Consider the following 57,671-nt stretch of genomic DNA (forward strand, 5'->3'; position numbering starts at 1 on the left):
CGGGTCGGGAGCTGCATGCCGTCTACCCGCTGCAGTCGATCACCCACAACCGTCGCCTCCGGTTGGAAGTGTCTGCGCCGGACAGTGATCCGCACATCCCTTCCCTGTTCGCGATCTATCCGACCAACGACTGGCACGAGCGGGAAACCTACGACTTCTTCGGGATCATCTTCGACGGCCATCCGGCCCTGACCCGGATCGAGATGCCCGATGACTGGCAGGGGCATCCGCAACGCAAGGACTACCCTCTCGGCGGCATCCCGGTCGAATACAAGGGCGCGCAGATACCCCCGCCCGACGAGCGGAGGGGCTACAACTGATGACGGCAATCGCCGACTCGGCTGGCGGCGCCGGCGAGACCGTCCTGGTCGCTGGCGGGCAGGACTGGCAGCAGGTCGTGGACGCCGCGCGCAGCGCGGATCCCGGTGAACGCATCGTCGTCAACATGGGGCCCCAGCACCCGTCTACCCACGGGGTGTTGCGGTTAATCCTGGAGATCGAGGGCGAAACAGTCGTCGAAGCCCGGTGCGGAATCGGCTACCTGCACACCGGAATCGAGAAGAACCTCGAATACCGGTACTGGACCCAGGGCGTCACCTTCGTGACCCGAATGGATTACCTGTCACCGTTTTTCAACGAAACCGCCTACTGCCTCGGCGTGGAGAAGCTGCTCGGCATCACCGATGAGATACCCGAGCGGGTCAACGTCATCCGCGTGCTGATGATGGAGCTCAACCGGATCTCGTCGCATTTGGTCGCATTGGCGACCGGGGGCATGGAATTGGGCGCCATGACTCCGATGTTCGTCGGCTTCCGGGCACGCGAGATCGTGCTCACGCTGTTCGAAAAGATCACCGGTTTGCGGATGAACAGCGCCTACATCCGACCCGGCGGCGTGGCGCAGGACTTACCGCCCAACGCGGCCACCGAAATCGCGGAAGCACTCAAGCAGTTGCGCCAACCACTGCGCGAAATGGGCGAGCTGCTCAACGAAAACGCCATCTGGAAGGCCCGCACCCAGGGCGTCGGATACCTGGATCTGACCGGATGCATGGCACTGGGCATCACCGGCCCGATACTGCGTTCCACTGGGTTGCCCCACGACCTGCGGAAAAGCGAGCCCTACTGCGGATACCAGCACTATGAATTCGATGTGATCACCGACGACAGCTGTGATGCCTACGGGCGCTACATGATTCGCGTCAAAGAGATGTGGGAGTCGATGAAGATCGTGGAGCAGTGTCTGGACAAGTTACGACCCGGCCCGACCATGATCTCCGATCGCAAGCTCGCCTGGCCGGCCGACCTGCAGGTGGGGCCCGACGGCCTGGGCAACTCACCCAAGCACATCGCCAAAATCATGGGCTCCTCGATGGAAGCGCTGATCCACCACTTCAAACTGGTCACCGAGGGCATCCGGGTGCCGGCGGGCCAGGTCTACGTCGCGGTGGAGTCCCCCCGTGGTGAGCTCGGCGTACACATGGTCAGCGACGGTGGCACCCGCCCCTACCGGGTGCACTACCGGGATCCCTCCTTCACCAACCTGCAGTCCGTCGCCGCGATGTGCGAAGGCGGGATGGTCGCCGATTTGATCGCGGCGGTCGCCAGCATTGACCCGGTCATGGGCGGGGTGGACCGGTGACACAGCCACCCGGTCAGCCGGTGTTCATCCGGCTCGGACCGCCACCGGACGAACCCAACCAGTTTGTCATCGAGGGCGCTCCGCGATCGTATCCGCCGGACGTACTGGCGCGGCTGGAGGTCGACGCCAAGGAGATCATCGGCCGCTATCCCGACAGGCGCTCGGCGCTGTTGCCGTTGCTGCACCTGGTGCAGGGCGAGGATTCCTACCTGACGCCGGCGGGTTTGCGGTTCTGCGCCGATCAACTCGGGCTGACCGGGGCCGAGGTGTCGGCGGTGGCCAGCTTCTACACCATGTACCGCCGGCGCCCCACCGGCGAGTACCTGGTGGGTGTGTGCACGAACACGCTGTGCGCCGTCATGGGCGGCGACGCCATCTTCGACCGCCTCAAAGAGCATCTCGGCGTCGGCCACGACGAAACCACCTCCGACGGTGTGGTCACCTTGCAACACATCGAATGCAACGCCGCCTGCGATTACGCACCGGTGGTGATGGTCAACTGGGAATTCTTCGACAACCAGACGCCGGAGTCCGCGCGCGAACTCGTCGACTCGCTGCGCTCCGACACACCGAAGGCGCCCACCCGCGGCGCGCCGCTGTGCGGCTTCCGGCAAACATCGCGCATCCTGGCGGGTCTACCCGACCAGCGTCCCGACGAAGGCCAGGGCGGTCCCGGCGCGCCCACCCTGGCCGGGCTGCAGGTGGCAAGGAAGAACGACATGCAGGCGCCACCAACCCCCGGAGCGGACGAATGACCACGCAGGCCACCCCGTTGACCCCGGTGATCAGCCGCCACTGGGACGACCCGGAGTCGTGGACCCTGGCCACTTATCAACGCCACGATCGCTATCGGGGCTATCAGGCGTTGCAGAAAGCCCTGACGATGCCGCCCGACGACGTGATCAGCATCGTCAAGGATTCCGGGTTACGCGGACGCGGCGGCGCGGGCTTTGCCACCGGGACCAAGTGGTCGTTCATCCCGCAGGGCGACACCGGCGCCGCGGCCAAGCCGCACTACCTGGTGGTCAACGCCGACGAGTCCGAACCCGGTACGTGCAAAGACATTCCGTTGATGCTGGCGACGCCACATGTGCTCATCGAAGGCGTCATCATCGCCGCCTACGCGATCCGCGCCCATCACGCGTTCGTCTACGTACGCGGTGAGGTGGTGCCGGTATTGCGCCGGCTGCACAACGCGGTGGCCGAGGCCTATGCCGCCGGCTTCCTAGGCCGCAACATCGGAGGTTCCGGATTCGATCTGGAGCTGGTGGTACACGCCGGCGCGGGCGCCTACATCTGCGGCGAGGAGACCGCCCTGCTCGACTCGCTGGAAGGCCGGCGCGGCCAGCCGCGGCTGCGGCCCCCCTTCCCCGCGGTGGCCGGTCTGTATGGCTGCCCGACCGTGATCAACAACGTCGAAACGATCGCCAGTGTCCCATCGATCATCCTGGGCGGCATCGACTGGTTCCGGTCGATGGGCAGCGAGAAATCGCCTGGCTTCACCCTGTATTCGCTGTCCGGCCACGTCACCCGCCCCGGCCAGTACGAGGCGCCGCTGGGCATTACGCTGCGCGAGTTGCTCGACTACGCAGGCGGGGTGCGCGCCGGGCACCGGCTGAAGTTCTGGACACCGGGCGGCTCGTCGACCCCGCTGCTCACCGACGAGCATCTGGATGTGCCGCTGGACTACGAGGGTGTGGGTGCGGCCGGCTCGATGCTGGGGACCAAGGCGCTGGAGATCTTCGACGAGACCACCTGCGTGGTGCGCGCGGTGCGCCGCTGGACCGAGTTCTACAAGCACGAATCGTGTGGGAAATGCACGCCGTGCCGGGAGGGCACCTTCTGGCTGGATAAGATCTACGAGCGGCTGGAAACCGGCCGGGGTAGCCATGAAGACATTGACAAACTGTTGGACATTTCCGATTCCATCTTGGGAAAGTCGTTCTGCGCGTTGGGCGACGGTGCCGCGAGTCCGGTGATGTCGTCGATCAAGCACTTCCGCGACGAGTACCTGGCCCACGTCGAAGGAGGCGGTTGCCCATTCGACCCCCGAGACTCCATGCTCGTCGCGAACGGAGTGGACGCGTGACCCAGGCGGCCGACACTGACATCCGGGTAGGCCAACCGGAGATGGTGACACTGACCATCGACGGCGTCGAAATCAGCGTCCCCAAGGGCACGTTGGTGATTCGCGCCGCCGAACTGATGGGAATCCAGATCCCACGATTCTGCGACCACCCGCTGCTGGAGCCCGTCGGCGCCTGCCGGCAATGCCTGGTCGAGGTCGAAGGGCAACGCAAGCCGCTGGCGTCGTGCACCACCGTGGCCACCGACGACATGGTGGTGCGCACCCAACTCACCTCCGAGATTGCCGACAAGGCCCAGCACGGTGTGATGGAACTGCTGCTGATCAACCATCCGCTGGATTGCCCGATGTGCGACAAGGGCGGTGAATGCCCGCTGCAAAACCAGGCAATGTCTAACGGCCGCACGGATTCTCGCTTCACCGAGGCCAAACGTACCTTCGCCAAACCGATCAACATCTCCGCGCAGGTGCTGCTGGACCGCGAACGTTGCATCCTGTGCGCCCGCTGCACCCGGTTCTCCGACCAGATCGCCGGCGATCCGTTCATCGATATGCAGGAGCGCGGCGCCCTGCAGCAGGTCGGTATCTACGCCGATGAACCGTTCGAGTCGTACTTCTCCGGCAACACGGTGCAGATCTGCCCGGTGGGGGCGCTAACGGGGACCGCCTACCGGTTCCGCGCGCGTCCGTTCGATTTGGTCTCCAGCCCCAGCGTCTGCGAGCACTGCGCGTCGGGCTGCGCGCAACGCACCGACCATCGCCGCGGCAAGGTGCTGCGGCGGCTGGCCGGTGACGACCCGGAAGTCAACGAGGAGTGGAACTGCGACAAGGGCCGGTGGGCCTTCACGTACGCGACCCAGCCGGACGTGATCACCACTCCCCTGATCCGCGACGGTGGGGACCCCAAGGGCGCGCTGGTGCCCACCTCGTGGTCGCACGCAATGGCGGTGGCCGCCCAGGGACTGGCGGCCGCGCGGGGCCGCACCGGGGTGCTGGTCGGCGGACGAGTGACCTGGGAGGACGCCTACGCGTACGCCAAGTTCGCGCGGATCACGTTGGGCACCAACGACATCGACTTCCGCGCCCGGCCGCACTCGGCCGAGGAGGCCGACTTCCTGGCGGCCCGCATCGCCGGGCGGCATATGGCGGTCAGCTATGCCGATTTGGAATCGGCTCCGGTGGTGCTGCTGGTGGGATTCGAGCCCGAAGACGAGTCGCCGATCGTGTTTCTGCGGTTACGCAAGGCCGCTCGCAGACACCGCGTCCCGGTGTACGCGATCGCCCCCTTTGCCACTGGTGGCCTGCACAAAATGTCGGGCCGGCTGATCAAAACCGTTCCTGGTGCCGAGCCCGCGGCGCTGGACGATCTGGCCACCGGTGCAGTGGGCGACCTGCTGGCCACCCCGGGTGCGGTCATCATGGTCGGGGAGCGCTTGGCCACGGTACCGGGCGGATTGTCGGCGGCCGCTCGGCTGGCCGATACGACCGGCGCCCGTTTGGCGTGGATGCCGCGGCGGGCGGGGGAACGCGGAGCGCTGGAAGCCGGCGCGTTGCCCACGCTGTTACCCGGTGGCCGCCCGCTGGCCGACGAGGTCGCCCGCGCGCAGGTGTGTGCGGCGTGGCATGTCGCCGAATTGCCTGCCGCGGCTGGACGGGACGCCGACGGCATCCTGGCCGCCGCTGCCGACGAGACGTTGGCTGCGCTGCTGGTCGGGGGTATCGAACCCGCGGACTTCGCCGACCCGGACGCCGTGCTGGCCGCGTTGGACGCCACCGGTTTCGTGGTCAGCCTGGAGCTGCGACACAGTGCGGTCACCGAACGCGCCGACGTGGTGTTCCCGGTCGCGCCGACGACCCAGAAAGCCGGCGCGTTCGTCAACTGGGAGGGTCGCTACCGTACATTCGAACCCGCGCTGCATGGCAGCACACTGCAAGCTGGCCAGTCGGATCACCGGGTGCTGGACGCGTTGGCCGACGACATGGGTGTCCATCTGGGCGTGCCCACCGTGGAGGCGGCCCGCGAGGAGCTGGCCGCGCTCGGTATCTGGGACGGCAAACACGCTGCCGGTCCCCACATCGCGGCCACCGGGCCGACCCAACCCGAAGCTGGTGAGGCGATCTTGACCGGGTGGCGGATGCTCCTCGACGAGGGCCGCCTGCAGGACGGCGAACCATATCTGGCCGGTACCGCGCGCACACCCGTGGTACGGCTGTCGCCGGATACGGCAGCCGAGATCGGCGCCGCCGATGGCGAGGCGGTCACGGTCAGCACGTCACGCGGCTCAATCACCTTGCCGTGCAGTGTCACCGACATGCCCGACCGCGTCGTGTGGCTTCCGCTGAACTCGGCGGGCTCGACGGTGCACCGACAGCTGAGGGTGACAATCGGCAGCATCGTGAAAATCGGAGCGGGCTCATGAGCGTCTCCCCTTGCCGCGAGCGCGCGTGTTCCCCCGCAAGCGGGAGGTGCCCCCAGTACGCCGACACACCGATTTTGATGTACCAGTGCGGACCCTCGCGCAAGGAGTGGCGGCCATGACCACGTTCGGCCACGACACCTGGTGGCTGGTGGCGGCCAAAGCGATCGCGGTATTCGTGTTCCTCATGCTGACGGTGCTGGTGGCGATCCTGGCCGAACGCAAGCTGCTGGGCCGGATGCAGTTGCGGCCCGGCCCCAACCGGGTTGGCCCAAAAGGAGCCCTGCAGAGCCTGGCTGACGGCATCAAGCTGGCGCTCAAAGAGAGCATCACTCCCGGTGGCATCGATCGATTCGTATATTTTGTGGCGCCGATCATTTCGGTGATTCCGGCATTCACCGCTTTCGCGTTCATCCCGTTTGGTCCCGAGGTGTCGGTGTTTGGCCACCGGACACCGTTGCAGATAACCGACCTTCCCGTCGCCGTGCTGTTCATCCTGGGACTGTCGGCGATCGGGGTATACGGCATCGTGCTGGGCGGTTGGGCGTCCGGGTCCACCTACCCGCTGCTGGGCGGGGTGCGCTCCACCGCGCAGGTCATCTCCTACGAGGTCGCGATGGGCCTGTCGTTCGCGACGGTGTTCCTTATGGCCGGCACCATGTCGACGTCGCAGATCGTGGCCGCACAAGACGGTGTCTGGTATGCCTTCCTGTTGTTGCCGTCATTCGTCATCTATCTCATTTCTATGGTGGGTGAAACCAACCGGGCGCCGTTCGATTTGCCCGAAGCCGAGGGCGAGCTGGTCGCGGGATTCCACACCGAGTACTCGTCGTTGAAGTTCGCGATGTTCATGCTCGCCGAGTACGTCAATATGACTACGGTTTCGGCACTGGCCGCGACCCTATTCTTCGGTGGCTGGCATGCTCCCTGGCCGCTGAACATGTGGGCGAGCGCCAACACCGGCTGGTGGCCACTGATCTGGTTCACCGCTAAAGTGTGGGGCTTTCTGTTCATCTATTTCTGGCTGCGGGCTACGCTGCCGCGGCTGCGCTACGACCAGTTCATGGCGCTGGGCTGGAAGTTATTGATCCCCGTCTCGCTGGTGTGGGTGATGGTCGCCGCGATCATCCGCTCACTACGCAACCAGGGCTACCAGTACTGGACCCCGACTCTGGTGTTTAGCAGCATTGTCGTTGCCGCTGCCATGGTGCTGTTGTTGCGAAAGCCGTTGAGCGCTCCCGGCGCTCGCGCATCGGCACGGCAACGCGGGGACGAAGGCACCAGCCCTGAACCGGCATTTCCGACACCACCGCTGCTAGCCGGTGCAACCAAGGAGAATGCAGGTGGCTAACACTGATCGTCCGGCTCTCCCCCACAAGCGGGCGGTACCCCCATCTCGGGCTGACTCCGGCCCGCGTCGTCGCCGGACTAAGTTACTGGACGCCGTAGCCGGATTCGGGGTAACGCTTGGTTCGATGTTCAAAAAGACGGTCACCGAGGAGTATCCGGAAAGGCCCGGTCCGGTAGCAGCGCGCTACCACGGCCGTCATCAGCTCAACCGGTATCCGGACGGCCTGGAGAAATGCATCGGCTGCGAGTTGTGCGCCTGGGCCTGCCCGGCCGACGCAATCTACGTCGAGGGCGCGGACAATACCGAAGAGGAGCGGTTTTCGCCGGGCGAACGCTACGGCCGGGTGTACCAGATTAACTATTTGCGTTGCATCGGTTGCGGTTTGTGCATCGAGGCGTGCCCGACGCGGGCGCTGACGATGACCAATGATTACGAACTGGCCGACGACAACCGCGCCGACCTGATCTACGAGAAGGACCGGCTGCTGGCCCCGCTGCTGCCCGAGATGGCCGCGCCGCCGCATCCGCGGGCGCCCGGTGCCACCGATAAGGACTACTACCTAGGCAATGTGACCGCCGAGGGCTTGCGGGGCGTGCGTGAGAGCCAGACCACCGGAGATTCCCGATGACCGCGGTGCTGGCTTCAGATGTCATCGTCCGCACCTCCACCGGGGAAGCGGTGATGTTCTGGGTGCTTGGTGCGCTGGCGCTGCTGGGCGCGGTCGGGGTTGTGCTGGCCGTCAACGCCGTGTACTCAGCGATGTTTCTGGCGATGACCATGATCATCCTGGCGGTGTTCTACATGGCCCAGGACGCGCTGTTTTTGGGTGTCGTCCAGGTGGTTGTCTACACCGGCGCGGTGATGATGCTGTTCCTGTTCGTGCTGATGCTGATCGGTGTGGACTCCGCGGAATCACTGAAGGAGACGCTGCGCGGGCAGCGGGTCGCCGCGGTGCTGACCGGTGTCGGGTTCGGCGTTCTCCTGATCAGCACCATCGGCCAGGTGGCGACCCGAGGTTTTGCCGGACTAACCGTCGCCAACGCCAACGGCAACGTCGAAGGCTTGGCCGCGCTGATTTTTTCCCGCTACCTGTGGGCGTTCGAGTTGACCAGTGCGCTGTTGATTACCGCCGCCGTCGGGGCGATGGTGCTAGCGCACCGGGAGCGTTTCGAGCGCCGCAAGACCCAGCGCGAACTCTCCCAGGAACGCTTCCGTCCCGGCGGGCACCCCACCCCGCTGCCCAACCCGGGTGTCTACGCGCGCCACAACGCGGTCGACGTTGCCGCCCTGCTCCCCGACGGTTCCTATTCCGAATTGTCGGTCCCCCGGATGCTGCGCACCCGCGGGGCCGACGGCCTGCAGACACCCTCGCCCGGAGCCGTCTCCGGCTCTTTAGAAGGCGGTGCATCATGAATCCGGCCAACTACCTTTATCTTTCGGTGCTGCTATTCACCATCGGAGCCTCCGGTGTGCTGCTGCGACGCAACGCGATCGTGATGTTCATGTGCGTCGAGCTCATGCTCAATGCCGTTAACCTGGCGTTCGTCACCTTCGCGCGCATGCATGGCCATCTCGACGCCCAGATGATCGCGTTCTTCACCATGGTGGTGGCCGCCTGCGAAGTGGTCGTCGGCCTGGCCATCATCATGACGATTTTCCGTACCCGCAAATCGGCGTCGGTCGACGACGCGAATCTACTCAAAGGCTGACGACGCCACCGTGACAACTTCCTTGGGGACTCACTACACCTGGCTGCTGGTGGCACTGCCACTGGCGGGTGCCGCAATCTTGCTGTTCGGCGGCAGACGCACCGATGCGTGGGGCCACCTGCTGGGCTGTGCCGCAGCGCTGGCGGCATTCGGGGTGGGCGCGATGCTGCTGGCCGACATGCTCGGTCGCGATGGGGTCGAGCGCGCGATCCATCAGCAGGTGTTCACCTGGATACCCGCCGGCGGACTCCAAGTCGACTTCGGGCTGCAGATCGATCAGTTGTCCATGTGCTTCGTGCTGCTGATCTCCGGGGTCGGATCGCTGATTCACATCTATTCGGTCGGCTACATGGCCGAGGACCCGGACCGGCGCAGGTTTTTCGGCTATCTCAACCTGTTTCTGGCCTCGATGCTGCTGCTGGTGGTCGCCGACAACTATGTGTTGCTGTACGTCGGCTGGGAGGGTGTGGGCCTGGCGTCGTATCTGTTGATCGGTTTCTGGTACCACAAGCCGTCGGCGGCCACCGCGGCCAAAAAGGCATTCGTGATGAACCGGGTTGGGGACGCCGGCCTAGCGGTGGGTATGTTCTTGACGTTTAGCACTTTCGGCACCCTGTCGTATGCCGGCGTGTTCGCCGGCGTACCCGCCGCAAGTCGCGCAGTGCTAACCGCGATCGGGTTGTTGATGCTGTTGGGGGCGTGCGCCAAGTCCGCGCAGGTTCCGCTGCAAGCCTGGCTTGGCGACGCGATGGAGGGCCCCACCCCGGTGTCCGCGCTGATCCACGCCGCCACCATGGTGACCGCCGGAGTGTATCTGATTGTGCGGTCGGGCCCGCTGTTCAACCTGGCGCCCACCGCCCAACTGGCGGTCGTCATCGTCGGCGCGGTGACGCTGCTGTTTGGGGCGATCATCGGCTGCGCCAAGGACGACATCAAACGTGCGCTGGCAGCCTCGACCATTAGCCAGATCGGCTACATGGTGCTGGCCGCGGGCCTGGGTCCGGCCGGCTACGCGTTTGCGATCATGCATCTGCTCACTCACGGTTTCTTCAAGGCCGGCCTATTCCTTGGGTCCGGCGCGGTGATTCACGCGATGCACGAAGAGCAGGACATGCGCCGTTACGGTGGTCTGCGCGCCGCCCTGCCGGTCACGTTCGCCACCTTCGGCCTGGCGTATCTGGCGATTATCGGGGTACCGCCGTTCGCGGGCTTCTTCTCCAAGGATGCGATCATCGAGGCCGCATTGGGCGCCGGCGGCATCCGGGGCTCGCTGCTGGGCGGTGCCGCGCTGCTGGGTGCGGGCGTCACCGCGTTCTACATGACGCGAGTGATGCTGATGACCTTCTTCGGCGAAAAGCGTTGGACGCCAGGCGCCCATCCGCACGAGGCACCGGCCGTGATGACCTGGCCGATGATCTTGCTCGCCGTCGGCTCGGTGTTCTCCGGTGGCCTGCTCGCGGTGGGTGGCACGTTGCGGCATTGGCTGCAGCCAGTTGTCGGATCTCATGAAGAGGCCACCCATGCGCTGCCGACCTGGTTCGCCACCACCCTGGCGCTCGGTGTGGTCGCCGTCGGTATCGCGGTGGCCTACCGGATGTACGGCACCGCGCCGATCCCGAGGGTTGCCCCGGTTCGGGTGTCGGCGCTGACCGCGGCCGCACGTGCGGACCTGTACGGCGATGCCTTCAACGAGGAGGTGTTCATGCGCCCTGGTGCGCAATTGACCAACGCGGTGGTCGCGGTGGACGACGCGGGTGTGGACGGCTCGGTTAACGCGCTGGCGACGCTCGTGAGCCAGACTTCGAATCGCCTGCGGCAAATGCAAACCGGCTTCGCCCGTAACTACGCGTTATCGATGCTGGTAGGAGCGGTGTTAGTGGCGGCGGCGCTGCTGGTGGTGCAGCTGTGGTGAATAACGTGCCGTGGCTGAGCGTGCTCTGGCTGGTGCCGCTGGCAGGTGCGGTGCTGATCATCCTGCTACCACCCGGTCGGCGCCGACTCGCCAAGTGGGCCGGTATGGTTGTCAGCGTCCTGACGTTGGCGGTGTCGATCGTCGTCGCGGCCGAATTCAAGCCCAGCGCCGAGCCGTATCAGTTCGTCGAAAAGCATTCCTGGATACCGGCGTTCGGCGCCGGCTATACCCTTGGTGTGGACGGCATCGCAGTGGTGCTGGTGTTGTTGACCACAGTGCTGATTCCGTTGCTGCTGGTGGCCGGCTGGAACGACGCAACCGATGCTGACGACCTGTCCCCCGCAAGCGGGAGGTACCCCCAGCGCCCGGCTCCGCCGCGCTTGCGATCGTCAGGTGGCGAACGCACCCGAGGCGTGCACGCCTACGTGGCATTGACGCTGGCCATCGAGTCGATGGTGCTGATGTCGGTGATCGCGCTGGACGTGCTGCTGTTCTACGTGTTCTTCGAGGCCATGCTGATCCCGATGTACTTCCTCATCGGAGGCTTCGGCCAGGGGGCCGGACGCTCGCGTGCCGCGGTGAAGTTCTTGCTGTACAACCTGTTTGGCGGGTTGATCATGCTGGCGGCGGTGATCGGGCTGTATGTGGTGACCGCACAGTACGATTCGGGCACCTTCGACTTCCGTGAGATCGTGGCCGGCGTGGCGGCGGGCCGCTACGGAGCGGACCCGGCGGTGTTCAAGGCGCTGTTCTTGGGCTTCATGTTCGCGTTCGCGATTAAGGCCCCGCTGTGGCCGTTCCATCGCTGGCTGCCGGACGCCGCCGTCGAGTCCACCCCAGCGACCGCGGTGCTGATGATGGCGGTGATGGACAAGGTCGGCACCTTCGGCATGCTGCGCTACTGCCTGCAGCTGTTTCCTGACCCGTCAACGTATTTCCGTCCGCTGATCGTGACGCTGGCCATCATCGGGGTGATCTACGGCGCGATCGTGGCGATCGGCCAAACCGACATGATGCGGCTGATCGCCTACACCTCGATCTCGCACTTCGGGTTCATCATCGCAGGCATCTTCGTCATGACCACCCAGGGCCAGAGCGGGTCGACGCTGTACATGCTCAACCACGGCCTGTCCACGGCGGCGGTGTTCCTGATCGCCGGTTTCTTGATAGCGCGGCGCGGCAGCCGATCGATCGCCGACTACGGCGGTGTCCAGAAGGTGGCGCCCATCCTGGCCGGCACGTTCATGGTCTCGGCCATGGCCACCGTATCGCTGCCCGGCCTAGCCCCGTTTATCAGCGAATTCCTGGTTCTGCTGGGCACTTTCAGCCGCTACTGGCTGGCGGCGGCGTTCGGCGTTACCGCACTGGTCCTCTCGGCCGTTTACATGCTGTGGCTCTACCAGCGGGTGATGACCGGTCCGGTAGCCGAAGGCAACGAACGCATAGGGGATCTGGTGGGCCGCGAGATGATCGTGGTGGCACCGTTGATCGCGCTGTTACTCGTGCTTGGGGTCTACCCCAAACCTGTGCTCGACATCATCAATCCGGCGGTCGAGAACACCATGACCACCATCGGCCAGCATGATCCCGCGCCCAGCGTGGCACACCCGGTTCCGGCCGTGGGCGCCTCCCGGACAGCCGAAGGACCGCACCCATGATCCTGCCCGCCCCGCACGTCGAGTACTTCCTGCTCGCTCCGATGCTCATCGTCTTTTCGGTTGCGGTCGCCGGTGTGCTGGCCGAGGCTTTCCTGCCGCGCCGGTGGCGCTATGGCGCCCAAGTGACGCTCGCCCTTGGCGGGTCGGCAGTGGCACTCATCGCGGTCATCGTGGTGGCCAGGTCGATTCACGGGTCGGGTCACGCCGCGGTGCTGGGGGCCATAGCCGTGGATCGAGCGACCCTGTTTCTGCAAGGCACCGTACTACTGGTCACGATCATGGCAGTCGTCTTCATGGCCGAACGCAGCGCCCGGGTGAGTCCGCAACGCCAGAACACCCTCGCTGTGGCGCGGCTCCCTGGACTCGATTCGTTTACCCCGCAGGCTTCCGCCGTGCCCGGCAGCGATGCTGAGCGCCAAGCGGAACGGGCGGGAGCCACCCAGACGGAACTTTTCCCGCTGGCGATGCTGTCCGTCGGCGGCATGATGGTGTTTCCCGCGTCCAACGACCTGTTGACGATGTTCGTCGCGCTGGAGGTGCTATCGCTGCCGCTGTACCTGATGTGTGGGCTGGCCCGGAATCGCCGCCTGCTGTCGCAGGAAGCCGCGATGAAGTACTTCCTGCTGGGCGCCTTCTCGTCGGCGTTCTTCCTCTACGGCGTCGCGTTGCTATACGGCGCGACCGGCACGCTGACCTTGCCGGGTATTCGGGATGCGTTGGCAGCGCGCACCGACGACTCAATGGCGTTGGCCGGCGTCGCGCTGCTCGCGGTCGGCCTACTATTCAAGGTCGGCGCGGTGCCATTCCACTCCTGGATTCCCGATGTGTACCAGGGCGCACCCACCCCGATCACCGGGTTCATGGCGGCCGCCACCAAGGTCGCGGCGTTCGGTGCGCTGCTCCGGGTGGTCTATGTCGCGCTGCCGCCGCTGCACGATCAGTGGCGCCCGGTGCTGTGGGCGATTGCCATCCTCACCATGACGGTGGGCACCGTCACCGCGGTAAACCAGACCAACGTCAAGCGTATGCTGGCCTATTCATCGGTCGCGCACGTCGGTTTCATACTTACCGGCGTGATCGCCGATAATCCGGCGGGTCTTTCCGCGACGTTGTTCTATCTGGTCGCCTACAGCTTCAGCACGATGGGTGCGTTTGCCATCGTGGGTCTGGTCCGAGGCGCCGACGGCTCAGCAGGTTCAGAGGATGCCGACCTGTCCCACTGGGCCGGGCTGGGACAGCGTTCACCTATCGTGGGCGTGATGCTGTCGATGTTTCTGCTGGCCTTCGCCGGCATCCCGTTGACCAGTGGATTCGTCAGCAAGTTCGCGGTGTTTAGGGCCGCCGCTTCCGCCGGCGCGGTGCCGCTGGTAATCGTCGGCGTGATCTCCAGCGGCGTCGCCGCCTACTTCTACGTGCGGGTGATCGTGAGCATGTTCTTCACCGAAGAATCCGGTGACACACCACACGTGGCGGCACCCGGCGTGCTGAGCAAGGCCGCCATTGCGGTATGCACGGTAGTCACCGTGGTGCTGGGGATCGCCCCGCAGCCGGTGCTCGACCTGGCCGACCAGGCCGCCCAGTTGCTGCGCTGAATCCGTTAGGGCTGACCGAAGAAGCCCGACTGGTCACTGCCCTGATTGAAGCCCCCCGAGCTGTGGTCACCCGTGTTCGCCACACCCGTGTTGAGGGTGCCCGAGTTCGCAATGCCTGTGGTCTGCAGGCCAGAGTTTGCGATGCCCACGGTGCCGGCACCCGAGTTATAGAAGCCGACGTTGAAGCCGCCGGAGTTGGTGTTATTGATGCCCGACTGAACGTCACCGTTGTTCCCATAGCCAGCCGAAACATTGCCCGTGTTAAAGAAGCCTGAGGAATTCATGCCGGTGTTGCCGAAGCCCGAGCTCGAAACGGATTGGTCGACCGAGCTTCCAAACCCGGTGTTCCGGTCGCCCGAGTCGAAACCGCCCGTATTGATGCTGCCCGAGTTCGCGAATCCCGTATTGATACTGCCCGCGTTTGCGAAGCCCACGTTTAGGGTGCCCGCGTTGCCAAAGCCCACACTTTGGTTGCCCGCATTGCCAACGCCCACGTTAAAGGAACCGCCGTTCCCGACGCCCATGTCTTCGTTGCCCGCGTTCCCGATGCCCATATTGAAGAAGCCGGCGTTTCCGAAGCCCGTGTTGGTGTCGCCGGCGTTTCCGAAGCCCGTGTTGATGTCGCCCGCGTTTCCAAAACCGAAGTTGTTGTTGCCCGAATTGAAGAAGCCCACGTTGTTGTTGCCAGAGTTGAAGAAGCCGATGTTGTTGTTACCCGAGTTCCCGAAACCTAGATTCCCGATGCCCGAGTTCAGCGCGCCAATGCCCACCAAGTTGTCGCCGGTGAGCCCAAAACCGATGTTGTTGTTGCCATTGTTCCCGAGGCCGAGGTTATTGTCGCCGTTGTTTCCGAAACCGATGTTGGAGGAGCCGATGTTTCCACTGCCCAAGTTGAAGGAACCGAGATTTCCGTCGCCGAAGTTGGTACTTCCGGTGTTTCCACTGCCCAGGTTCCCACTGCCAAAGTTTCCGTTGCCGAGGTTTCCAAAGCCTCGGTTTCCGCTGCCCAGATTGACATTGCCAACGTTTCCGCTGCCGAGATTGGTGTTGCCGATATTTCCGCTGCCCAAATTCGTGGCACCGTCATTTCCGCTGCCCACATTGGCGTTGCCGGAGTTTCCGCTACCTACGTTGGCGTTGCCGGAATTTCCGCTGCCCAGATTGTAGTCACCGGTGTTCCCGCCGCCCAGGTTCCCGACGCCGATGTTGCCGAGGCCGATCGCGGCGGCCAGCGCCGATGGCGCAGCTGGCAACGCCTGCTGCAGACCAATTGACCACGACGACAGCTGCGCCGCGGCCGCCGATGCCCCGCCGTGATAGCCCACCATCGCGGCCACATCGGCGGCCCACATCTGTTCATACATCGCCTCAGCGGCCGCGATCGCCGGCGCATTCTGCCCAAACAGATTCGACAACACCAACTGCACAAACGCATTACGGTTGGCCGCCACCAGCATCGGATGCACCGTCGCCGCCCGCGCCGCCTCAAACGCACTGGCCACCGCCTTGGCCTGAGCCGACGCGCCAGCGGCCCGCGCCGCCGCAGCAGCCAACCACCCCGCATACGGCGCCGCCGCCGCGGCCATCGCCGCCGCCGCCGCACCCTGCCAGGACTGACCCGCCAACCCCGAAGTCACCGACCCAAACGAGGACGCCGCCACCGCCAACTCCGCGGCCAAACCATCCCAAGCCACCGATGCCGCAAGCATCGGCGCAGACCCCGCACCGGTAAACATCCGCAACGAATTAATCTCCGGCGGCAACACCGAATAATTCATCAGCCCAGCCCCTTCCCCAGCGCGCGACGCCGATGACACAGGCGTTCGCGCACGCTACTCCACCCGTAAGAACAACTACTCCACCCGTAAGAACAAACTGTAGGGAAATCACGGCACCAATATCGGCGATTTGTCAAAACACTTGTACATTGCGAAAAATTCGGGCCCACCGATCGCCACCCTGGTCACCGCGACTCCTGCCACATTGCCGCCGCGGTACCTCATCGTGCCGGCTAATCGCCCCCAGCAACGTCGGGCTCGGTAGGCGTTACGGCTGGCCGAAGAACCCGGCCTGGTTATCGCCCTGGTTGAAGGCACCCGAGGAGTTGTCACCTGAGTTGGCGACACCGGAGCTGGCATTACCGGAGTTTGCGATGCCGGTGCTGGCCACGCCCGAGTTGTAGATGCCGTTGTTAAACATGCCCGTGTTGAAGAAGCCCTCGTTGGAGTTGCCCGAGTTAAAGAAGCCGACATTCGCGTCGCCAATATTCTGGAAGCCTGAGGTGGAGTCGAAGACGTTCGAGTTCATGTTCCCGAAGCCCGAGGTAAGGTTACCCGAATTATTGAAGCCCGAGACGCTGGTGCCGGTGTTACCGAAGCCCGAGACCGAACCAGGCTGATCGACCGTGCTGCCGATGCCGGTGTTGACGTCACCCGAGTTGAATAGGCCTGTGTTGAGATCGCCGGCATTTCCGAAGCCGGTGTTCAGATTGCCCGAGTTGAACGAGCCAGTGTTTCCACCGATCCCGCTGACCACACCGCCCGAGTTGAAATCGCCGGTGTTGGCCAAGCCCGCGTTTCCGGAGCCCACGTTGACACCACCTGCGTTTCCATGGCCCATGTTCTGGAAGCCCGCGTTACCAAAACCGAAGTTTGTGTTACCACCGTTCCCAAAACCGGTGTTGAAGGGTCCCCCGTTCCAGAAGCCGGTGTTGACATCGCCCGCGTTGCCGAAGCCGGTGTTGCCGTCCCCGGAGTTAAAGAAGCCCACGTTGCCATTGCCGGAGTTGAAGAAGCCAATGTTGTTGTTCCCAGAGTTCCCGAAACCCATGTTCCCGATTCCCGAGTTCAACGCACCAATGCCCACCAGATTGTCACCGGTGAGCCCAAAACCGATGTTGTTATTGCCGTTGTTCCCAAAGCCCAGGTTGTTGTTACCGAGGTTGCCGAACCCGATATTGCTCATCCCCATGTTGCCGCTACCCACGTTGAACGAACCAAAGTTCCCGCTACCGAGGTTTGTACTACCGACGTTGCCGCTACCCAGGTTTCCGTCACCGAAGGCGTTTCCGAAACCGAGGTTTCCGTTGCCGAGGAGGTTCCCGCTGCCAAAGTTGAGATTGCCTTGGTTGCCGTTGCCGAAGTTGGTGTTACCAATGTTGCCGCTCCCCAGGTTGGCAAAGCCCCAGTTTCCTCCGCCCAGGTTGGCATTGCCGGTGTTGCCGCCACCCAGGTTCAGGCTGCCAAAGTTCCCGCTGCCCAAGTTCAACAAGCCGACGTTTCCGCCACCCAGGTTCCAGCTGCCGATATTCCCCAGACCCGTGTTCAGCGCCGGCGGGGTGACAGCCGCTGTCGCAGCCGCCGGAGCGGCAAACATGCTAGCCGCGCCGCCGGAAATCGCGCTGGCCACCTGACCCAACCCCGGCAGGCCCCGCAATGCCTGCTGCCACGATGGCAACGCCGCCGCGGCCGCCGATGCCCCGCCGTGATAGCCCACCATCGCGGCCACATCGGCGGCCCACATCTGTTCATACATCGCCTCAGCGGCCGCGATCGCCGGCGCATTCTGCCCAAACAGATTCGACAACACCAACTGCACAAACGCATTACGGTTGGCCGCCACCAGCATCGGATGCACCGTCGCCGCCCGCGCCGCCTCAAACGCACTGGCCACCGCCTTGGCCTGAGCCGACGCGCCAGCGGCCCGCGCCGCCGCAGCAGCCAACCACCCCGCATACGGCGCCGCCGCCGCGGCCATCGCCGCCGCCGCCGCACCCTGCCAGGACTGACCCGCCAACCCCGAAGTCACCGACCCAAACGAGGACGCCGCCACCGCCAACTCCGCGGCCAAACCATCCCAAGCCACCGATGCCGCAAGCATCGGCGCAGACCCCGCACCGGTAAACATCCGCAACGAATTAATCTCCGGCGGCAACACCGAATAATTCATCAGCCCAGCCCCTTCCCCTACAGGACGTCCCGGCCAATGACTCAGGCAACGGTGCACGTCTCTGTACTCGTAGAACAAACTGTAGGAAAACGGCGCGACGAATAACGGCGATTTCGTGAAAATTCTGTTTCCCGTCAGAAGCACGCCACCCTCGGCCGCCTCGTTTGCGCAGGCCTAGAGCCCGCGGTCGGGGGGTGCGGTCTGGATCTCCAAAGCATCTGCTGCTGCACGGATCTCGGCTAGCCGATCAGGGTCCGACAACAGCGCCGTCATCGCGAACTCGACGATCTCGTCCGGGCTGACCGCGAATTCCGGCAGCGCCAGGGCGTCGAACAACGCCTGCACCAGCCTGGCAGCCGATAACGGATGCATTGCGCGCACATCACCTTCGCCTTGGCCGGTCTCGATCAGGCCAACCAGCGCGCGTTCCATCTCCGCGACTAGCTCCCGCTCCGCGACGAAGGATTCCTGATGCAGGTCCGGGGTGATGAGGATGGAAACCAGCACATAGGGCGAAGCATGCAGGTGGTCCAGGGATTCCGTCAGCCAGCGGTGCAGCTTGACCACCGCCGGAACCGGCATCGCGGTGATGTGACCGAACAGCTCAAGCGGCCACTCCACGGCGAGCCGCACCAGGGCCGCAAGGATATCGCGTTTGGCCGAGAAGTGTTTGTAGATGGCCGGCTGCTCCACCCCGACGGCTGCGGCAATGTCTCGCGTCGAGGTGGAGCTGTAACCCCGCACAGCGATGAGCTCGGCGGCGGCCCCCAGGATGCGGAGTGCCGTTGGGCTCCAGCGGCCGGCCTGCCTCGGCATGCCGGCAAGGCTAGCTGGCACCTGGGTGGTCGCCAACCAGCGCCATGGCGAGGTTCCGGTAGAACGCGAGCATGCCGGGCCATTCTTTCGAGCTAAGGTGACCCCGTTCGGCGAATCGCGAGCCCGCCCCAACCTGCACGGCCTCTAGTCCGAGCCGGTCCTCGTCATTGATCATCGCCATCACGAACTGCGACGTCTGGGCTGTTGCTGCCGCATCGGCGGCTAACTCGGGGGTGGTGAGCACGCCGCCGAGCACCTGCACCCGGTCGATGCTTTGCGGAATAAAGCCGAACCACACCACCCGCTCGCCCGCTATGGCCAGCGCGCTGTTCGGAAACGTCCACAACACGACCAGATTACTTTTCTGAACCTCGTTGAGCTGCAACGACTTCGCTTCTACTGGAACGGTGAAGGGAACCCTGAGGCGCAACGCCCACCGCGAATACTGCCGAACGTCCAGATCGCCCCCACCAGGAACGAACGGCTCCAGGGTTTGGCGATGCAGGCCGAGCACGTGGTAGTTCTCATGACCATTTTCCGCCGCCACCTTCCAATTAGCTCGCCACTCATGCGACCACGACTCGACCTGCACCATCTCACCGAGCCGATAGCCGGCGAATTCGTCGTCAGTCAGGTCCAGATGCACCGCGATTGGTTCGGCATCGGCATCCAGGTTGATCCACACCAATCCATTCCAGGTGGCCACGGCGAACTGCGGAAGCCGGCACTCCCTACGGTTGAAGTCTAAGTTGGCGGCCATATGGGGCGCTCCGCGCAACCGGCCATCCAGCCCATAGCGCCACAGGTGGTATTGGCAGGTCAACGTGTCGATGCGCCCCGCACCGGGTTCCACCATCAGCATCAACCGGTGCCGGCAGATCGGCGAAAGAGCGTGCAGCTGCCCGTCGACGTCCCGCACCACCATGACCGGCTCCCCTGCGACGGACACGGTGACGTAGTCACCGGTCTTGGCGAGTTGGTCGACATGCGCGACAAGCATCCAGGACCGGTTGAAGATCCGTTCCCGCTCCAGCTGCCACAGCTCCGATGAGGTGTAGGCGGCCGGCGGCAGGCTTAGCGCCGGTGGATTGTCGTCGAGGTAATCCCCGATGTCGGTAAGGATGTCTCCGAGCTCGGCTCGGTTATCAGTTGATAACATACCCTCCATGTTATCGATTGATAACCGATTGTCAACAGCGCGCACCGGCCCGACCGGCCAGCCGGCGGTTCACCTCGAGAACGGACGGGTGGCCAGCACGTAGGTAGCCAACACGGCCAACGGTGCCGCCAACGGCAGCCATGGCACTTGCAGCGGGAACGACGTCGCAGCCAACCCAGCGAACGTGAAACCAACGGCGGCAACGGTCGTCGGCCAGCTCCCGGCGACAACACCGGCCCCGTATCGGCACACCAGGTAGACGGCGGCGCAAAACCCCGACAATGCGGCAAGCACATGCGTCGGGCCGGACACCACGATCATCACCACCGACAACACCACGGCAAGCGTTGCCGCCAGGCGAAACACCGCCGCCACCCCTACCGCAATCACCGCGGCAAGCCCCACGACAACAGCCAGCCCGTGCGATCCCACAGCGGCCGACCCCACCATCATCAGTCCGAACACCGTGGAGAGCCCACGAGTACCCGGGTGCGCAAACGAGGTCATGGCAGCCTCGCCCGGCTAGCTCTGCCCCGTCCGCGACGACGGCGATTGGGCAACGCACCCATCGACTGCTGAAGCGAGTGATCCGCCGGCCAGGACAGCACGTCGACCCCGATGGTGGCCATGTCGCGATACATCGCGGAGCGCTGCAGCGCCCACATCCGGACCACCAGGGGATCCAGTTGGTCCTGGAGCGGACAGCTATCAAGAACGTCGACAGCAACCACGACGTGGCCGCGTTTACGCAGGTCGATCAACGCCAGCGCGAACTCGCTATCCAGCAGCGTGGAAAACGCAATGACAACCGCTCCTGCGGGAACAGCTGCGCGCGGAGCCAGCGTCCCGGTGGTGTTTTCGAACCCTTCCCCGGCGCCGAGCACGGTGTCGAGCACCCGATAGAACTGGCGCTGCCCGATGTCGGCGCCCAGCCATCGCGGCCGATTGCCGCCCAGCGCAACGATCCCAGCACGGTCACCGTTTCGCAGCGCGGTTTGCACCACCTGAGCAGCACCCCGCACGACTCGTTCGGTGGCCTCGGTCGCCGGACCCGCCGGCTGTCGATACATGTCGATCAACACCACCACGTCAGCGGCCCGGTCGGTCAACCGCCTTGTCACGTGCAGTCGGCCACGGCGCGCGCTTACCACCCAGTTCACGGCACGTAGCTGGTCGCCCGGGACATATGGGCGAATGTCGGCGTATTCGACACCCGGCCCGACGTGCCGGGTGAGATGAGCTCCCAGGCGGTCGAGCAATTCGGTCTGCGGCAGTGGCGTCGACTGCGGCGGTGTCAGCGGAAACACGACGATTTCGGCGGCGTCGACGGTTCCGGCTCCCATCAACAACCCACCGCGTGCGACGACGGCGACCCGGGCCCGGATAGGATAGCGCCCCCAGCGTTGCGCCACCGCGGAAACCGTTGTCGTCCGGCGTGACACGGATTCCAGAGCTTCGAACTGTATTCCCGCCAACGCCGATACCGTGAGTTCGACCGCGGCGTCCACGGATTCCGTTGTGACCCACACGGTCACTCGCACATGTTCGTTCTCGAAACATCGCTGCGAATCCGGGTCACCGTGCACCTGAATCACCGGGACCGGACGCTGCCAGCTGATCGAGCACAACACGCCGAGCAGCGGCGCCGCGAACGCAATCAGCTGCCAACGACCAGCGACGACCGCTGCGGCTAGCGCAACTCCGGCACAGGTGGCAATCGCCAGCGTCAGTTGTGATGCACGCCAGCGCAACTCGACTTCACACGTTTGGATCACATCGCGCCGTAGTTCATCCAGCCAACCCGCTACGTTCCACTAATTCGGGGAACAGGCAGACGCCGCAACAGCTCTGAGACCACATCAGCGCCTGCAATCTTGCGCACCCACATCTCCGGGCGCAATGTGATCCGATGCGCGACGGCCGCGGTCGCAAGTTCCTTGACATCTTCGGGTATGACGTAGTCCCGGCCGAGCAACAGAGCGCGGGCACGGGAGAGCTGGACCAGGTCGAGTTCGGCTCGCGGGCTGGCGCCGACGGCCACCTGCGGATGGTGCCGGGTAGCGTTGGCCAACGACACCACATAGTGCAAGACGTCCTCGTGCACGGTGACCTGCTCGACCGATTCACGCATGGCCAACAGATCGTGGCAGTCCACCACCTGATTCACCGTCGGATCCGCAGAACCGCGTTCCAGGCGACGGCGCAGCATCGAGGTCTCGTCTCGCTCGGAGAGGTAGCGCAGTTCCAACCGGATCGCGAACCGATCCAGTTGCGCCTCCGGCAGTGGATATGTGCCCTCGTATTCGATCGGATTGTCGGTCGCCAGAACGATGAATGGCATTGCCAGTTTATGGGTTTGGCCATCGATGCTCACCTGGCCCTCGGCCATTGCCTCCAACAGTGCCGCTTGCGTCTTCGGCGGCGTCCGGTTGATCTCGTCGGCGAGCAACAGGTTGGTGAAAATAGGCCCGGCCCGGAATTCGAAACGACCGGACTGCATGTCATAGATGGTCGAGCCGAGCAGATCGGCCGGCAGCAAATCAGGCGTGAATTGCACTCGGGTGAAATCGAGCCCCAACGCGGCGGCGAAGGATCGCGCGATCAGCGTCTTGCCGAGGCCGGGGAGATCTTCGATGAGCACGTGGCCACGGGCGAGCACGGCGGTGAGGATGAGTGTCAGTGCAGAGCGCTTCCCCACCACCACACGTTCGATTTCGTCGAGCACCGCCTCGCAGTGGGCGGTGGTCGTCGCGGCCGGCATAATCATCGTTGAGTCATACCTGTTCTAACTTCTGCAGAATTTCTTCCAGTGCCGCACGGCCGGGGCCTGGTTGACGGTCGCCGGTGTGCGTCACATTGTTCGGGTTGACCCATTCCCACAATTCGTCGCCGAAAAGCATTCGGCCGGTGGCAGCAAAGGCAACCGGGTCTTTGGCCTGTCTATGGCCGGTGGCGATTTCGAACCGTCGTGCGAGCATCGGACGCAAATGCCGGTCCCAGTCGGCTCGAGTGGACTCCGACCACCGGATCGTCGTCTCGGTGTTGGAGAGCCACCGGCGCAACCCCTCCCCCAGATCGTCGGAGTCCGGCGCAGCCGTGAGTTCGTCCCGGTTGCCCAGCATCCGGCGGACGTTGAGCAGCACCAGAGCCAGGGCGAGCCCCGACCCGGCGAGCACGAGCCGACGGTCGTGCAGTATCAGCGCCAGCAGCTCAATCCCCACGATGAGGAAAATCCCCAGGGCGATAAGCCTTTTCATATAGCGGTCCGAGTGCTCAGTTCGTCAAGAACCAGTCGAAGCAAACGCATCGCCACCTCACGGTGCTCCTCGTTCATCACGTGCGGGCTAAAACGCGCCTCGGCGAACAGGCTCACCAACGCGGCGGCACTAGCACCATGGAGCGCACGGTGTTCGACGGCTCGGGCCAGCACCTCGGTCGGGGTGTCGAAGTCCTGAGGGGCAACACCGGGAACATGCGACAGTTCACGCTCCATCGCCACGTAACACGCAATTATCGCCTCCCGTGGTTCGCGGCGGAGGTCGGCCATCTCGGCCAGTCCGATCTCGGCGGCACGCGCCAGTGATTCCGAACGCGCCGAGGGCGCCGGAGACTCGATGCGATCGCCACTGATACGAGCCGGTGCCGACTTGCGCTGTCGTCGCGAGGTAATCAGCGACCCCGCGACGACCATCAAGAACAGGCCGATTGTGCTGGCAAAGAGAATGCCGAGCACGTCGTCATTGTTGTCTTGCGGCGGTTGCGGGCGCGACGGCGTGGTGCTGGAAGCATCCGGCGTAGCGGTTGAATCCGGTATGGGCGCAGCAGGACCGACATCATCGGGCACGAACAACCGTGCCAGCAGTATCGCAATCAGCAGCCAGGCCAGGATTGTCCCGAGTCCGAGCAACAGCACACGCCAGTTCGGACGCCCTGCTGCACCGCCAAGCATTGCCGAGAGCTCCCCCGCGCTGGGCGCCACCGGGAGCGGATGTCGCAACCGGGTGATGATGGCGAGCGCTATCAGCGCGAGCGTCGCGGCAAGTGCGGCGACAATGAACATCAGCGCCGCCCGGCTGCCGCAGGCCGCCGCGAGCGGTGCACCGTCGTCGGCCGGCAGGTGGCCGCGCAGGGCAGCGCCAGCAAGCATCAAGAGCACGATCACGACGACGACGCGCCCTGTCGGTTTGTCACTACCGGGCTTAGTACCGGGCATACGCACACCACTCGACCGGTTGCCAGCCGCCATTGCGGCCTGGGGGTTGGTTCAACCTGGCTTGGTTCATACTGGCACGTCAGACGACACTGCCGCCAGGAGCGGCGCGGTGGACCCCTCGCACGACGATCGCGGTGGTCTGGTCCACCCACGCGTCGTCCAGCATGTCGTCCGGGTACAGCAGCATCCGCAGCATGGTGGCGCCCCCGATCAGCTCGATCAACCGGTCCGGGTCCACGTCGGGATGCGCCTCGCCGCGGTCGACGGCCTCGCGCAGGCGCATGCGCACAGCGGCGAATAAGTCGGCAAAACGCGCCAGCACCCGGGCGTTGAGTTCAGCGTCTGCGGTCATATCGGCTACCAGACCGGGTAACGCGGCCCGCACCACCGGGGTGGTGAACACATCGCGGGTGGCCGCGATCATCATTCGGATGTCGGCGGCGATATCACCGGCCGCAGCCTGCAGCGCGGTGGGCGCGGCGGGAAACGCGGCCTCGTGCACTAGTTCGGCCTTGCTCGACCACCGCCGGTACAACGCCGATTTGGTGGTGCCGGCGCGTTCGGCGACCGCGGCCAAGCTGAGGTTCGAATACCCGATCTGCACAAGCAGTTCCGCCGTCGCCGACAGGATCGCCGAGTCGATGCGCGGATCACGCGGCCGCCCGGCGCCGGGGGCCTTGTCAAGGGAGGGCAGGTCTGCTTTCATAACGCTACCTAAAGTAGCGTAATTGCCGCACCAGGGAGGCGCTTGTGGCCAACGAACCGGCAATCGGAGCCATCGACCGACTCCAGCGCTCGAGCCGCGACGTGACCACCCTGCCGGCGGTGATATCGCGCTGGCTGTCGAGCGTGTTGCCCGGTGGGGCGGCACCCGAGGTGACCGTGGAAAGTGGCGTGGACTCCACCGGCATGTCGTCGGAAACCATCATCTTGACCGCGCGGTGGCAACAAGATGGGCGATCGATCCAGCAGAAGCTGGTGGCGCGGGTGGCGCCGGCCGCCGAGGACGTGCCGGTGTTCCCGACGTATCGGCTTGACCACCAATTCGAAGTGATCCGGCTGGTCGGAGAGCTGACCGACGTTCCCGTCCCGCGGGTGCGCTGGATCGAGACCACCGGCGACGTGCTGGGAACTCCGTTCTTTCTGATGGACTACGTCGAGGGCGTGGTGCCGCCCGACGTCATGCCGTACACGTTCGGTGACAACTGGTTCGCCGACGCGCCCGCCGAGCGCCAGCGCCAACTGCAGGACGCCACCGTCGCAGCGTTGGCCACACTACATTCAATCCCTAACGCCCAGAACACGTTTAGCTTCCTCACCCAGGGCCGCACCAGCGATACCACGCTGCACCGGCACTTCAACTGGGTACGGTCCTGGTACGACTTCGCGGTGGAAGGCATCGGTCGATCCCCACTACTGGAACGGACTTTCGAGTGGCTGCAAAGCCACTGGCCGGACGACGCTGCCGCGCGCGAGCCGGTGTTGCTGTGGGGGGACGCGCGGGTGGGCAACGTCTTGTACCGAGACTTTCAGCCGGTGGCGGTGCTGGACTGGGAAATGGTGGCGCTGGGTCCACGGGAACTCGACGTCGCGTGGATGATATTTGCGCACAGGGTATTTCAGGAGCTTGCCGGTTTGGCGACGCTGCCGGGTTTGCCGGAGGTGATGCGTGAGGACGATGTGCGCGCCACCTACCAGGCGCTTACCGGCGTGGAACTTGGTGACCTGCACTGGTTTTACGTGTACTCCGGGGTCATGTGGGCATGCGTGTTCATGCGCACCGGTGCGCGGCGAGTGCACTTCGGCGAGATCGAGAAGCCCGACGATGTGGAGTCGCTGTTCTATCACGCCGGCTTGATGAAGCATCTTCTTGGAGAGGAGCACTAATGCCGCAAATGCTAGGCCCACTCGACGAGTACCCGCTACATCAGCTTCCCCAGCCGATCGCCTGGCCGGGCTCCTCCGACCGCAACTTCTACGACCGCTCCTACTTCAACGCCCACGACCGCACCGGGAACATCTTTCTGATCACCGGTATCGGCTACTACCCCAACCTGGGCGTGAAAGACGCGTTCGTGCTGATCAGGCGTGCGGACATACAGACCGCGGTGCATCTTTCGGATGCCATCGACTCCGACCGGCTACACCAGCACGTCAACGGTTACCGGGTGGAGGTCGTCGAGCCGCTGCGAAAACTGCGTATCGTGCTCGACGAAACCGAAGGTGTGGCGGCCGATCTCACCTGGGAGGGCCTGTTCGACGTCGTCCAGGAACAGCCGCACGTCTTGCGCTCCGGCAACCGGGTGACCCTGGATGCGCAGCGCTTCGCGCAGCTGGGCACCTGGAGCGGCCGCATCGTCGTCGACGGCGAACGGATCGCCGTCGATCCGGCGACCTGGCTCGGCAGCCGGGACCGGTCCTGGGGCATCCGGCCGGTGGGGGAACCAGAACCGGCGGGCCGGCCCGCCGACCCACCCTTCGAGGGCATGTGGTGGCTGTATGTGCCGTTGGCCTTCGACGACTTCGCCGTCGTGCTGATCATCCAGGAAGAACCCGACGGGTTCCGCTCGCTCAACGACTGCACCCGGATCTGGCGTGACGGCCACGTCGAGCAGCTGGGCTGGCCGCGGGTGCGGATCCACTACCGCTCCGGCACCCGCATCCCGACCGGGGCGACGATCGAGGCAAGCACCCCCGACGGCGCGCCGGTGCACTTCGACGTGGAGTCCAAACTGGCGGTGCCGACCCATGTCGGTGGCGGCTACGGGGGTGACTCGGACTGGTCACATGGCATGTGGAAGGGCGAGAAGTTCGTCGAGCGAAGAACCTACGACATGACCGATCCGACGATCATCGCGCGGGCCGGCTTCGGCGTCATCGACCACGTCGGTCGCGCGCTATGCCGCGACGGCGACGGGAATCCAGTGCAGGGCTGGGGTCTGTTTGAACACGGGGCGCTGGGCCGCCACGACCCATCGGGGTTCGCCGACTGGTCTACGGTGGCGCCCTAGGCGCTTCAGGCTTACTTCGGCACCGGTGAGGCTATCCGCATTCGCGAGTCCAGGGTTCCTGGGCGCCGGCCGGGAAACGGCCCGAAAACGACGGCAGCCGGAATAGCCGACCGGAACCGCCGAAATGCGGTTGACTAGAGCGGTGACAAACCCACCGTGGACTGTCGATGTTGTCGTGGTGGGCGCTGGCTTCGCCGGGCTGGCCGCGGCCCGCGAGCTGACGCGACAGGGTCACGAGGTGCTGGTGTTCGAAGGCCGCGATCGGGTGGGCGGCCGCTCGTTAACCGCTCGCGTGGCAGGGGTGCCCGCGGATATGGGCGGCTCGTTCATCGGCCCGACCCAAGACGCCGTGCTGGCGTTGGCCACCGAGCTGGGGATCCCGACAACCCCGACCCACCGCGACGGCCGAAACGTCATCCAGTGGCGGGGATCGGCACGCAGCTATCGTGGCACCATCCCCAAGCTGTCGCTGACCGGGCTCATCGACATCGGCCGGTTGCGTTGGCAATTCGAGCGAATTGCCCGCGGCGTTCCGGTGGCCGCCCCCTGGGATGCGCGGCGCGCGCGTGAACTCGACGACGTGTCGCTCGGGGAGTGGTTGCGCTTGGTGCGCGCCACATCGTCCTCGCGGAACCTGATGGCCATCATGACCCGGGTGACCTGGGGTTGTGAGCCCGACGATGTCTCGATGCTGCACGCCGCCCGCTACGTACGCGCGGCCGGCGGCCTGGACCGGCTGCTCGACGTCAAAAATGGTGCCCAGCAGGACCGTGTGCCGGGAGGGACACAGCAGATCGCCCAGGCGGCCGCCGCCCAACTCGGCGCACGCGTCCTGCTCAACGCCGCGGTGCGTCGCATCGACCGGCACGGAGCGGGTGTGACGGTCACGTCCGATCAAGGTCAGGCCGAGGCCGGGTTCGTCATCGTCGCCATTCCACCGGCCCATCGCGTGGCCATCGAGTTCGATCCCCCGCTGCCGCCGGAATATCAGCAGCTCGCCCACCATTGGCCGCAGGGCCGGCTGAGCAAGGCCTACGCGGCCTATTCGACGCCGTTCTGGCGGGCCAGCGGGTATTCCGGCCAGGCGCTGTCCGATGAGGCGCCGGTGTTCATCACCTTCGACGTCAGTCCGCACGCCGACGGGCCAGGCATTCTGATGGGGTTCGTCGATGCTCGCGGGTTCGACTCGCTACCCATCGAAGAGCGCCGCCGCGATACATTGCGCTGCTTTGCGTCGCTGTTCGGCGACGAAGCGCTCGACCCCCTTGATTATGTTGACTATCGTTGGGGTACAGAGGAATTCGCGCCGGGTGGTCCGACCGCGGCGGTACCGCCGGGGTCGTGGACGAAATACGGTCACTGGTTACGTGAGCCGGTCGGTCCGATCCACTGGGCGGGCACCGAGACCGCGGACGAATGGACCGGGTATTTCGACGGCGCCGTCAGATCCGGTCAGCGTGCCGCCGCCGAGATCGCCGCCCTGCTATGAGCTGATCCGCCGGTCCCGGACGTGCCGGGTCACCGATTCGGCCAGCGCCCGCAGGTGGCTGTTCACCTCTTGGTGCCGTTCCAGCATCGAGCAGTGGCCGCCGGGCAGTTCGACGAGGCCGACAACATTGGGCGCGGTGCGGGCAATCCTGCGGGACTGGCTGATCGGCGTTAGTCGATCACGTACGCCGCCGATCACCAGGGTTGGCACCGTCAGACCATCCAGGTTGAGGTGCGCCGACCCCACCTCCTCGACGAGCATCTTCGCGCAGCCGCCGCGCCCCGCGGCAGACGTCTGGGTGAACAACTCATAGACCAGTCTCGTGGCGCTGGGGTCCGCGTCGGCGGCGACCGCCAACATGGAGATCACGTGCCGGCTTAAGGCCCTGGCCGCGCCGGGGAGTGGAAACCCGCCGAACGTGTTGACCAGGCTCCGGCCGGCCAGCACCCGAACCGGGGACAACTCGCGTGGCACCGACAGCAGTTTCACCTTGCGCACCAGGTCGCCGGTGGTGGTGTTGATCAGCGCGACGGCGTCCGTGCGGCGGCGGACTTTGTGGCGGTAGCGGTCCGACCAGGCGGCAATGGTAATGCCGCCCATCGAGTGCCCAGCGACCACCGCACGCTCGCGCGGGGCCAACGTAGCGTCCAACACCGAATCGAGGTCGGCCGCAAGGTGATTGAGGCTGTAGGCGCCACGCCGTGGGACACCGCTTCGACCGTGGCCGCGATGGTCGAAGGCGATCACCCGGTAGTCGCCGGCCAGGTCGGCGATTTGGTATGCCCAGGCCCGGATGGCGCAGACGAAACCGTGCGTCAGCACAATCGGATAGCCGTGAGGCGGCCCGAACACCTGGGTGTGTAACGGGGTGCCGTCCGCCGCACGGACGGTCAAGGTGCGGCTAGGCGGTAGGACGTCTGGAATCTGGGTAGCCCCGCTGCTTCGAGTGGGTCTCCGAGCACTCATCGCCGCTCCCCCTTCGACGCGGCCCCGTTGCCGCCTTCCGGATGTCGCCCACTCTAGCGTGCAGTTACTTACGGGTAGCTGGAAATCGCTGAAGCATAGGATCACAGAATAATAACGTCGCGGCCCCTGCTCTCAGCTGGTTTCGCATCGCCAGCCGATCAGTAGTCGTCTCAGTAATCGTCGAGGGCGGCCACGTTGCGCCAACTCGGCCACGTCGTCTCCCAGATCCGGTGAATTCGGCCGTTGCGGTAGGCGGCAATGAGTACCACCTCGATGCGGGTCGGCTCCTCGCCAGGTCGCGACGTGGTGATCCACACCCGCCCGGCAACCTTGTCTGGGGCCTCTACCCATGCGTGCTCGTCGTATTCGACCGCGTAGCTGATCGCCGTGGCGTAGAGCTTGCGGTGGCTATCGCGGAATTTTGCGAAGCTCTGGCTCAGCCCGTCGGAGTACATCAGGAAGTCTGGGTCGTAGTAGTGCTCGATCAGCTCCGCGTTTTTGGCGACGACCATCCGATCGAACATTTCCCGAAGCAGCGCAACGGACATTCGGCGATCCTAAACCCTGGCCGCCGGCCATCTCACAACGTGAGCGTGGACGAATCCCCATCCATTGCGATGACGAGTTCAGACCGGACGGGCCGTTGCCTGATCAATCAGGACCTCCGCTGCCGCTCGGGCGTGCGCCCAGGGGCCGGCATCGTCGAGGGAGGTGGACAGTGCGGCCGCGCCCTCGAACAGCACGGCGAGTTGATTGCCCAGGCTGCGCGGATGCGCTGCGCCGGCTTCTCGGGCCAGCCGGGCGAGGCCTTTGATGTAGTCGCGTTTGTGCGAGTGGACGATCCGCTCGACTCCGGGCATCTCCCCGGCCGCCTCGACCGCCGCGTTGTGGAATGGACAACCTCGCATCCGCCCATCGCCCCTGTTTGGACGATCGAACAATGCGAGCAGCCGCTCGCGTGGTGTCGCGTTGGATGCCTTGGGCATCTTGTCGGCCTCGCCGGCGGCTTGCCGGAGCCCGCGCAGGTACTCCTCCACCAACGCGGACTTACTCGGAAAGTGTTGGTAGAGAGTCCGCTTGGATACCGAAGCCTTGTTCGCGATCAGTTCGACCCCGGTGGCGTTGATGCCCTCGCAGTAGAACAGCTCTGCAGCCGCCTTCAAGATACGCTGACGAGCGCCGCGGCCCCCGCGCCTGGGGGGTTCCGTTGTTCTGGTGACCGGCGGCATAGTGCTGAGTATACCGACCTGTTTACAACACCCCTTAGCGCGTGTACCGTCAAAGCACAAAGTACACCAATCGGTTTACTGCAGGAGGTCTCATGACTTCACTAGCCGAGCGGACCGTGCTCGTCACCGGCGCCAACCGCGGCATGGGCCGCGAATACGTCGCTCAGCTTCTCGGTCGCAAAGTGGCAAAGGTCTATGCCGCTACCCGCAACCCGCTGGCAATCGACGTTAGCGATCCGCGCGTGATTCCGCTCCAACTCGACGTCACCGACGCGGTGTCGGTCGCCGAGGCAGCCGACTTAGCAACCGATGTCGGCATTCTGATCAACAATGCCGGAATCTCCCGGGCGTCCTCGGTGCTCGACAAGGACACATCCGCGCTTCGCGGCGAGCTGGAGACGAACCTGTTCGGACCGCTCGCGCTGGCCTCCGCGTTCGCCGACCGCATCGCCGAGAGATCCGGTGCCATCGTCAACGTTTCCTCGGTACTCGCCTGGCTTCCCCTTGGCATGAGCTATGGAGTGTCCAAGGCGGCGATGTGGAGCGCGACGGAGTCGATGCGTATCGAGCTGGCGCCGCGCGGTGTGCAGGTGGTGGGCGTCTACGTGGGGCTGGTCGATACCGACATGGGTCGATTCGCCGACGCGCCGAAGTCCGATCCTGCCGATGTGGTCCGCCAGGTGCTCGACGGAATAGAGGCTGGCGAGGAGGACGTGCTGGCCGACGAGATGAGCCGTCAGGTGCGCGCGTCGCTGAATGTCCCTGCGCGGGAACGTATCGCGCGGTTGATGGGTAACTGAGTCCGAAAGTCGATATGGCCATGTCCGCCAAGGCCTCAGACGATATTGCCTGGCTACCGGCGACCGCTCAACTCGCGGCGCTCGCCGCCAAGAAGGTGTCCAGCGCGGAGTTAGTCGAGCTGTATCTTTCCCGAATCGACACGTACAACGCGTCGCTCAACGCGATCGTCACCGTTGACCCCGACGCCGCCCGACGCGTCGCCAAGCGATCCGATGCGGCACGAGCCCGCGGCGACGAACTCGGCCCGTTGCATGGGTTGCCGATCACCGTCAAGGACAGCTATGAGACGGCCGGCATGCGCACGACCTGCGGTCGCCGCGACCTTGCCGACTATGTACCCACCCAGGACGCCGAGGCGGTCGCCCGGTTGCGCCGGGCCGGCGCGATCATCATGGGCAAGACAAACATGCCCACCGGCAACCAGGACGTCCAGGCCAGCAATCCGGTCTTCGGCCGCACCAACAACCCATGGGACGCCGCGCGCACGTCCGGCGGCTCGGCCGGCGGCGGGGCGGCCGCCACCGCGGCCGGGCTGACCAGCTTCGACTACGGCTCGGAGATCGGCGGCTCTACCAGGATCCCGGCTCATTACTGCGGTCTGTACGGCCACAAATCGACCTGGCGCTCGGTTCCTCTGGTCGGGCACATTCCCAGCGCACCAGGTAATCCCGGGCGATGGGGGCAAGCCGACATGGCCTGCGCGGGCGTGCAGGTGCGCGGTGCCCGCGACATCATCCCCGCACTGGAGGCGACCGTCGGGCCGATGCGGGCGGACGGAGGATTCTCGTATGCGCTCGCTCCGCCACGAGCCGGCGCGCTCAAAGACTTCCGGGTCGCGGTCTGGGCCGAGGACCCGCATTGCCCAATTGACGCCGACGCGCGTCGGGCCATGGATGATGCTGTCGCCGCGCTGCGCGCCGCGGGCGCACACGTCGTTGAGCAGCCCGCCACCATCCCGGTCGATATGGCGGTGTCGCACAACATCTTCCAGAGTCTGGTGTTCGGCGCCTTCGCTGTCGACCGGTCCACCCTCAGCCCAGCCTCCGCCGCCGCGCTCGGATTACGCGCGGTTTGGCATCCTCGGGGCGAAGCCGCCAACGCCCTGCGTGCGACGCTACAGAGCCACCGTGCGTGGTTGTTCGCCGATGCGGCGCGCCACGAAATGCGCGACCGGTGGGCCGGATTCTTCAACGAGTTCGACGTGCTGCTCCTGCCCGTCACGCCCACCCCCGCGCCGCTCCACCACAACAAGGACCACGACCGGTTGGGCCGCACCATCGACGTCGACGGCGTCTCACGCTCGTACTGGGACCAACTCAAATGGAACGCGCTGGCCAACATCGCCGGCACCCCGGCCACCACCATGCCCATCACCACCACAGCTACCGGACTCCCGATCGGCATCCAGGCGATGGGGCCCGCGGGCGGAGACCGCACCACCGTAGAGTTCGCCGCCCTGCTCACCGAAGTCCTAGGCGGCTTCCGCGTTCCCCCTCTTTAGGAACGCTCGGGCAGGGCCGCAATAACCTCGGCGAGCCGATCGGGCTGCTCCGCTGTCGTCAGGTGGCCGCCCGCAAGCTCGGTGATTTCCACCGAATCCGCAAGCCGCTCTCGGGCGAGCCGCAGTTGCTCTCCCTCGAATGGATCCTCGGCGCTGCCCACCACACCAAAGGCGACCTCATCGCCCAGCGCCGAAATGATCCGCGCCAGGTCCCAGCGCGCTGCGTGCTCGCGATGCTCGTCCACGAAGCCCGCCGTGGCGGGCAGCACGCGCACGCCGTCGCGCCGGCTGATCGCGTCGTGGAGCTCCTTCATCTCCGCGGCGCTTAATGGGTATCCGCGCGAGAAGACGGGGCGCAAGAATGGGGCGAACATGCGCCATGAGCGCTGGCCGATCGGCGTGATCGCCGCGCCGAGCGGCGATGTGAGCAGCGGCGTCGTATACCAGGCGTGGGTGTGGCCGTCGGCAAAGATGCCGCCGTTGGCGAGCAGGCAAGCCGTGATTCGGGTCCGCTGATCGTTTCCCGCCCGCTCGCGATCGATCCGCCGCGCCAGCAGCTCAAGGCTGACGATGCAGGAGTAGTCGAAGGCAACGACGACGGTCTGCGCTATCCCCTCGGCGTGCCAGAGGGCTTCGACGAGATCCGCGCGCTCGAAGGTCGAGTACGGGTAATCCCGGGGTTTGTCGGAGTCGCCGTGGCCGATGTAGTCCAGGTAGATGCGGGGGAAGTGGAATCGCGAGCTCAAGAAAGCTTCCACCTTCGCCCAACCGTAGGAACCATCCGGCCAGCCAGGCAGGAACGTTCGCGTGACCCCCGTCCCAGCAGCGCGCCGTATGAACGCGCGCAGCGGCGAACGTGGGTTGATGCCCGGCCGCTCAGCGTCGTAGCCCACCCTCTCCCCAGCGGAGAACCACTCCTGTGCGCTGATGAGCGCGCTCGCCCGGTGCGTCATCGCGCGCTCGCTAGCCGTTGGCGGAGGTTGTCGAGGTCCATGTCGGTGCATCTCCGCAACCAAAGTACACCGATAAGTTTACGTGTCGCATTAACCGATGTACAGTGTCGGTTATAAGTACACCGATCAGTATACAAGGAGTCGGCGTGCCCCAGGGACAGGCCGGCGACATCGGCGCGACATACCAGGACGCGCCCACGAAGAGCATCAATGTGGGCGGAACGCGTTTTGTCTACCGGCGGCTCGGTGCTGATGCCGGCGTGCCGGTGATCTTTCTGCACCACTTGGGCGCGGTCTTAGACAACTGGGATCCACGGGTCGTCGACGGCATCGCCGCCAAGCATCCAGTGGTCACTTTCGACAACCGCGGTGTCGGCGCTTCGGAAGGCCAGACGCCGGACACCGTGACCACCATGGCCGACGATGCGATCGCCTTTGTCCGTGCCCTGGGGTTCGATCAGGTTGATCTCCTTGGATTCTCGTTGGGCGGCTTCGTCGCGCAGGTGATCGCGCAGCAAGAACCGCAGCTCGTTCGCAAGATCATCCTCGCGGGTACCGGACCGGCCGGTGGTGTTGGCATCGGCAAGGTTACTTTCGGGACGATCCGCGAGAGCATCAAGGCCACACTGACTTTCAGGGATCCCAAGGAGTTGCGGTTCTTCACGCGAACCGACAGCGGCAAATCAGCGGCGCGACAGTTCGTGAAGCGGCTCAAGGAACGGAAGGACAATCGCGACAAATCGATTACAGTGCGCGCGTTCCGCTCCCAGCTCAAGGCCATCCATGCGTGGGGCACGCAAAAGCCTTCGGACTTGACGAGCATCGGCCATCCGGTCCTGATCGCAAACGGTGACGACGACACGATGGTGCCCACCAGCAACTCGTTGGACCTCGCTGATCGGCTGCCCAACGCCACGCTGCGCATCTATCCCGACGCCGGCCACGGCGGGATATTCCAGCACCACGCACAGTTTGTGGACGATGCCCTGCAGTTTCTCGAGTCGTGAAGCGATTTCGCATGACCACCAAAGCCACGCCCAGACCAGTTGGATTCGCCGCTCCTCCCCACCGTTTCGCGGTATCGGCAGAGCGCACCCATGGATCTATCACCGCACCGGCGGACGAGTCGGCTGCAAGTTGCGACTCGGCGCCGGATTCCGCAAACCGGTGCCGACACTGCTACTCGAACACCGGAGCCGCAAGTCCGGCAAGAACTTCGTCGCACCACTGCTTTACATCACCGACCGTAACAATGTCATCGTCGTTGCCTCTGCCCTTGGGCAGGCAGAAAACCCGCAGTGGTATCGCAACCTACTGCCCAATCCCGACACCCACATTCAGATCGGATCCGATCGCCGCCCGGTGAGAGCCGTCGTGGCCAGCTCGGACGAGCGGGCGCGCCTATGGCCGCGCCCAGTAGACGCCTACGCCGACTTCGATTCTTGCCAAAGCTGGACCGAGCGTGGGATTCCGGTGATCATCTTGCAGCCACGCTAATAGGCGTCGGCCTGCTCCGCGTGGTCGAGCGATCCCGGTGCGGTTACCCGCTACGGGGTGCTTTCGGCACCGCGATCGGCTAGGCCACCGAGGGAGCAGACATCGAATACAGCGGCCGAATCAAGTCGCTGGACCCGGCAACTCCCACGGGTGTCGTCACTGTCGCCGCGATGACTGGCGGCCGGAAGACCTTTGGCCAGGCGACGTTGAACGTCCGCTTCCGCTGACCCGGCGGCCTGGTGACGGCGGCCGAGGACAAAGAAGAGCGGCTTCGGCTGTCCGGAACCCGGATCGAACTCGAGGAGCTACTTCAGCTTCCGGTCGATGTTGCGTACGAGGGCCTGTTGACGGACGACGTTTCCGAATCCGTTCGCAAAAAGCTCATTACGCTACGAGCCGGTCCCTCAAGAACCGCCTGCTCGAATCTGCGCAACCCCGCTGGCGTTGGGGCGGACGACGGTGCTCGGCGTGATGTGGTGCACCAAAGGGACATTGCCGACGGAACTGGCGTTGAGCCAGCAACACACCGTTGATCGCATGAGTGATCTCCACCCAACCGCGATCACCGACAACGGGGATCCAGTCGGGATCATCGCTGGCATAAGGATATCGGCCCGCACCGGCATTGTGTGCTCACGGCCATCGCTGCCTGGGACCAATCACCAGCTTCTGGAAAGTCGACTACAGCCACAAGCCCGACGATGGTCGACAGATCAAGATACGTCTTTCGACAAAACAAGATCCAATGGTCGACAAAACAGGACAAACTATTCGACAAATCGGGATCAGATGTACGACAAAACAGGAGTACTTTGACGTTGTGGTGCATGATGAGGCTGGTCACGAGCTGATCGAGCGGCACATGCTCGAACAGTTGCGCGAGGTTGCGGAGTACACCCGTGTCGTGCTGATCAATGGTCCACGGCAGGCTGGTAAGACGACGCTGCTCCAACAATTGCACGCCGAGCTAGGCGGATGGCTGCGTTCGTTGGATGTTGACGTCGAACGCGCGTCGGCGCGAGCCGATCCCGAGGGGTACATCATGTCCGCGCCGCGCCCGACGTTCTTGGACGAGGTCCAGTGCGCCGGGGATCCGTTGATCCTGGCGATCAAGACGGCAACCGATCGTGACCGCCGGCCCAGACAGTTCTTCCTGTCGGGGTCGACCCGATTCCTGACGGTGCCGACGCTGTCGGAATCACTGGCCGGACGGGTTGCGATCCTCGACCTCTGGCCGCTGTCTGTCGCTGAACGATCGGGTGTCCGGCCGGAGATCATTGCGCAACTGTTCACTGAACCCCAAGTGGTCCTGGGCACGGAGCCCGCCCCGGTCACGCGACATGAGTATCTGCAGCTGGCCTGCGCGGGTGGCTTTCCGGAAGTTGTGCAGCGCCCGGCGGGTCGCGCCCGCAGCCGGTGGTTCTCGGACTATCTGCGCACGGTGACGCAGCGCGACGTGCGCGAGCTGAAGCGGATCGAGCAGACGGATCGCCTGCCGCGGTTCATGCGCTACCTGGCCGCTATCACCGCGCAGGAGCTGAACGTGGCCGAAGCGGCGCGGGTCATCGGGGTCGACGCGGGGACGATCCGTTCGGATCTGGCGTTGTTCGAGACGGTCTATCTGGTACATCGCCTGCCCGCCTGGTCGCGGAATCTGACCGCGAAGATCAAGAAGCGGTCAAAGATCCACGTCGTCGACAGTGGCTTCGCGGCCTGGTTGCGCGGGCAAAGCGCCGACTCCCTGGCCAGGCCAACCGCGGAGGGCGCGGGCCCGATCATGGAAACGTTCGTGATCAACGAGCTGATGAAGCTACGTGCGGCGACCGAACTCGAGGTTGACCTGTATCACTTTCGCGATCGAGACGGACGGGAGATCGACTGCATTCTTCAGACCCCAGACAGTCGCGTCGTCGGTGTCGAGGTCAAAGCCTCGGCGACAGTGAACGTCCATGATTTCCGACACTTGTCATTCGCGCGTGACCGACTCGGCGACGAATTCATCACCGGAGTTCTCTTCTACACTGGTGCCCGGGCTTTGCCGTTCGGCGACCGGTTGATGGCTCTACCCATCAATCTCCTCTGGAACGGACAATCCGTCTCCAGCCTGTAGGCGCATACCGATCGCCATATTTCAAGAGCAGGTTGGAGCTTCTGCCCCCAATCATCGTGCGGCAACGATGGGCGGCTCTAGCGCTAGTCGACGCGCTATTCAACCAGCTCACACCGAGCTCCCGCGCGGCCACATACCCGCAACCGTGTGATGCAAGCACCCCACCAGCTCCGCGCATCACGCAACGAACCGGTCAAATCGTAGGCTTCCAAAATCTCCATGATCTCCTCGGCAGACTTCACGTCACCCCTTTTCGGGAGCTGAACAACCGACGCGGAGCCGTCGGCCGCGGATGCCCTGGGGCGGCGGTCCCCAAACCCGATATGGCTAACGTCAAGCGGTCGGATCACGGGTCGAGTTGGGCGGGGGCGACTCGGCACCCGGCGGCATGGGCTCCGGTGTGCAGGCGTCGGTCCCAAACGGCGACTACCAGGCCGGGGTCGCCGACTGCCAATGCGCTGGCCAGATGAACGGCGTCGGCTCCGCGTAAGGCATGTGCTCGGGCGAGGTGGCCGGCGTGCTGTTCAACCGTCGCGGTGAGTTCGACTGGGCGGGTGGCGGCCCAGAAGTCCTCCCAGTCACGCTCGGCGTCGGCGAGCTCGGATTCGGTTAGGTCGTGATTGCGGGCCGCTGCAGCGAGTGCGGCGCGGACTTCGGGGTAGGCCAGGCGGCTGGACAATGCGGCGTCGCAGCCGTCCCATAGAGCGGACGCCAGCGAGCTCCCTGTCTCGGTGGTGAGAAGTTTGACGAAGGCGCTGGCGTCGAAGTAGACGAGCGGCACGGTCAGCGCCGCTGGTCGCTGACCCGGTCAGACACCGGCCGCTGCGGTCGGGGCCTGGGCCGTCCCGCGGCTACGGGCCGCTGCGCGGTCGCCTTGCCAATCACGCCTTCGGCCGTGAGACGCTCCAAGGTGTCTGTGCTGTCCAGCGCAGCGAGTCGTGCGATCGGAATCCCACGTTCGGTGATGACGACCTCGCCACCGGCCCGAGCTCGATCGAGCCAATCGCTGAGGTGCGCGCGCAACTCGGTCACGGATACATCCACACTTTGAACTGTACACTCACTGAACCGTGATTTGTACATATCACTCTGCGTGCGGCAACGACGACGTGAGAGATTGACCTGCGCAAGCCGGAGGCGAGGTGGCAACGGCCGGTACACCGATTCGTCCGCGGTGCTGGCGACGCCGAAACGGTCGATGTCGTGGTGACTGGTCACCTTCCGTCCAAGCTGCATCCGAAGGTGTTGCAACGGAAGGTGTTTGCCGTCCGCGGTGGGCCTTCGGCGCAGCTGGCATTTGTGGTCAGCTGCATGGCGACGGCAGCGCCTCGGTGGTGAACGCCGGGTTTAGCTTGCAGCGGCCGAGCAGGCTGTCTCGTTCCTGCTCGGTGACAGTTGGCCCGACGATGACCGCGCACCGCCGCCACCACGAGATATAACCTAGAGGTTATACTGGTGCGGAAGCGTTGGCCGTGATCCTGCTCCCGCAGGTCGAACGGTGGTTCTTCGCGCTCAACAGGGATGCGATGGCCTCGGTCACCGGCGCCATCGACCTGCTCGAAATGGAGGGGCCGACGTTGGGCCGCCCGGTGGTCGACAAAGTGAACGACTCAACGTTTCACAACATGAAGGAGCTGCGCCCCGCCGGCACCAGCATCCGGATCCTGTTCGCCTTCGACCCGGCCCGGCAGGCGATCCTGCTGCTGGGCGGTGACAAGGCAGGCAACTGGAAACGCTGGTACGACAACAACATTCCAATCGCTGACCAGCGCTTCGAGAACTGGCTGGCGAGCGAGCACGGAGGTGGATGACCATGGCCCGCAACTGGCGTGACATTCGCGCCGATGCCGTCGCGCAGGGCCGCGTGGATCTGCAGCGGGCCGCCGTGGCACGCGAGGAGATGCGCGATGCCGTCCTGGCGCACCGCCTGGCCGAGATCCGCAAGGCGCTAGGCCACGCACGTCAGGCCGACGTCGCGGCGCTGATGGGGGTCTCTCAGGCCCGTGTCTCCAAGCTGGAGAGCGGCGACCTGTCCCACACCGAACTCGGCACCCTGCAGGCCTACGTTGCCGCCCTGGGCGGGCACCTGCGCATCGTCGCTGAGTTCGGCGAAAATACCGTCGAGCTGACCGCCTGAGCTAACTCACGCCCACACTTCCGGCCGGTCTCGATCTCCCAAGCCCCAGCACAGCTCGTGTTCCCAATCTGTTCCCAACCAGATCCTTAGCTATGCGCATGTTCCCAAAAGTGTTCCCGCCCATGAAAACGGCCCCCGGAGTCTCCTCCGAGGGCCATTTCGCCGGTAGCGGGGACAGGATTCGAACCTGCGACCTCTGGGTTATGAGCTAACCAGTCGCAATCTCTCCCATCGCGGTCGGTCTCATACGTCCAGATCAGCCTCTATTCCGCCGTCCAGCCTGTTCCGCCGCGTCGCGGTTGTACGGATTCGTTTCGGCCTGTTCTGTTCCCAAATCCGTTCCCAACACAGTAATCAGCAGCAATCCCAGGCCGAAATCGGTCAGACTCTTGGTGGACCTACAGCACCTCGCCTCCATGTGGTCGCGGAGTTAGTGAGGGTCCATCGGCAGCACCACTTAGGGCGCCTCCGTTGTCATCATGGTCGATAAGCGGTAGCGTTTACGGTAGTAGAACCGGAAGTTGCGGAGGAACCACGATGGCGGTCACCCTGGACCGGGCGGTCGAGGCCAGCGAGATCGTCGATGCCCTGAAACCCTTCGGCGTCACCCAGGTCGACGTCGCCGCGGTCATACAGGTGTCCGATCGGGCGGTACGCGGGTGGCGGACCGGCGACATCCGCCCTGAGCGGTACGACCGGCTGGCGCAGCTTCGTGACCTCGTCCTCCTGCTCTCGGACTCGCTCACCCCCCGAGGTGTCGGCCAGTGGCTGCACGCCAAAAACCGGCTCCTCGACGGGCAGCGCCCGGTTGACCTGCTCGCCAAGGATCGCTACGAGGATGTGCGAAGCGCGGCGGAGTCATTTATCGACGGCGCCTACGTGTGAAGCTTGCCGACGCGATCGCCACCGCACCGCGGCGAACGCTCAAAGGCACCTACTGGCACCAAGGCCCCACACGTCACCCTGTGACCTCCTGCGCCGACCCCGCCCGAGGTCCTGGCCGTTACCACCGAACGGGCGAGCCGGGAGTCTGGTACGCATCGAACAAAGAGCAAGGTGCATGGGCGGAGTTGTTCCGCCACTTCGTCGATGACGGGGTCGATCCATTCGAGGTCCGTCGCCGCGTCGGTCGAGTGGCGGTCACACTCCAGGTACTCGACCTCACAGACGAGAGGACTCGATCCCATCTAGGTGTGGACGAAACAGATCTTCTGTCCGACGACTACACCACCACCCAGGCCATCGCCGCCGCCGCCCGCGATGCCAACTTCGACGCCGTACTGGCCCCGGCGGCGGCGCTCCCCGGTTGTCAAACACTTGCCGTGTTCGTTCACGCACTGCCCAACATCGAGCCCGAGCGATCCGAGGTCCGTCAACCGCCTCCGCGGCTCGCCAACCTACTCCCGCTGATCCGTCCGCACGAACACATGCCCGACTCCGTGCGCAGATTGCTTGCAACGCTGACACGTGCAGGAGCCGAAGCAATCCGGCGCCGACGACGCTAAAGGCCTCGAGACCGGACGGGCGCGGCGGCGGCTGAAGGTTCTCAAACTGCGTGGCGGACGACGAGGCCTCTTGAACCGCCCCGGCATGTCCGGAGACTCCAGTTCTTGGAAAGGATGGGGTCATGTCAGGTGGTTCATCGAGGAGGTACCCGCCGGAGCTGCGTGAGCGGGCGGTGCGGATGGTCGCAGAGATCCGCGGTCAGCACGATTCGGAGTGGGCAGCGATCAGTGAGGTCGCCCGTCTACTTGGTGTTGGCTGCGCGGAGACGGTGCGTAAGTGGGTGCGCCAGGCGCAGGTCGATGCCGGCGCACGGCCCGGGACCACGACCGAAGAATCCGCTGAGCTGAAGCGCTTGCGGCGGGACAACGCCGAATTGCGAAGGGCGAACGCGATTTTAAAGACCGCGTCGGCTTTCTTCGCGGCCGAGCTCGACCGGCCAGCACGCTAATTACCCGGTTCATCGCCGATCATCAGGGCCACCGCGAGGGCCCCGATGGTTTGCGGTGGGGTGTCGAGTCGATCTGCACACAGCTGACCGAGCTGGGTGTGCCGATCGCCCCATCGACCTACTACGACCACATCAACCGGGAGCCCAGCCGCCGCGAGCTGCGCGATGGCGAACTCAAGGAGCACATCAGCCGCGTCCACGCCGCCAACTACGGTGTTTACGGTGCCCGCAAAGTGTGGCTAACCCTGAACCGTGAGGGCATCGAGGTGGCCAGATGCACCGTCGAACGGCTGATGACCAAACTCGGCCTGTCCGGGACCACCCGCGGCAAAGCCCGCAGGACCACGATCGCTGATCCGGCCACAGCCCGTCCCGCCGATCTCGTCCAGCGCCGCTTCGGACCACCAGCACCTAACCGGCTGTGGGTAGCAGACCTCACCTATGTGTCGACCTGGGCAGGGTTCGCCTACGTGGCCTTTGTCACCGACGCCTACGCTCGCAGGATCCTGGGCTGGCGGGTCGCTTCCACGATGGCCACCTCCATGGTCCTCGACGCGATCGAGCAAGCCATCTGGACCCGCCAACAAGAAGGCGTACTCGACCTGAAAGACGTTATCCACCATACGGATAGGGGATCTCAGTACACATCGATCCGGTTCAGCGAGCGGCTCGCCGAGGCAGGCATCCAACCGTCGGTCGGAGCGGTCGGAAGCTCCTATGACAATGCACTAGCCGAGACGATCAACGGCCTATACAAGACCGAGCTGATCAAACCCGGCAAGCCCTGGCGGTCCATCGAGGATGTCGAGTTGGCCACCGCGCGCTGGGTCGACTGGTTCAACCATCGCCGCCTCTACCAGTACTGCGGCGACGTCCCGCCGGTCGAACTCGAGGCTGCCTACTACGCTCAACGCCAGAGACCAGCCGCCGACTGAGGTCTCAGATCAGAGAGTCTCCGGACTCACCGGGGCGGTTCACCTGATGACGAATCGCCCACTGTCGCAACCTCTTCAAGACTCGCGTGTGGTCAGCAACTCAAGCGAAAAGGTCATCGAGTATGCGTTGAACAACGACCAAGCGCAAGCAACCGCAGAGATCATTGCGCTGGACTCCAGAAACATCGGCGAACTGACCGACTCGCTGGTTGACCTAGTCACCCAGTTCCGAGCCGAGAACAAGAAGAGTCAAGGCCGCGTCAGCTGCCGAATCGTAGCGGTGGTTCTCCTCCACAAGATCTTCAGCGCGGCGGCGGGTGAAGCCGACCGCAGGCTGACTGCTCTTGAGATTATCGACGCGCTCTCGATCCCGGATCGAGAGATCGCTGAGGCGGCAGGCGCATTCGACTGGGGAGTCCCTGTCGCTGGAATCCCTACATTCCAAACGACAGTCCCCCGACTCGTACTTCTGGAACAACTCGATGAGGTCGTCCGGGAAAGGATGCTAGATCCGGATGGGCGCGTTCCGTCCGTTGCGATTCTGGCCGGACGGACCGGCAACGGGAAATCCGCTCTGGCAGCTGACTTCTGCCACATTGAGCACAACACTTTTAGCAACATCATGTGGATTGATGCTCGCGATCCATCGATCACAGCTTCGCGGGTTCGAGCGATCACGCATAACTTGACAGGAAGAGATTTCGGGGAGGGCGCTGACGCATCAGCGGACTTCGTTGGAGCGCTCGCATCTCACCCTGGTCCCTGGCTACTGGTATTCGACAACGCGCCCTCCATGTTGTCGGCGGCAACCGAATACTGACCAGAGCGCGGCAAGGTGGGTTCTAGTCAACGTCGCAACAATTGATGGTCTGGTGAGGTTAGCAGCGCGGTGAAAAGTTCAGCGGGACTGCGGTGCCCGAGGACTTGGCGGGGTCGGTTATTGATCTCGTATTCGACAGCCCGCAGATGGTCGGGCGTGTAGGTGCTGAGGCTGGTGCCCTTTGGGAAGTATTGCCGTAGCAGACCGTTGGAGTTCTCGTTGCTGGCTCGCTGCCACGGTGAGCGGGAGTCGCAAAAGTAGACCGGCGCGCCCAGGTCGGCGGTGATGTCGATGTGTCGGGCCATTTCGATGCCCTGATCCCACGTGATGGACCGGACCAGCGTCACCGGCAAGTCGCTCATGATCTCGGTGATCGCGATGCGCAGGCAGTAAGCGTCGTGGGTCGGCAGGTGCAGCAGCCGAATCAGACGTGTCTGTCGCTCGACGAGGGTGCCAATCGCCGAGCCCTGGTTCTTACCAACGATGAGATCTCCTTCCCAGTGGCCAGGCTCGGAGCGGTCGGCGGGATCGAACGGCCGCTGGTGAATCGACAACATCGGCTGGGCGAAGCGCGGGCGGCGACGGCCAGGACGCAGATGGGCGCGGCGATGAGTTCGTCCCGTGCGCAGAGGGCCACGGTGTGGCGACTTGACCTGCGGCGGCCGGATCAATCGTGATTGAGGCTGATAGACGGCCTGATAGATGCTTTCGTGGCACAACCACATCGACCGGTCATCGGGGTATTTCCGTCGCAGATGCCGGGCGATCTGTGGCGGGCTCCACCGCTGGGCCAGCAGCTCGGCGATCAGCTCACAAAGGTCGGGGTTTTTGTCGATCCGACGCCGGTGACGGCGGACTCGGCGTTGAACCGCCCAGCGATGCGCTTCGAACGGCCGGTACTGGCCATCGCGGCGACTGTTGCGGCGTAGCTCCCGCGACACCGTCGAGGGTGCCCGTCCGAGCTGGTCGGCGATCTTGCGGATACTTAGGCCCGAGCGGCGCAGATCGGCGATGTTGATCCGCTCCTCCTCGGACAGATAGCGACTACTAATTTGGCGCACAGCCAAACGATCGAGCGCGGGCACGAATCCGACGGCTTCGCCACGCCGATAGGTCTTGTATCCCCGCGCCCAATTGTTTGCTGCAGTCCGGGATACTCCAACTTCACGACCCGCTGCCGAGATGGACCAGCCCCGAGCCCGCAGCTCCATAAACCGTTGACGCTTGGCCGACTGTGGGCGCCGGCCCGGACCCTTTTTCACGCGACGAGACGATGACAACACAACCTCCAGAACCTAGAGATGTGTTGCGACACCGCCTAGAAACCACCTTGCCGACACCTGATCAGTTTTCGGTTGCCGTTGACACCATGAACATGGCCCGCTTCACCCGTTCAGCGTCACGTGGATAAGCGGCCCGTAGCGCGTCCCAGTCGGTTTCGGAGTAGTCGGGCCGTTGTACAGGGGCATCCGGCGCGGCCGGTGGCGGCATCTTGATGCCGCCACCGGCCGCGTCACGGTTCGCGGTTGGCGCTCGCCTGACGACGGTGCTGCTCCCGTTCCTGAGCACGCTGCTTTCTAGCCTTGCGGTCTCCCTGCTTTCCCATCTCCCGGTCCTCCCGGCGGGTCACGATAGCCGCGCACTCCGACATACCTGGCGCGGCGCGGGGCGCTGCGAACCGGATGGGCGCCACCACCGATAACCATTGCGCGTTGCGGCAGCCTTCGCATTAGCAATGCTGGCGCGCCGCTCGACGCCTCGGCTATCACCTCACCTGACCACCGCGCGCATCACCGACGAGACCTCATCATCGCGCCCGCTCTCGCAAACACCACGCCCGCCAAACGGGGCTGGCCCGAGACGATTTCAGAGGCCCCTACAGACCGATCCGCACGCCCGAAACCCGGGTTACCGCTAAGCAGCCCAGGACAGCAGCCGCAGTCCTGATCGGCGAAGACTGACGTTCAGACCGCAAGCAAGCTAAATAGCAAGCCAAGCAATTAGCAAGACTAATGTTCCCAAATCCGTTCCCATCGGGCATGAAAATGACCCCAGAGGTCGCACCTCTGGGGTCATTTCCGCTGGTAGCGGGGACAGGATTCGAACCTGCGACCTCTGGGTTATGAGCCCAGCGAGCTACCGAGCTGCTCCACCCCGCGTCGGTAAATGCCAGGCTACCGAACACGCACGAAGCTCGCCAAATCGCGGGTGCCGGAGCACGACCGCCCAGATCAGCGGAGCTCGGGCATACAGCTGCGCCGTACGCGTCGATGCGATGATGATTCCGCAGCCGCTCAGCCAGCTCGGTGACCTGGCGCGTCGCCCAGGCCGCAGGGTTCTCTGTTCCCCGAAAACGGCCGCACCGTCGATCTCAAACGCAACTGTCGCCTCGCCGGCCGCGCCCGGCCTTGAGCTGTCCACCGGGATCGCGTTGGCGTTCCCGCGCGGTCCCTTCGTCCCGGCAGCCGCGGCGTGGGAGCTCCAGGAAGCTACCAGCGGGAAGTTCCAGCTCGGTCTGGGCACGCAGGTTCGCAAGAATGTGGTGCACCGATACGGTATGGCCTTCCACCGTCCCGGTCCGCGGCTGCGCTACCTGCTGGCCGTGAAGGCGTGCTTCGCCGTTTTCCAAACCGGGACACCGGATCACCACGGCGAGTTCGACAATCCCGACTTCATCACTGCCCAATGGAGCCCGGCGCGCATTGACCCCCCCGGTCCCAGCCCCGCTGGGCCGCGGTGAATCCGTGGATGCGGCGAGGTGGCCGACGGGGTGTGGGGCGAGGCCGGGTTCGAGGGGACGACCACGCGGATCCGGGAGCCGACGAGCACCCGTGAGCAGACGCAGAAGTCCCCGATTTCCGGTGAAATCGGCGACTTCTGCGTCTGCTCGCCGCGAGCGCCCCGACTGACTACCCGGCGTCGTTGAACTTGGTGATGGCCTCATCAAGTCGCTGCAGCGCCGACCCGTAGGCGGCGAAGTCGCCCTTCTTCTGCGCATCCCGCGCCGCGCCGATGGCAGCCTGGATCTCCTGCAGCGCAGCAACTTTGGCCGGCGATAAGGTGACCGCCCCGACGGGAACCGGGGGCGCCGCAGTCACCGGCGGCGGTTGGGGTCCACTGGCAGGCGGCGGTGGATTCGCAGCGGGACTCGGTGGTACCGCTGCCTCCGTGGGCGCGATCCCGGTAGCCGTCGCACCGGCCCCGGGCCCGAACAAGCCGGTGAGCGCATCCCGCACCGTGGGGCCGTATCCCACCTTGTCGTTGTACATCATCGCCACCCGGATCAGCCGCGGGTAGGACGAAGCAGCGTCGCTGGCTCCCGGGGATGCATAGACCGGTTCGACGTAGAGCAGTCCACCCTGGGCCACCGGGAGCGTGAGCAAGTTGCCCCAGCGGATGCGGTTTTGGTTGTCGCGTCCGATGACACCGAGGTCCTGGGACACCGCCGGATCGGTGGTGATCGCGTTGTTGGCCAACTTGGGCCCGTTGACCTGGCCTGGAATGGTCAGCACCGTGAGATTGCCGTAGGTCGCGGGATCGGAACTGGCGCTGATGTAGGCGGCCAGATAGTCACGCTTGAATCTGTTCATCGCGCTGATCAACTGATATGAGGCTGAATTATCGTCCTTAGCAATGTTTTTCGCGACGATGTAATACGGCGGCTGATAACTGCTGGCGGTCGGATTCGGGTCCAGCGGCACGTCCCAGAAATCCGATGTGGAGAAGAACGTCACCGGATCATTGACGTGGTATTTGGCCAACAACATGCGCTGCACCTTGAACAGGTCCTCGGGATACCGCAGGTGCTCGGCGAGCTCCGGCGCAATGTCGCTCTTAGGCTTTACCGTGCCGGGGAAGACCTGCATCCAGGCCTTGAGCACCGGATCCTTTTCGTCCTGTTGGTACAGCGTGACCGTTCCGTCGTAGGCATCCACAGTGGCCTTCACCGAATTGCGGATGTAGGAAACCTTCTTGTCCGGGACCAACCGGTTGAACGCCACCTCGTTGGAGTCCGCGGTCGCCGAGGACAGCGAGGTGAGCTCGGAGTACGGGTAATTGTCCAACGTGGTGTAGCCGTCGACGATCCACACCAGTCGCTTGTTGACGATCGCGGGATACACAGCGCTGTCTGTCGTCAGCCACGGCGCTACCGCCTCCACCCGCTGCGCCGGATCGCGGTTGAACAAGATCTTGCTATTGGAGCCAATCACATTGGAGAACAAAAAGTTTCGCTCGGCGAACTTCGCAGCGAACACGCTACGGGCTAACCAACCACCGAGCGGGACTCCACCGCTTCCGGTGTAGGTGTATCTCTTGGTGTCGATGTTAGTTTCGTAGTCGTATTCGCGGTCGTCGCCATTGCGTCCAACGATCGCATAGTCCGCGGACGTGTTAGAGATCACCGGACCGAAGTAGATCCGCGGCTGATCCAGTGGCGCCGGCCCATCAGACACCACGGTGCCATTGGCCCCGACGACGTTGACCAAGAATTCGGGGTAACCGCCATTTTGATTCGGGTCGTTGGCGATACCGCGCACGGTGTTGGCCGGTGAGGCGATGAACCCGTTCCCGTGGGTGTACACGGTATGCCGGTTGATCCAGTCCCGTTGGTTGTCGATCAACCGGTCCGGGTTGAGTTCGCGGGCCGCGACGACGTAGTCGCGCAGGTTACCGTTGCGGTCGAGGTAGCGGTCGATCGACAGCTGGTCCGGGAAATAGTAGAAGTTCTTGCCCTGCTGGAACTGGGTGAACGCCGGGCTAACGATTGTCGGGTCGAGTAGCCGGATGTTCGAGGTAGTCGCGCGGTCGGCAGCGACCTGTTGCGCGGTAGCCGGGCTATCACCGCTGTAATTGCGATAGGTCACCACATCAGACGTCAGGCCATAGGCTTGCCGAGTTGCGGTGATACTTCGGCTGATATATTCGCTCTCTTTTTGCGCAGCGTTGGGTTTGACGCTGATTTGCTCGACGATCAACGGCCAGCCGGCGCCGACAATCAGCGACGACAGCAGCAACAACACCAGGCCGATCGCCGGAATCCGCAAGTCCCGCAGGGCGATCGCCGAGAACACTGCGGCCGCGCAAATCAACGCAATCGCCATCAGAATCAGCTTCGCCGGCAGGACGGCGTTGATATCGGTGTACCCGGCACCGGTGAACGGCTTGCCGCCACGCGTGTGCGACAGCAGCTCATACCGATCCAGCCAATAAGCAACGGCTTTAAGTAACACCAGTACCCCGACCAGGCTAACCAACTGGACGCGCGCCGAGCGGCTCAGCGCACCGGTGCGTCCGGATAGCCGAATGCCACCGAAGATATAGTGCGCCACCAGATTCGCCACGAATGCCAGAAATACCGAAACGAGCATGTAGCTGAGCATCAGCCGGTAGAACGGCAACTCGAACGCGTAGAAGCCGAGGTCCCGCCCGAACTGCGGATCCCTAACCCCAAAGTCACCGCCGTGCAGGAACAGCTGGATCCGAGCCCAGTAGCTTTGGGCGACGATGCCGGCCAGCAAGCCGATCGCCGCGGGGATTCCGATGCCGACTAGCCGCAGGCGTGCCAGCACGACGGCGCGATACCGTGCAACCGGATCGTTGTCGGCATCCGGGACGAACACCGGGCGAGTGCGGTAGGCCAAGGCGAGCCCGCCGAACACGATGCCGCCGACCACCACCCCGGCAACCAAGCACACCACGATGCGGGTAGCCAGCATGGTGGTGAACACTGAGCGGTAGCCAAGCTCACCAAACCACAGCCAGTCGACGTAAGCGTCGATCAAACGCGGGCCAGCGAGCAGCAGCACGATCACACCCAGTGCGATCATGATCAGAATCCGGCTGCGCCGTGTCAGTTTCGGCATCCTTGCGGCGGACCGCATTCCCACTAGCTACGCTCCCTGATCGTTCTGGCTGGTTGAGACTTTCTCGACGGTCATAACTCTACGCACCGCAACCATCCGCAGCAGCCGGCGCGAGCTAGCAGCTCGGCGTCGGCGAGCCCGACGTCATCGCGTGCAGCGCGTCCACCGCCTGGCTAAGCGTCTCGACCTTCACCAACTTCAAACCGGGCGGGCTGTCGGAACTTGCCTCGTAGCAGTTCTTCGCGGGCACCAGAAACACCGTCGCGCCGGCCGCTCGAGCAGCGGCCATCTTGTGGGTGATGCCACCGATCTGGCCCACCTTGCCATCGACGGCGATCGTGCCGGTGCCTGCGACGAACGTCGACCCAACCAGGTGGCCACTGGTGAGCTTGTCGACGACGGCCAGACTGAACATCAGTCCGGCCGAAGGGCCGCCGACGTTGGCGAGGTGGAAGTCCACGGCAAACGGCGCCCACGGCGCGTCCACCACCTCTATGCCCAGGACGCCTTGGTCGCGATCCTTATTCTTGCCCAGCGTGATCTGCGCGATGCCGGGCGGCTCGTTCTTGCGGCGGAAGTCGATCGTCACCTCCTGGCCCGGTTTCGTGTTCTTCAACAGCGCGGTGAACTGGTCGAGGTTGCCCACCGGAGTGCCGTCGACGGCGTCGATGGCGTCACCGGCCTGCAGCTTGTCCACCGATGGCCCTGGATCCATGACCGAGGCGACGGTGACTGCTTTCGGATACTTCAGGTACCCCAGAGCGGCGTACTCAGCGGCGGCCTCGGAGCGCTTGAAATCAGCGGCGTTGTCATTTTCGATCTCTTCCCGCGACTTGCCCGGAGGGTAGACGAGGTCGCGTGGCATCAACTGTTCTTGACCCGAAAGCCACAGGGCCAGGGCTTCACCCAGGGTTAGACCGTCGCGCTGGGAGACCGTCGTCATGTTGAGGTGACCTGACGTCGGGTAGGTCTGGGTGCCCACGATCTGGACCACCTGCTTGCCGTCTATCTCGCCGAGCGTGTCGAACGTTGGGCCGGGTCCCAGCGCCACAAACGGCACGGTTACCACGGCGAGCAACACGCCGAATACCACGATCGGCACCAGCGCGACCATCAAGGTCAATATCCGCCTATTCACGCCGCATACACTAGACGGACCTGGCCGGGCTGGTTCAGCTGCGAGCGTGACCGCTGATCGCACCTTCTGTTCCCGCGGTGAGTACCGTTGAGGTCATGGGTGACCTGCCTTTCGGCTTCTCTTCCGGAGACGACCCCCCGGAAGATCCGTCTGGGCGCGATAAGCGCGGGAAGGACGGTGCCGATTCCGGATCGGGCGCCAATCCGTTGGGCGCGTTCGGCATCGGTGGAGAATTCAACATGGCCGACCTGGGGCAAATCTTCACCCGCCTAGGAGAGATGTTCGGCGGCGTCGGCACCGCGATGGCCGCGGGCAAAACCTCAGGACCGGTCAACTACGACTTGGCCCGGCAGGTCGCGTCGAGCTCGATCGGGTTCATCGCGCCCATCCCGGCGGCCACGAACTCGGCGATCGCCGACGCGGTGCATCTGGCCGACACCTGGCTTGACGGGGCAACCTCGCTACCCGCTGGCGCCACCAAGGCGGTGGGTTGGAGCCCCACCGACTGGGTCGACAACACCTTGGCTACCTGGAAACGGCTGTGCGATCCCATGGCCCAGCAGATCTCCACGGTCTGGGCGTCGTCGCTGCCGGAAGAGGCCAAGAGCATGGCCGGCCCGCTGCTGTCGATCATGTCGCAGATGGGCGGCATAGCGTTTGGTTCGCAACTGGGCCAAGCGCTGGGCCGGCTGTCCCGTGAGGTGCTGACGTCTACCGACATCGGTCTACCGCTGGGGCCCAAGGGGGTGGCCGCAATACTGCCCGGCGCCGTCGAATCGTTTGCCGCCGGACTCGAGCAACCGCGCAGCGAGATTCTGACGTTCCTGGCCACCCGTGAGGCCGCACATCACCGCCTGTTCAGCCACGTTCCCTGGCTGGCCAGTCAACTGCTCGGCGCCGTCGAGGCCTACGCCATGGGCATGAAGATCGATATGACCGGAATCGAGGAGCTGGCCCGCGATATCAATCCGACGTCGCTGGCCGATCCCGCCGCCATGGAACAGCTGCTGAGCCAGGGAGTATTCGAGCCCAAGGCAACGCCGGCCCAGACGCAGGCATTGGAACGACTCGAAACACTGCTCGCCCTGATCGAAGGCTGGGTGCAGACCGTGGTGACTGCGGCGCTGGGCGAGCGAATTCCGGGTGAGGCAGCGCTCAGCGAGACGCTGCGCCGACGCCGAGCCAGTGGCGGCCCCGCCGAACAGACCTTTGCGACGTTGGTCGGGCTGGAGCTGCGGCCACGCAAACTGCGGGAGGCCGGAGCGCTGTGGGAGCGCCTCACCCGGGCCGTCGGCATGGACGCCCGCGACGCCGTCTGGCAGCACCCGGACCTGCTGCCCGCCACTGACGATCTCGACGACCCGGCCGCCTTTATCGACCGTGTCATCGGCGGCGACACCAGCGGTATCGACGAAGCGATCGCCGAACTCGAGCGGGACCAGCAGGCCCGCGGCGCCGACGACTCCGGCCACGATGGCGGTCCTGTGGATAACTGAGCGGTGTGTCTGCTCGCAGTGTGGCACCGTCTCAGGTCATGCGGCGGGCTGCGTCTGCTCTGTATTCGTTGAATCCTGCGATGCCGGTGCTGCTAAGACCCGACGGTGCCGTGCAAGTGGGCTGGGATCCTCGTCGGGCTGTGCTCGTCCGTCCACCGCGTGGATTAACCGCGACAGGTTTGGCCGCGCTGCTGCGGTCCATGCGATCACCGATACCAATCACCGAGTTGCAGCGCCAAGCCGCCGAGCGTGGATTGGTTGACGGTGACGCCATGGCGAACCTTGTCGCGCAACTGGTTGGCGCGGGTGTAGCGACCCCCCTAGCCAACCCCGGAAACCTGGATTCCCGGCGTCGCGCCGCGTCCATCCGGGTCCACGGTCGCGGGCCGTTGTCAGACCTGCTCGTCCAGGCGCTGCGCTGCTCCGGTGCCCGGATCAGGCACAGCAGCCAACCACATGCGGCGGTGACTCCCGCGGGCGTGGATCTGGTGGTGTTGTCGGACTATCTGGTGGCCGATCCGCACATGGTGCGCGATCTGCACACCGAGAGAGTTCCGCATCTTCCCGTTCGGGTTCGTGACGGCACCGGGATGGTCGGGCCCCTGGTGGTCCCCGGCGTGACCAGCTGTCTCGGTTGCGCTGACCTGCATCGCAGCGACCGCGACGCCGCGTGGCCGGCCATCGCCGCCCAATTGCGGGACACCGTCGGGGTGGCCGACCGGGCCACGTTGTTAGCGACGGCGGCGCTGGCGCTCAGCCAAGTGAACCGGGTGATCGCCGCCGTGCGTGGACAGGAGGCGACCCCTGAGCCCCCGTCGGCGCTGAACACCACCTTGGAGTTCGATCTCAACGCTGGCTCTATCGTGGCGCGACAATGGACCAGGCATCCGCGGTGTTTTTGTTGACGTTACGTCTAACCCAGTCGTCCCTGCTCCGGCACGTTGGTCGAGATTGACGCATAGGCTCTGGCCAAGGTGTCGAGCACGTCCTCTGTCAGGGTGCGCTCGTTGCGGTGCTTGTCCAGCGTTTCGATGATCGCTCTGAACAGGGCGTCGGCAGCGTCGTGCTGCGTTGATCTTGCTGACATGGTTTCTTGCGGTCCACCCTCCTGCACATTTCACTGATGCGGCCAACACCACAACGCTTGTCGGCGCTTGTCGGCGCTTGTCGACTCGGGGCAAGCTCAACCGTCCGCACCCAGGCAGTTGTTACCAGATCAACACCCCGACCGGATAACCGTCATGGATGATGGGAGTGTGTCAGATATCAAACGGGGCCGCGCCGCGCGCAATGCGAAGCTGGCCAGCATCCCGGTCGGCTTCGCCGGTCGGGCGGCGCTCGGGCTCGGCAAGCGACTGACCGGTAAGTCAAAAGACGAGGTTACCGCCGAGCTGATGGAGAAGGCCGCCAATCAGTTGTTTACCGTCCTCGGCGAACTCAAGGGTGGCGCGATGAAGGTCGGCCAGGCGCTGTCGGTGATGGAGGCCGCCATTCCCGACGAGTTCGGCGAACCCTACCGGGAAGCACTGACCAAGCTGCAGAAGGACGCCCCACCGCTGCCCGCCAGTAAGGTGCACCGGGTACTCGACGGACAGCTGGGCACCAAATGGCGGGAGCGGTTCAGCTCGTTCAACGACACCCCAGTGGCATCTGCCAGCATCGGCCAGGTGCACAAAGCAATCTGGTCGGACGGCCGAGAAGTGGCCGTCAAGATCCAGTATCCCGGCGCCGACGAGGCGCTGCGCGCGGACCTCAAGACCATGCAGCGCATGGTCGGCGTGCTCAAACAGCTCTCACCCGGCGCCGACGTCCAAGGGGTGGTCGACGAACTGGTTGAACGCACCGAAATGGAACTCGACTACCGGCTGGAGGCCGCCAACCAGCGCGCCTTCGCCAAGGCGTACCACGACCACCCGCGCTTCCAGGTGCCTCACGTCGTGGCAAGCGCACCGAAGGTGGTGATCCAGGAGTGGATCGAAGGTGTGCCGATGGCAGAGATCATCCGTCACGGGACCACCGAGCAGCGTGATCTGATCGGTACGCTGCTCGCCGAGCTCACCTTCGACGCACCACGGCGGCTGGGGTTGATGCACGGCGACGCCCACCCCGGTAATTTCATGCTGCTGCCCGACGGCCGGATGGGCATCATCGACTTCGGTGCCGTGGCACCGATGCCCGGCGGCTTCCCGATAGAGCTCGGGATGACGATTCGACTGGCCCGCGAGAAGAACTACGACCTCCTGTTGCCGACGATGGAGAAGGCCGGGTTGATCCAGCGAGGACGACAGGTGTCGGTTCGCGAGATCGACGAGATGCTGCGCCAATACGTCGAGCCCATCCAGGTCGAGGTCTTCCACTACACCCGCAAGTGGTTACAGAAAATGACCGTCAGTCAGATCGACCGCTCGGTTGCGCAGATCAGAACGGCGCGCCAGATGGACCTGCCGGCCAAGCTCGCGATTCCGATGCGGGTTATCGCATCGGTGGGCGCGATCCTATGCCAGCTGGACGCGCATGTGCCGATCAAGGCCCTGTCGGAGGAGCTGATCCCGGGTTTCGCCGAGCCCGACGCGATCGTCGTCTGAGCCGGCTCGCGCCGGCGGGCGCACCATCGCGGGCTATGCAACAGCATCCTTGCGCGGACGTCCGCGCGGACGCTTGTGACTCACGATCGAGCCTTGGTCGAATATCTCACCACCCCAAACGCCCCAGGGTTCAGCCCGCTGAAGCGCCGCGGCCAAGCACTGCCGCCTGATCGGGCAGCTCACACACAGTGTCTTGGCTACCTCGAGACCGGCCGGGGTATCGGCGAACCACAGATCGGGATCACCGACGTGGCACGGCAAAACCGGCAATCTTTGTCTGGGGGTCTGTCTGGGGACTGTCAGTACCGACACGTCCTGTATCACCTGCTTCCTGGTCTGGTGGCGGTTCTTCGAAAGTGATCCGGACCAGGGATGCTGCGGTGGGCAGATGTCCCGAAAGTTTGGCCACGGATCCTGTGACTTCGGGTCCGTGGCCATCTGGCGAAACGGGGCTGATTACGTAGCGCTTACGTAGAGCCCCGCTCCACGGACTCGTCAGTCGCGGCGGCGACACGGTTCTTGCTATGGGGGGTTCCCGCGGTTGGCACCGCGGCAGCCGCGCCGACACCAAATGCGTTGTTGTCAATCACCGCGGCCGCCCTCCTCTCGTGTCGCGCGCGGTTGCCAGCCCCCCAATGCCATCTCCAGGCTGGCAGCAGAATGCGACCTGGAGGTTAACCGGTGGCAGCAGCTGACCACAACCGATTTTCTGACCTGCGCGTTTGCCGGTACAGGCCCGGTTCAGGTCCGACCGCGAACCAGCTGCAGCACGTCCGATCCGTATTGTTCCAGCTTGCGGGCACCGATGCCGGGGATCGCGATCAGCGCCGCGTCGTCGGTAGGTAGCAGCTCGGCGATCGCGATCAGGGTGTTGTCGGTGAAAACGACATAGGCGGGGACGTTCTGTTCCTTGGCGGTGCTCAGACGCCAGGACTTGAGCTGCAACAACAACTCCTCGTCGACGTCGGCTGCACACGTCTCACACCGCCGCAGCATGACGGCCGCCGAAGTGTTCAGCTCGTTGTTACAGATCCGGCAGCGCGCTGCGGCGCCCCGGTTGCGTCGGGATGTGCCCGGCACCGGATCGGCGCGCGTCTGCGGCGCAATGCCGTTGAGGAACCGCGAGGGCTTGCGGCTCTGGCGCCCGCCCGGGGACCGTGATAGCGCCCAGCTGAGCGCCAAATGGACTCGGGCCCGTGTGATTCCGACGTAGAGCAGCCGACGCTCTTCCTCTACGGGCTCGCTATTGGGGCCGTGTGCCAGCGCATGTGAGATGGGCAGCGTGCCGTCAGCCAATCCGACCAGGAACACCGCGTCCCATTCCAGTCCCTTGGCGGCGTGCAGTGAGGCCAGCGTGACGCCCTGCACCACCGGTGGGTGCCGCGCCTCCGCCCGCCGGCGTAGCTCGGCAAGCAGGCCGGGCAGCTGCAGTGCGGGACGCTGCGCCAGCTCGTCGTCGACCAGCTCGGCCAGCGCGGTGAGCGCTTCCCAGCGTTCCCTGGCGCGGGTGCCGACCGGCGGTTGTGCCGTCAGCCCCAGTGGTGCGAGCACCGCGCGAACCACGTCGGACAACGCGGCATCGGTATCGCGTTCGGACACACGCTGTAAGGCAAGCAACGCCTGCTTGATTTCCTGACGGTTGAAAAACCCCTCGCCACCGCGAACCTGATAGGCGATACCCGCCTGGGTCAACGCCTCTTCATAAACCTCTGACTGCGCATTGACTCGGTAGAGAATGGCTACCTCGGATGGCGGAGTGCCCGATGCGATTAACCGGGCGATTGACGCCGCCACCGTGGCAGCCTCGGCGGGCTCGTCGGAATGCTCATGGAACGACGGGACCGGACCCGGCTCACGCTGGCCGGACAACCGTAGCTTGCTGCCGGCAACACGGCCCCGGGCGGCGGCGATCACCCGGTTAGCCAATGACACCACCTGCGGAGTTGACCGGTAATCACGCTCCAGCCGCACCACCGCGGCGTCCGGGAACCGCCGCGAGAAGTCGAGTAGGAAACGAGGCGAAGCCCCGGTAAACGAGTAGATGGTCTGGTTGGCGTCGCCGACGACGGTCAGGTCGTCCCGATCACCCAACCAGGCCGAGAGCACCCGCTGCTGCAGGGGGGTGACGTCCTGGTACTCGTCCACGACGAAACACCGGTACCGGTCCTGGAACTCCTCGGCCACCGCGGCGTCGTTTTCAATCGCGGCCGCGGTGTGCAGCAACAGGTCGTCGAAGTCAAGTAAGGTGACGCCGTCGCCGCGGGCCTTGAGCGCCTCGTATTCGGAGTAGACAGCCGCGATTTGCGCGGCGTCCAACGGGGGGTCTCGGCGTGCGGCCGCCACTGCGGTCACATACTCCTCGGGGCCGATCAGGGACGCCTTGGCCCACTCGATCTCGCCGGCCAGGTCACGCACATCATCGGTGCTGGCGTGCAGCCTGGTGCGGCTGGCGGCGCGGGCCACCACGGCGAACTTGCTGTCCAGCAGCTGCCAGCCGGTGTCAGCGATTACGCGCGACCAGAAGTACCGCAGCTGGCGATACGCGGCCGCGTGAAAGGTCAGCGCCTGCACAGCGCCGACGCCCGAACCGGTCCGTGCCGCGGCGTCGAGTGCGCGCAACCGGCTGCGCATTTCGCCCGCCGCGCGCTGGGTGAATGTCACAGCCAGCACCTGCCCGGCGGC

54 protein-coding genes, 1 tRNA gene and 1 pseudogene (2 of these 56 only partly in view) are annotated in these 57,671 nt (G+C 64.6%); 32 read left to right on the forward strand and 24 right to left on the reverse strand.

The features are described 5' to 3' along the window. From MCAN_RS16640 to nuoN, 12 genes are all read left to right on the forward strand, one after another. Positions 1-320: the final stretch of an NADH-quinone oxidoreductase subunit C gene (locus tag MCAN_RS16640; RefSeq protein WP_003416425.1), read on the forward strand. Its footprint begins 391 nt before the window's first position; 320 of the gene's 711 nt are visible here — the last part of the coding sequence; its start codon lies beyond the left edge, outside the window; it ends in the stop codon at positions 318-320. Next, on the forward strand, positions 320-1,642 hold the full coding sequence (gene nuoD / locus MCAN_RS16645) for an NADH dehydrogenase (quinone) subunit D (RefSeq protein ID WP_003416430.1): 1,323 nt from the start codon (positions 320-322) through the stop codon (positions 1,640-1,642). Before MCAN_RS16640 ends, nuoD begins: the two co-directional genes overlap by 1 nt. Beyond that, positions 1,639-2,397 (forward strand): NADH-quinone oxidoreductase subunit NuoE, encoded by a 759-nt coding sequence (gene nuoE, locus MCAN_RS16650; RefSeq protein WP_014001594.1) that lies wholly within the window; start codon positions 1,639-1,641, stop codon positions 2,395-2,397. Before nuoD ends, nuoE begins: the two co-directional genes overlap by 4 nt. Further along, entirely contained in the window at positions 2,394-3,731 is a 1,338-nt protein-coding gene (gene nuoF, locus MCAN_RS16655) for an NADH-quinone oxidoreductase subunit NuoF (RefSeq protein WP_003416439.1), read from the forward strand. Before nuoE ends, nuoF begins: the two co-directional genes overlap by 4 nt. Further along, positions 3,728-6,148, forward strand: a complete 2,421-nt coding sequence (locus tag MCAN_RS16660; RefSeq protein WP_014001595.1) for an NADH-quinone oxidoreductase subunit G — start codon at positions 3,728-3,730, stop codon at positions 6,146-6,148. Before nuoF ends, MCAN_RS16660 begins: the two co-directional genes overlap by 4 nt. Before the next feature lie 115 nt (positions 6,149-6,263). Next, positions 6,264-7,496 (forward strand): NADH-quinone oxidoreductase subunit NuoH, encoded by a 1,233-nt coding sequence (gene nuoH, locus MCAN_RS16665; RefSeq protein ID WP_003416445.1) that lies wholly within the window; start codon positions 6,264-6,266, stop codon positions 7,494-7,496. Next, complete coding sequence (gene nuoI, locus MCAN_RS16670) at positions 7,489-8,124, forward strand: NADH-quinone oxidoreductase subunit NuoI (protein WP_014001596.1); 636 nt, start codon at positions 7,489-7,491, stop codon at positions 8,122-8,124. The genes nuoH and nuoI overlap by 8 nt, the downstream gene beginning before the upstream one ends. Continuing rightward, entirely contained in the window at positions 8,121-8,909 is a 789-nt protein-coding gene (locus tag MCAN_RS16675; protein ID WP_014001597.1) for an NADH-quinone oxidoreductase subunit J, read from the forward strand. Before nuoI ends, MCAN_RS16675 begins: the two co-directional genes overlap by 4 nt. Continuing rightward, the gene (gene nuoK, locus MCAN_RS16680) at positions 8,906-9,205 is read left to right on the forward strand and encodes an NADH-quinone oxidoreductase subunit NuoK (RefSeq protein WP_003416452.1); all 300 of its coding nucleotides are present in this window, start codon (positions 8,906-8,908) and stop codon (positions 9,203-9,205) included. Before MCAN_RS16675 ends, nuoK begins: the two co-directional genes overlap by 4 nt. Positions 9,206-9,215: 10 nt before the next feature. Then, on the forward strand, positions 9,216-11,117 hold the full coding sequence (gene nuoL, locus MCAN_RS16685; protein WP_014001598.1) for an NADH-quinone oxidoreductase subunit L: 1,902 nt from the start codon (positions 9,216-9,218) through the stop codon (positions 11,115-11,117). Then, positions 11,114-12,775, forward strand: coding sequence for an NADH-quinone oxidoreductase subunit M (locus MCAN_RS16690; RefSeq protein WP_003416460.1), 1,662 nt, complete (start codon positions 11,114-11,116; stop codon positions 12,773-12,775). The genes nuoL and MCAN_RS16690 overlap by 4 nt, the downstream gene beginning before the upstream one ends. Further along, complete coding sequence (nuoN, locus tag MCAN_RS16695) at positions 12,772-14,367, forward strand: NADH-quinone oxidoreductase subunit NuoN (RefSeq protein ID WP_003900644.1); 1,596 nt, start codon at positions 12,772-12,774, stop codon at positions 14,365-14,367. The genes MCAN_RS16690 and nuoN overlap by 4 nt, the downstream gene beginning before the upstream one ends. 5 nt (positions 14,368-14,372) lie before the next feature. Here nuoN and MCAN_RS16700 read toward each other — a convergent pair whose 3' ends face one another. From MCAN_RS16700 to MCAN_RS16745, 10 genes are all read right to left on the reverse strand, one after another. Next, positions 14,373-16,145 carry a PPE family protein gene (locus MCAN_RS16700; protein ID WP_014001599.1) on the reverse strand — a complete coding sequence of 591 codons (1,773 nt, stop codon included), beginning with the start codon at positions 16,143-16,145 and terminating at the stop codon, positions 14,373-14,375. 268 nt (positions 16,146-16,413) lie between these two features. Further along, positions 16,414-18,315: a PPE family protein gene (locus tag MCAN_RS16705; RefSeq protein WP_015288465.1), complete on the reverse strand. Its 1,902-nt coding sequence runs from the start codon at positions 18,313-18,315 to the stop codon at positions 16,414-16,416. Between the two features lie 174 nt (positions 18,316-18,489). Next, entirely contained in the window at positions 18,490-19,131 is a 642-nt protein-coding gene (locus tag MCAN_RS16710; RefSeq protein WP_014001601.1) for a TetR/AcrR family transcriptional regulator, read from the reverse strand. A 10-nt stretch (positions 19,132-19,141) separates the two neighbouring features. After that, complete coding sequence (locus MCAN_RS16715) at positions 19,142-20,290, reverse strand: aromatic ring-hydroxylating oxygenase subunit alpha (protein ID WP_014001602.1); 1,149 nt, start codon at positions 20,288-20,290, stop codon at positions 19,142-19,144. Positions 20,291-20,359: 69 nt separating this feature from the next. Beyond that, on the reverse strand, positions 20,360-20,797 hold the full coding sequence (locus tag MCAN_RS16720) for an integral membrane protein (protein ID WP_003900648.1): 438 nt from the start codon (positions 20,795-20,797) through the stop codon (positions 20,360-20,362). Beyond that, positions 20,794-22,065, reverse strand: a complete 1,272-nt coding sequence (locus MCAN_RS16725; RefSeq protein WP_014001603.1) for a DUF58 domain-containing protein — start codon at positions 22,063-22,065, stop codon at positions 20,794-20,796. Before MCAN_RS16725 ends, MCAN_RS16720 begins: the two co-directional genes overlap by 4 nt. 29 nt (positions 22,066-22,094) lie before the next feature. Next, positions 22,095-23,057 carry an AAA family ATPase gene (locus MCAN_RS16730; RefSeq protein ID WP_003416588.1) on the reverse strand — a complete coding sequence of 321 codons (963 nt, stop codon included), beginning with the start codon at positions 23,055-23,057 and terminating at the stop codon, positions 22,095-22,097. Positions 23,058-23,064: 7 nt separating this feature from the next. Further along, positions 23,065-23,547, reverse strand: a complete 483-nt coding sequence (locus tag MCAN_RS16735) for a hypothetical protein (RefSeq protein WP_003416593.1) — start codon at positions 23,545-23,547, stop codon at positions 23,065-23,067. After that, positions 23,544-24,503: a DUF4129 domain-containing protein gene (locus MCAN_RS16740; protein WP_014001604.1), complete on the reverse strand. Its 960-nt coding sequence runs from the start codon at positions 24,501-24,503 to the stop codon at positions 23,544-23,546. The genes MCAN_RS16735 and MCAN_RS16740 overlap by 4 nt, the downstream gene beginning before the upstream one ends. 79 nt (positions 24,504-24,582) lie before the next feature. Further along, on the reverse strand, positions 24,583-25,209 hold the full coding sequence (locus MCAN_RS16745; protein ID WP_003416599.1) for a TetR/AcrR family transcriptional regulator: 627 nt from the start codon (positions 25,207-25,209) through the stop codon (positions 24,583-24,585). Between the two features lie 44 nt (positions 25,210-25,253). On the opposite strand from MCAN_RS16745, the gene MCAN_RS16750 reads away from it, so the two are divergent. The 3 genes from MCAN_RS16750 to MCAN_RS16760 all read left to right on the forward strand — a co-directional run bounded on the left by MCAN_RS16750 (position 25,254) and on the right by MCAN_RS16760 (position 29,003). Beyond that, positions 25,254-26,390 carry a phosphotransferase family protein gene (locus MCAN_RS16750; RefSeq protein ID WP_003900650.1) on the forward strand — a complete coding sequence of 379 codons (1,137 nt, stop codon included), beginning with the start codon at positions 25,254-25,256 and terminating at the stop codon, positions 26,388-26,390. Continuing rightward, a complete protein-coding gene (locus MCAN_RS16755) occupies positions 26,390-27,514 on the forward strand; it encodes a hypothetical protein (protein ID WP_014001605.1) in 1,125 nt (374 codons plus the stop codon). The genes MCAN_RS16750 and MCAN_RS16755 overlap by 1 nt, the downstream gene beginning before the upstream one ends. 142 nt (positions 27,515-27,656) lie before the next feature. Beyond that, complete coding sequence (locus MCAN_RS16760; protein ID WP_014001606.1) at positions 27,657-29,003, forward strand: flavin monoamine oxidase family protein; 1,347 nt, start codon at positions 27,657-27,659, stop codon at positions 29,001-29,003. Here MCAN_RS16760 and MCAN_RS16765 read toward each other — a convergent pair. From MCAN_RS16765 to MCAN_RS16775, 3 genes are all read right to left on the reverse strand, one after another. Then, entirely contained in the window at positions 28,998-29,969 is a 972-nt protein-coding gene (locus MCAN_RS16765) for an alpha/beta fold hydrolase (protein ID WP_041180141.1), read from the reverse strand. The genes MCAN_RS16760 and MCAN_RS16765 overlap by 6 nt on opposite strands. A gap of 170 nt (positions 29,970-30,139) precedes the next feature. Continuing rightward, positions 30,140-30,517: a hypothetical protein gene (locus MCAN_RS16770; RefSeq protein WP_015291254.1), complete on the reverse strand. Its 378-nt coding sequence runs from the start codon at positions 30,515-30,517 to the stop codon at positions 30,140-30,142. A 78-nt stretch (positions 30,518-30,595) separates the two neighbouring features. Then, a complete protein-coding gene (locus MCAN_RS16775; protein ID WP_003416617.1) occupies positions 30,596-31,198 on the reverse strand; it encodes a TetR/AcrR family transcriptional regulator in 603 nt (200 codons plus the stop codon). A 92-nt stretch (positions 31,199-31,290) separates the two neighbouring features. Between MCAN_RS16775 and MCAN_RS16780 the strand changes: the two genes are divergently transcribed. Then, positions 31,291-31,998, forward strand: coding sequence for an SDR family oxidoreductase (locus MCAN_RS16780; RefSeq protein ID WP_014001608.1), 708 nt, complete (start codon positions 31,291-31,293; stop codon positions 31,996-31,998). A gap of 14 nt (positions 31,999-32,012) precedes the next feature. Next, complete coding sequence (locus MCAN_RS16785; protein WP_014001609.1) at positions 32,013-33,500, forward strand: amidase; 1,488 nt, start codon at positions 32,013-32,015, stop codon at positions 33,498-33,500. On the opposite strand, the gene mesT is transcribed toward MCAN_RS16785, so the two are convergent. Continuing rightward, the gene (gene mesT, locus MCAN_RS16790) at positions 33,497-34,453 is read right to left on the reverse strand and encodes an epoxide hydrolase MesT (RefSeq protein ID WP_003416627.1); all 957 of its coding nucleotides are present in this window, start codon (positions 34,451-34,453) and stop codon (positions 33,497-33,499) included. The genes MCAN_RS16785 and mesT overlap by 4 nt on opposite strands. Positions 34,454-34,599: 146 nt before the next feature. Between mesT and MCAN_RS16795 the strand changes: the two genes are divergently transcribed. The 5 genes and pseudogenes from MCAN_RS16795 to MCAN_RS16810 all read left to right on the forward strand — a co-directional run bounded on the left by MCAN_RS16795 (position 34,600) and on the right by MCAN_RS16810 (position 38,060). Beyond that, positions 34,600-35,460, forward strand: a complete 861-nt coding sequence (locus MCAN_RS16795) for an alpha/beta fold hydrolase (protein ID WP_014001610.1) — start codon at positions 34,600-34,602, stop codon at positions 35,458-35,460. Further along, entirely contained in the window at positions 35,435-35,950 is a 516-nt protein-coding gene (locus tag MCAN_RS16800) for a nitroreductase family deazaflavin-dependent oxidoreductase (RefSeq protein ID WP_015288470.1), read from the forward strand. Before MCAN_RS16795 ends, MCAN_RS16800 begins: the two co-directional genes overlap by 26 nt. A 3-nt stretch (positions 35,951-35,953) precedes the next feature. Then, positions 35,954-36,177: pseudogene (locus MCAN_RS23710) on the forward strand ((R)-hydratase); the annotation flags it as partial. A 12-nt stretch (positions 36,178-36,189) separates the two neighbouring features. Then, a complete protein-coding gene (locus tag MCAN_RS16805) occupies positions 36,190-36,483 on the forward strand; it encodes a hypothetical protein (protein WP_003416635.1) in 294 nt (97 codons plus the stop codon). 287 nt (positions 36,484-36,770) lie between these two features. Next, positions 36,771-38,060 carry an ATP-binding protein gene (locus MCAN_RS16810; RefSeq protein ID WP_003416640.1) on the forward strand — a complete coding sequence of 430 codons (1,290 nt, stop codon included), beginning with the start codon at positions 36,771-36,773 and terminating at the stop codon, positions 38,058-38,060. Positions 38,061-38,406: 346 nt separating this feature from the next. On the opposite strand, the gene MCAN_RS16815 is transcribed toward MCAN_RS16810, so the two are convergent. Both MCAN_RS16815 and MCAN_RS16820 read right to left on the reverse strand, forming a co-directional pair. Continuing rightward, positions 38,407-38,841 (reverse strand): type II toxin-antitoxin system VapC family toxin, encoded by a 435-nt coding sequence (locus MCAN_RS16815; RefSeq protein ID WP_003899952.1) that lies wholly within the window; start codon positions 38,839-38,841, stop codon positions 38,407-38,409. 2 nt (positions 38,842-38,843) lie between these two features. Next, entirely contained in the window at positions 38,844-39,296 is a 453-nt protein-coding gene (locus MCAN_RS16820) for a type II toxin-antitoxin system Phd/YefM family antitoxin (RefSeq protein ID WP_003899953.1), read from the reverse strand. Positions 39,297-39,526: 230 nt separating this feature from the next. On the opposite strand from MCAN_RS16820, the gene MCAN_RS16825 reads away from it, so the two are divergent. From MCAN_RS16825 to MCAN_RS16855, 6 genes are all read left to right on the forward strand, one after another. Further along, positions 39,527-39,871 (forward strand): type II toxin-antitoxin system RelE/ParE family toxin, encoded by a 345-nt coding sequence (locus tag MCAN_RS16825; RefSeq protein ID WP_014001612.1) that lies wholly within the window; start codon positions 39,527-39,529, stop codon positions 39,869-39,871. After that, a complete protein-coding gene (locus tag MCAN_RS16830; protein WP_003899955.1) occupies positions 39,868-40,197 on the forward strand; it encodes a helix-turn-helix domain-containing protein in 330 nt (109 codons plus the stop codon). Before MCAN_RS16825 ends, MCAN_RS16830 begins: the two co-directional genes overlap by 4 nt. 537 nt (positions 40,198-40,734) lie before the next feature. Beyond that, entirely contained in the window at positions 40,735-41,082 is a 348-nt protein-coding gene (locus MCAN_RS16835; RefSeq protein WP_003899956.1) for an antitoxin Xre/MbcA/ParS toxin-binding domain-containing protein, read from the forward strand. Next, positions 41,079-41,702, forward strand: a complete 624-nt coding sequence (locus MCAN_RS16840) for an RES domain-containing protein (protein ID WP_014001613.1) — start codon at positions 41,079-41,081, stop codon at positions 41,700-41,702. The genes MCAN_RS16835 and MCAN_RS16840 overlap by 4 nt, the downstream gene beginning before the upstream one ends. A 122-nt stretch (positions 41,703-41,824) precedes the next feature. Continuing rightward, positions 41,825-43,086 (forward strand): IS3-like element IS6110/IS987 family transposase gene (locus tag MCAN_RS16850; protein ID WP_145974184.1). Its coding sequence is split into 2 segments (ribosomal slippage): positions 41,825-42,113 and positions 42,113-43,086, totalling 1,263 coding nucleotides; the frame shifts between segments, so codons are not numbered across the junction. Positions 43,087-43,132: 46 nt separating this feature from the next. After that, positions 43,133-43,906, forward strand: a complete 774-nt coding sequence (locus MCAN_RS16855; RefSeq protein ID WP_014001615.1) for a hypothetical protein — start codon at positions 43,133-43,135, stop codon at positions 43,904-43,906. A gap of 26 nt (positions 43,907-43,932) precedes the next feature. Here MCAN_RS16855 and MCAN_RS16860 read toward each other — a convergent pair whose 3' ends face one another. The 3 genes from MCAN_RS16860 to MCAN_RS16870 form a co-directional block, all read right to left on the reverse strand. Then, complete coding sequence (locus MCAN_RS16860; protein WP_456319988.1) at positions 43,933-45,189, reverse strand: IS30 family transposase; 1,257 nt, start codon at positions 45,187-45,189, stop codon at positions 43,933-43,935. A gap of 61 nt (positions 45,190-45,250) precedes the next feature. Further along, complete coding sequence (locus MCAN_RS16865) at positions 45,251-45,475, reverse strand: hypothetical protein (protein ID WP_041180142.1); 225 nt, start codon at positions 45,473-45,475, stop codon at positions 45,251-45,253. Positions 45,476-45,988: 513 nt separating this feature from the next. Continuing rightward, positions 45,989-46,065 (reverse strand) — tRNA-Met (locus MCAN_RS16870). Positions 46,066-46,184: 119 nt separating this feature from the next. On the opposite strand from MCAN_RS16870, the gene MCAN_RS16875 reads away from it, so the two are divergent. Beyond that, positions 46,185-46,646, forward strand: coding sequence for an LLM class flavin-dependent oxidoreductase (locus MCAN_RS16875; protein ID WP_003416793.1), 462 nt, complete (start codon positions 46,185-46,187; stop codon positions 46,644-46,646). A gap of 169 nt (positions 46,647-46,815) precedes the next feature. Here MCAN_RS16875 and MCAN_RS16880 read toward each other — a convergent pair whose 3' ends face one another. Then, positions 46,816-49,794: a UPF0182 family protein gene (locus tag MCAN_RS16880; RefSeq protein ID WP_003416795.1), complete on the reverse strand. Its 2,979-nt coding sequence runs from the start codon at positions 49,792-49,794 to the stop codon at positions 46,816-46,818. Positions 49,795-49,885: 91 nt separating this feature from the next. Further along, on the reverse strand, positions 49,886-50,908 hold the full coding sequence (locus MCAN_RS16885; protein ID WP_003416799.1) for a YlbL family protein: 1,023 nt from the start codon (positions 50,906-50,908) through the stop codon (positions 49,886-49,888). Between the two features lie 77 nt (positions 50,909-50,985). Between MCAN_RS16885 and MCAN_RS16890 the strand changes: the two genes are divergently transcribed. Together MCAN_RS16890 and MCAN_RS16895 are read left to right on the forward strand one after the other, a co-directional pair. Then, entirely contained in the window at positions 50,986-52,404 is a 1,419-nt protein-coding gene (locus MCAN_RS16890; protein ID WP_014001617.1) for a zinc-dependent metalloprotease, read from the forward strand. 38 nt (positions 52,405-52,442) lie between these two features. Further along, positions 52,443-53,309 carry a hypothetical protein gene (locus tag MCAN_RS16895; protein ID WP_021082912.1) on the forward strand — a complete coding sequence of 289 codons (867 nt, stop codon included), beginning with the start codon at positions 52,443-52,445 and terminating at the stop codon, positions 53,307-53,309. Positions 53,310-53,317: 8 nt separating this feature from the next. Here the strand turns inward: MCAN_RS16895 and MCAN_RS16900 are convergent, their stop codons facing one another. After that, positions 53,318-53,491, reverse strand: a complete 174-nt coding sequence (locus MCAN_RS16900) for a hypothetical protein (RefSeq protein ID WP_015456486.1) — start codon at positions 53,489-53,491, stop codon at positions 53,318-53,320. Between the two features lie 154 nt (positions 53,492-53,645). On the opposite strand from MCAN_RS16900, the gene MCAN_RS16905 reads away from it, so the two are divergent. Next, on the forward strand, positions 53,646-54,989 hold the full coding sequence (locus MCAN_RS16905) for a macrolide-binding ATPase MABP-1 (protein WP_003416815.1): 1,344 nt from the start codon (positions 53,646-53,648) through the stop codon (positions 54,987-54,989). Positions 54,990-55,022: 33 nt separating this feature from the next. On the opposite strand, the gene whiB7 is transcribed toward MCAN_RS16905, so the two are convergent. Next, the gene (gene whiB7 / locus MCAN_RS16910; RefSeq protein WP_003899963.1) at positions 55,023-55,301 is read right to left on the reverse strand and encodes a transcriptional regulator WhiB7; all 279 of its coding nucleotides are present in this window, start codon (positions 55,299-55,301) and stop codon (positions 55,023-55,025) included. Between the two features lie 429 nt (positions 55,302-55,730). Beyond that, positions 55,731-57,671: the 3' portion of an ATP-dependent DNA helicase UvrD2 gene (gene uvrD2, locus MCAN_RS16915; RefSeq protein WP_003416822.1), read on the reverse strand. It continues 162 nt past the right edge of the window; only the last 1,941 of its 2,103 coding nucleotides appear in the window; the start codon falls outside the window, past its right edge; its stop codon occupies positions 55,731-55,733.

Origin of the sequence: Mycobacterium canetti CIPT 140010059, assembly GCF_000253375.1 — a bacterium.
GTDB classification, from domain to species: Bacteria; Actinomycetota; Actinomycetes; order Mycobacteriales; family Mycobacteriaceae; genus Mycobacterium; species Mycobacterium tuberculosis.

Bases quoted from the DNA above. Each gene is read 5' to 3' on its own strand.
- MCAN_RS16675 (WP_014001597.1), top strand. From the start codon at position 8,121: ATGACCGCGGTGCTGGCTTCAGATGTCATCGTCCGCACCTCCACCGGG.
- MCAN_RS16900 (WP_015456486.1), bottom strand. From the start codon at position 53,491: ATGTCAGCAAGATCAACGCAGCACGACGCTGCCGACGCCCTGTTCAGA.
- MCAN_RS16765 (WP_041180141.1), bottom strand. From the start codon at position 29,969: ATGAGTGCTCGGAGACCCACTCGAAGCAGCGGGGCTACCCAGATTCCA.
- MCAN_RS16730 (WP_003416588.1), bottom strand. From the start codon at position 23,057: ATGATTATGCCGGCCGCGACGACCACCGCCCACTGCGAGGCGGTGCTC.
- MCAN_RS16835 (WP_003899956.1), top strand. From the start codon at position 40,735: ATGGCGGTCACCCTGGACCGGGCGGTCGAGGCCAGCGAGATCGTCGAT.
- MCAN_RS16785 (WP_014001609.1), top strand. From the start codon at position 32,013: ATGGCCATGTCCGCCAAGGCCTCAGACGATATTGCCTGGCTACCGGCG.
- MCAN_RS16875 (WP_003416793.1), top strand. From the start codon at position 46,185: ATGATTCCGCAGCCGCTCAGCCAGCTCGGTGACCTGGCGCGTCGCCCA.
- MCAN_RS16855 (WP_014001615.1), top strand. From the start codon at position 43,133: ATGACGAATCGCCCACTGTCGCAACCTCTTCAAGACTCGCGTGTGGTC.
- nuoF (WP_003416439.1), top strand. From the start codon at position 2,394: ATGACCACGCAGGCCACCCCGTTGACCCCGGTGATCAGCCGCCACTGG.
- MCAN_RS16905 (WP_003416815.1), top strand. From the start codon at position 53,646: ATGGATGATGGGAGTGTGTCAGATATCAAACGGGGCCGCGCCGCGCGC.
- MCAN_RS16740 (WP_014001604.1), bottom strand. From the start codon at position 24,503: ATGCCCGGTACTAAGCCCGGTAGTGACAAACCGACAGGGCGCGTCGTC.
- MCAN_RS16755 (WP_014001605.1), top strand. From the start codon at position 26,390: ATGCCGCAAATGCTAGGCCCACTCGACGAGTACCCGCTACATCAGCTT.
- nuoN (WP_003900644.1), top strand. From the start codon at position 12,772: ATGATCCTGCCCGCCCCGCACGTCGAGTACTTCCTGCTCGCTCCGATG.
- MCAN_RS16745 (WP_003416599.1), bottom strand. From the start codon at position 25,209: ATGAAAGCAGACCTGCCCTCCCTTGACAAGGCCCCCGGCGCCGGGCGG.
- MCAN_RS16710 (WP_014001601.1), bottom strand. From the start codon at position 19,131: ATGCCGAGGCAGGCCGGCCGCTGGAGCCCAACGGCACTCCGCATCCTG.
- MCAN_RS16715 (WP_014001602.1), bottom strand. From the start codon at position 20,290: ATGTTATCAACTGATAACCGAGCCGAGCTCGGAGACATCCTTACCGAC.
- MCAN_RS16700 (WP_014001599.1), bottom strand. From the start codon at position 16,145: ATGAATTATTCGGTGTTGCCGCCGGAGATTAATTCGTTGCGGATGTTT.
- MCAN_RS16895 (WP_021082912.1), top strand. From the start codon at position 52,443: ATGCGGCGGGCTGCGTCTGCTCTGTATTCGTTGAATCCTGCGATGCCG.
- nuoK (WP_003416452.1), top strand. From the start codon at position 8,906: ATGAATCCGGCCAACTACCTTTATCTTTCGGTGCTGCTATTCACCATC.
- mesT (WP_003416627.1), bottom strand. From the start codon at position 34,453: ATGACGCACCGGGCGAGCGCGCTCATCAGCGCACAGGAGTGGTTCTCC.
- MCAN_RS16775 (WP_003416617.1), bottom strand. From the start codon at position 31,198: ATGCCGCCGGTCACCAGAACAACGGAACCCCCCAGGCGCGGGGGCCGC.
- MCAN_RS16705 (WP_015288465.1), bottom strand. From the start codon at position 18,315: ATGAATTATTCGGTGTTGCCGCCGGAGATTAATTCGTTGCGGATGTTT.
- MCAN_RS16820 (WP_003899953.1), bottom strand. From the start codon at position 39,296: ATGCAGCTTGGACGGAAGGTGACCAGTCACCACGACATCGACCGTTTC.
- MCAN_RS16720 (WP_003900648.1), bottom strand. From the start codon at position 20,797: ATGACCTCGTTTGCGCACCCGGGTACTCGTGGGCTCTCCACGGTGTTC.
- nuoD (WP_003416430.1), top strand. From the start codon at position 320: ATGACGGCAATCGCCGACTCGGCTGGCGGCGCCGGCGAGACCGTCCTG.
- MCAN_RS16770 (WP_015291254.1), bottom strand. From the start codon at position 30,517: ATGTCCGTTGCGCTGCTTCGGGAAATGTTCGATCGGATGGTCGTCGCC.
- MCAN_RS16830 (WP_003899955.1), top strand. From the start codon at position 39,868: ATGACCATGGCCCGCAACTGGCGTGACATTCGCGCCGATGCCGTCGCG.
- MCAN_RS16735 (WP_003416593.1), bottom strand. From the start codon at position 23,547: ATGAAAAGGCTTATCGCCCTGGGGATTTTCCTCATCGTGGGGATTGAG.
- nuoH (WP_003416445.1), top strand. From the start codon at position 6,264: ATGACCACGTTCGGCCACGACACCTGGTGGCTGGTGGCGGCCAAAGCG.
- MCAN_RS16780 (WP_014001608.1), top strand. From the start codon at position 31,291: ATGACTTCACTAGCCGAGCGGACCGTGCTCGTCACCGGCGCCAACCGC.
- MCAN_RS16800 (WP_015288470.1), top strand. From the start codon at position 35,435: ATGCCCTGCAGTTTCTCGAGTCGTGAAGCGATTTCGCATGACCACCAA.